Below are 57,671 nucleotides of genomic sequence, written 5' to 3' on the forward strand. Positions count from 1 at the left end.
ACAGCAAGGCGCGTCATGCCCGGCACGGCGGGCGGAAGGGAAAGGCCGTGACCGCCCCCAACGCCAGAAGCAAAACCAAGTTCAGCCTCATCCAACGCACTGATAGGCAGAATACGCGGCAGAAGCATGGGTTTTCCCTGCATGTGCCGCAGGAAGGCCTCTGTCAGCCCCCGCGCGGCACGACGCCCCGGGAGAATAAGTGTGCCCTCCCCCATAACATGGGGGTCCCATTGCGCTGCATTCAGCCAACGCAATGCCAGTTGATCAAGAAAGGGAAGATGTGCCGGGATGGTTGCGAGTTTTACCGCGCCAGCCCCCCACGATGTGCCTGCGTGTTGTGCCACAGACATGACCTTACAGTTCTTCCGACAGAACATGAGGAGTGAGCCGGTCAGACCAGCCGGACACCACACCATGGCGCGTACCGTCTGGCAGAACAGAGAGTGTCAGGTGAAGTGCTGCATTGGGTGTGAGGTCTTCCAGCCGTTCTGGCCACTCCACCAGCACAATACCGTCTCGGGCCTCATCCCACCCCAGCTCTTCCAGTTCATCGGGGCCACTGAGCCGCCACAGATCAAAATGGGACAAGCTACCCATAGGCGCTGCATAGGTTTGGACCAGCGTGTAGGTGGGGCTCGGCACTTCCAACGCGTCATCCTGACAGACGGCCCGCAGGAAAGCTCTTGCAAACACACTTTTTCCTGCCCCCAACGGACCGGACAACAAAATACAGTCACCAGGTTGCGCAAGACGCGCAATAATTCTGGCCAGATTTTGGGTTGCGTGTTCAGTGTCCAGCTTTACTGCGCTGCTCATGCCGTCTCTTTCCGCACCATCTATAACAGACCCAATAACTTAGGCTCGCGCATACAGGAACATAAGAGCAAAGTAACGGCTCAACGGCCCTGCACCCACTTTTCCACGCAGCCATCATGCCGTCTCAGTTGTTTTCCTTGGCCTCAACACAGAACGAATTTTGGTTATAAATATTTCTTTTTGATTGCTTTATTTTTATTTTTTGAAAATGTTTAAGTAACCAATTTCACATCGAGTTTTTGTTTTCCAAACATATATGCCTTCACCATTGCTCTGTCTCCGTTTTCTGTTCTGATTTCATCACATTGTTTTATAATTAATTTTTTTGTTTCCTTTTTGTTTTCTCTTTATTTTTTTATGAAAATTAAACACACTTTGATTCGATCACATTTTCGTTACATTCTATAAAAACATCTAAAGGTATATTATAGCGTTAATGTCACAACTAATAGGTGTGACATGCACTCTCTGTGGGGGAGATGAAACCACTATGCGTATTCTTTTTGCAGAAGATAATCAGGCTTTGGCCACAAAGGTCGTGCCTTTTTTAAACCGGGCCGGGCTGGTCACAGACATCGCAACGTCGGGGCAGGATGCTCTCGATATGCTGCGCAGTTATAGTTACGGCCTTGCGATTATCGAGCTCATCATGCCGGATATGGACGGGTATGATATTATCAGCGCTCTGCGGACCATGAAAATTCAGACGCCGGTCATTGTTTTGTCCGCCATCGACAAACCGCATTCCAAAATCAAGGCCTTCTCAAGCGGTGCCGATGATTATCTGACCAAGCCATTTGACGTTGATGAACTTGTAGCCCGCATACAAGCTATTCTGCGGCGATCCGGCGGATATTCGAGCCCGGTTACGCAAATTGGCAATCTGACTATGGATCTGAATACACATACGGTAACCGTCAACGCCCAGCCGGTTCACCTGACAGGTAAAGAATTCTCGATTCTGGAACTGCTGATCCTGAGGAAGGACATTGCCTTGACCAAGGAAATGTTCCTCAACCACCTCTATGGTGGCAGAGACGAACCAGATGTAAAAATTATTGATGTTTTTATCTGCAAATTACGCAAAAAATTGCAAGAAGCTGGCGCAGGGAACCTGATCTCTACCATTTGGGGGCGTGGCTATATCCTCAACGACCCTAAAAACCGCAAAAATCCAATCCCTACACCTGCCAACAAACCTTTGGTTGCCCCACAAAGTTTTGAACCCAACCTCCGTCATCAGGTGGCAGGATGAACCTGGTCCGCCTATGTCAAAGAGTGCGCATGCCAAAGGGGGCCAGCCCCTTTGCCTAACTCTGGTGCGTACAGAATGGCATTTCGTACATACGTTCTGGCGTGATCAACAGCTTGGTGTAACTGTAGGCCTTGTGCCAAATACGTTGCTAATGCACTGGCCAGCGTACACCCCGTGCCATGCGTATGGCGGGTCTGAACACGCTGACTGAAAAACTCGGTCAATCCTGTTTCATCCGCCACTATATCAACAAGGTCATCTCCCTCCATGTGGCCCCCTTTGAGCAGGATTGCTGCCCCGGTTTCCTGATGAAGTAGACGTGCCGCGGTACGCATGGCAGCAAGAGTTGTTATGCACTGCCCCGTCAGGCGCTCCGCTTCAGGTAGATTGGGGGTAATGACTGTTGCTTGAGCAAACAGCTTTTTTTGTACAACACCCACGACATCGTCCGCCAGCAAAGCGGCCCCGCCTTTTGCGACCATAACGGGATCAACGACCACAGGTATAGTGGGGTGTTGACGCCGATAGAGGGCGATTTCCTCCGCCACCACCTGCACTTCTGCTGCTCCCCCCACCATGCCGGTCTTGAAGGCATCAGTCCCGATATCATCAAGCACAGATCGTATCTGCTGCCGGACAAAATCTGCGGGCACAGGAAAAATACCCTGTACCCCTAGAGTGTTCTGAGCAGTCAGCGCTGTTATCGCTGTCATGGCGTAGCCCTTGAGGGCTGTTATGGCTTTGATATCTGCCTGAATGCCAGCACCACCGCCCGAATCGCTACCCGCTATCGAGAAAACACGAACTGGCATCACGCCTGCTCGCTTACGGCCTGAATAACCTTGCACATATCTGCCACGGTTTCCTGCACTAACGCCGCGTCTTCTGCTTCCACCATCACCCGCACCAGCGGCTCTGTCCCGCTCTTGCGCAGGACCAGACGCCCGCGGCCTTGCAGGGTTTTTTCCACTTCTGCGCGTTTGCTGATGACACAGTCCGCTGTCAGGGGGTCACGCCCGGAGAACCGCACATTCTGCAATTTCTGTGGGAAGGGTGTGAACAAACGGCACACCTGACTGGCCGGACGCCCGTCTTCAACTAAAACAGCCAGAATTTGCAAAGCTGCCGTTAGTCCGTCACCAGTCGTGCCAAAGTCTGTCAGCACCATGTGGCCGGATTGCTCGCCACCAATGTTAATATTTTTCGCACGCATACATTCTACAACGTAGCGGTCTCCTACCGCAGTACGCTCCAGACCAACATTCAAGCCATCAAGAAACCGCTCCAGCCCCATGTTGGACATGACTGTGGCAACAATTGCATTCCCTGCAAGCCGCCCCTCACGCGCCCAGGACTGAGCAATAAGAGCCAGAATCTGGTCACCATCAATCAGGTGACCGGTCTCATCTGCTATCAGAACGCGGTCTGCATCTCCGTCCAGCGCAATACCCAAATGTGCACCATGCGCAACCACGGCAGCACACAATGCTTCCGGATGGGTGGAGCCACACTGCTCATTAATATTTACGCCATCAGGTGTGCAACCAATGCGAATAACCTCTGCCCCCAGTTCCCACAACGCCGTAGGGGCAACCCGGTAAGCTGAACCATTGGCGCAATCTATGACAATTTTCATGCCATCAAGGCGTAACTTACGTGGGAAAGTTGACTTTGCACCTTCTATATAGCGCCCGGCCGCATCGTTCAGGCGGGAGGCTCGGCCAATTTTTTCAGGCGTAGCCAACCGTCCCGTAAGGTCAGCCTCCATCAGATCTTCAATTTCTGATTCGTCCTGATCAGACAGCTTGAACCCATCCGGACCAAACAGCTTGATGCCGTTATCTCCAAACGGGTTGTGAGAGGCTGAAATCATCACCCCCAGATCCGCCCGCAGGGAGCGGGTCAACATGGCTATGGCTGGGGTGGGCAACGGCCCGACCAAGGTAACATCCATACCTGCAGACAAAAAGCCCGCTACCATCGCGCTTTCAATCATGTAACCTGACAGGCGCGTATCTTTACCCAGCAGAACACTATGCCGGTGCTCACCGCGTGTAAAACGCAGGCCCGCCGCCTGGCCTAAACGCTGTGCGACTTCGACCGTCATGGGTGCAATATTCGCGGTCCCGCGAATACCGTCTGTGCCAAATAACCGTTTCGTGCACCCCATGGGCCTGCTCTCCTTGCTTTTATCGTTTTTGGCACACATCAACAAAAGCCTGAAACCATAGCTTTTTTATGTGCGGCTCTCCCTCTTGTGGTTTGCGCCCACAAAGCGCTCTACCATAGGGGAAAGAGGTTAAATTTGTCCTGCGCCGTGTACGGCCTGCCAGACTTTCACCGCCTGAACCATACCGTCCACAGCATGAACCCGTAAAAGTGACGCCCCCAGCGCTAAGCCTGCCAGAGAAGCAGCCTGAGTACCGGGGTCTCGCTTAAGAGGGTTATCCGCGCCGGTTATGGCACCAATCATGCGTTTGCGCGATACACCCACCACAACGCGACAGCCCAGATTGGCCAAGAGTGGCAACCGCGCCAGTAGACGCACATTTTGCTCTGCTGTTTTGGCAAACCCAAAACCGGGGTCAATCATCAGACGATGCGGGCTTATACCGCCCTCACAGGCAGCGTGCACACGCTCGCCCAGCTCACGCACCACGTCATATCCTATGTCCTGATACTGTGTATGCTGCGCCATAGTTTCAGGCGTGCCCCGCATGTGCATAAGCACCACGCCGCAGTCCTGCTCTGCTAATAACGGCAATGCCTCAGGGTCATGCATCAGGGCTGAAACGTCATTAATAACATTCGCACCCGCTTTCAGGGCCTGTGCCATGACAAAGCTGTTTCGCGTATCAATAGACAATACGGTGTCAGGGAGATGAGCACGCACCTGCTCAAGCACACCCCCTATCCGCTCCCACTCCTGCCGAGGTGTGACAGACAGAGCGCCGGGGCGCGTGCTTTCCCCACCAAGGTCCAGCACACCAGCCCCTTGCTGTACCTGCCTTATGCCTGCGGCCAAGGCATGTTCAGCCTGACTATGATGGCCACCATCACTAAAGCTGTCTGGAGTCAGGTTAAGAATACCCATAACCTGTGGGCCATCCGGCAAGGTGCCGGATACTGGCGGCTGTGTGACACGCTTTACAACAGGCAGCCAACCGGCAGGTATGGACGCAACGGGCATAAACCCGCTGCGCTGTGTCCCCTCTATCAGGTCAACCTGAGTAAATGCGGCAGGTCCGCCTGCCAAAGGCAGAGCATTACCTGCCCTCAATGCGTCCTCCGCTGCAAGGCCGTAAAGAAGGCCGGCGGGTTCTGCCAGACGTATGAAGTCCATAATTTTAGCCTACAACACAAAAGAAGGCGGCATTGCTGCCGCCTTCCCGTTACGCTCGTTCTCTATGCCAGCCTTAAACAGGCTGGGGTGCCGGGGTTCCGCCTTCATCGCCTGATTCCGGCTTGGTAATTTCCGGACCAGACACCTGCGGTACAGAAGACCGGCGGTTTACCGGGGCTGTATCGTCAATCTCAACCCGTTCAATCGGCTGACCCCGCATAATCTGACGAATTTCTTCCCCTGTCAGGGTTTCGTATTCCAGCAGAGCCTCGGCCAGACGGTGCAATTCATCAACATGATCATGCAGATAAGTGCGAGCCTGATCGTAAGCTTCATCAATCAGACGTTTAATTTCTGAATCAATTTCCATGGAGGTGTGCTCGGAGAAGTTTTTGGCAGCTCCCCCAAACATGCCCATGCCGCCCTGATCATCGTTGGCATAAGCAATCATGCCAACCTTTTCACTCATACCCCACTCAGTCACCATGCTGCGGGCCACACGGGTTGCCATCTGAATGTCGCCCATTGCGCCGTTGCAAACATTGTCCTTGCCGTAAACAACCTCTTCCGCAACGCGGCCACCCATGGCCACAACCAGATGCGCAATACAGTTCTTTTTGCTCATGGACAGGCGGTCTCCTTCAGGGAGCCGCATGACCATCCCCAGAGCACGGCCACGAGGAATAATGGTAGCTTTATGAATGGGCTCACTTTCCGGCACCAGAACAGCCGTCACCGCATGACCGGCTTCATGATATGCTGTGCGCTTCTTTTCCTCATCACTCATGACGAGGGAGCGGCGCTCGGCACCCATCAACACCTTGTCTTTTGCATCTTCAAACTCACGCATGGCAACAGTGCGCTTGCCAAGGCGGGCCGCAGCCAGGGCTGCTTCGTTCACCAAGTTGGCAAGATCAGCACCAGAGAAACCAGGCGTGCCACGAGCAATGATACGTGGGTCAACGTCTGACGCCAGCGGCACCTTGCGCATATGAACACGCAGGATTTTTTCACGGCCAGCCACATCCGGGTTCGGAACCACGACCTGACGGTCAAAGCGGCCGGGGCGCAACAGAGCCGGGTCCAGAACATCCGGGCGGTTTGTCGCAGCAATCAGGATAACACCTTCATTACTTTCGAAACCATCCATCTCAACCAGCATCTGGTTAAGAGTCTGCTCGCGCTCATCGTTACCGCCGCCCATACCGGCACCACGATGGCGACCTACGGCGTCAATTTCGTCAATAAAGATAATGCATGGCGCAGACTTCTTACCCTGCTCAAACATATCTCGCACACGGGACGCACCAACACCCACGAACATTTCCACAAAGTCAGAGCCGGAAATGGTGAAGAATGGCACGTTGGCCTCACCCGCAATGGCCCGGGCCAACAAAGTTTTACCGGTACCAGGCGGGCCACACAGCAGTACGCCTTTCGGAATTTTACCACCAAGACGTGTGAACTTCTGAGGGTCTTTCAGGAAGTCCACAATCTCCTGCAACTCGCTCTTGGCTTCATCAATACCCGCCACGTCTTCAAACGTAACGCGACCATGCTTTTCGGTCAGCATTTTAGCACGGGATTTCCCGAACCCCATGGCACCACGGCCGCCACCACCCTGCATCTGGCGCATGACGAACAGCCATGCCCCGATCATGATAATCACCGGCAGGGCATTCAGGAAGTAACGCAGTAGCGGGCTTCCTTCACGGTCCACCGGTTTGGCGATAACCTCCACACCTTTTTCCACCATGTGGGGAACCAGCGTGGGATCGTGCGGTGCATAGCTCTCAAACGCAGTGCCGTCTTTCAGAGTGCCGGAGATCGTCTGCTCCTGCATGACAACGGACCGCACACGGCCTGTATCCACATCCGTGACAAAGTCAGAGTAAGCGAGCTGCTGAGCCGCATGTTGTGTGCTCCCCGGCTGGAAGATGTTCACCAGCAAAAGCAGCAGCGCGATGATGCTGACCCAGAGAGCCAAATTGCGGCCTAAATTATTCATCTTGGCTGTGTTTCCATAACTTATCGTGCGAGAGCGCCAGAGAGCTCCAATCTGAACGGCAGATGCCGGAAAATGCAACCTCTGCTTTTATAAATGGTGCGCCAGTCGGGTATTCCTAGGCCACCGGGGGTTTTTCTGACAGATTGTCCCCCGCGTCACGCATTTTTGTCAAATGCGCCCAGCTTCTGCCCCATACAGGCTACCGCCACATAACGGCGTAGGGGGACGAAAGGTTATGGTAATCTGCTTCAAGTGCTGCATATCCCATAATCCGAGGTGCGGCACCGCCACACGTTTCCCATTGTACCACAATGCAGGCAATGTAGCGCAGAACCGGGCAGGCCAGCCGCGGCGCGCTGCCCTTGGCACACCAAGACCCGCTGCGCCAAGACTAAGTCCCTCGACCTGAACTGTGGAGGGAACGGACACCACAAAACGCCGGTCCCACACAACCCCATCCGCAACAGAAACAAAGCTTTCCTGTGCAGCAGCCTCACGCAGCAAAAACCAGTGCTGCTGGTAACGGGTCAACTGCACACCTGCCAGTGTTCTTTCCATCTCTGACCGGCATAGCGCCCTCACCCGGTCTGATGACGGCAAATACCCCTGCCCGCCAACAGCCCGTAGGAGGTCCCTTACCTGTTCAGAGGCTGTGGTCAGGTCTGCTCCCAGACAGGCCCACCCAAATTCCGTCAGGGTTTGGCCTTGGTCCAGCAGATGTTGGGCATAGTCCTGCTCCTGCTGCATTCGGGCAATTCCTGCGCGGGCTCCCGTGAGCCATGCATCCAACTGCGCTGTGGGCTCCAGCCGGAAGGCCTGCCGTACCCGCACCCGTTCGGAACTTCGGTCTTCATTGGATGGGTCATCTACCCATTCCACCCTGTTCTGGAGCAGCGTGTTCCGTAAGGCCACGCGTGAAACCCCAAGCAGTGGCCGCACCAGCCGTACATCTGGCAACGCTGTCACCCATGCCATGCCAGCCAAACCTCTGGCTCCACTTTTAGCCCGCTGGCGCATAGCAACCGTTTCGGCCTGATCATCCGCCTGATGACCCAGCAAGAGATCAACACACCCGTGGTCACGGCACATCTGTACCAACGCAGCGTAACGTGCCGTTCTGGCACGCTCCGCAATACCGGGACCTTTTTTGAGATGGGAGAGCGTAACCCGTTGACTGGGAATACCCAGTGCACGCAGGCGCTCCTGAGTGAGCGTAGCTTCCGCCGCAGACTCAGGCCTCAAACCGTGGTCCACAATAAAAGCCAGAAGGTTTTTCCGCCAGTATGTGGCCAGCCATGCAAGGCAAAGGCTGTCGCCCCCACCAGAGACCGCTATCCCTACCGGACAGTCAGGAGAATCTGGCACCCACGGCCCAAGAGACGCCATGACTGCCTGAAATTGCTCTGGAGTAACGGGCGCTACACGAAAAGGCTCTGTGACGGAGGGAGGAGAAAGCGCCAGCCCTCCGGAAAGATTGGTCTCGGAAATTATGAACAGCCGCCCCGTGTGGCGTAAATTTCTGCGGCATGAGAAACACGCTGAGTTGGGGATGGAAATTCCGTTTTCAGCTTACCCAAAGCCTGACAGGCAGCCTTTTTATCCCCCAATGCAAGCAGGGATGCACTTACACCCAGCAGGGCATCTGGCGCACGAGCACTTTTGGGAGCCTGACGGTAGGCATCATAATACGACACGGCAGACTGACGATACTGCTTCTGACCAGCAAGGGACTGGGCAAGCAGGAACTGGGCATCAACCTTGAAATTACCTTTAGCGTTTTTAAGTGCGCCTTCAGCATTTTCCTGTGCGGCTGCATAATCCTTCTGTTGCAGCGCGGCTTTACCCGCTGCCAACAATGCTTCCGGTGTTGTAGCCTTTGGCGCTTCACCATCTTTCTTGGTCGCCGCACCCGTTGCAGCAGACGCTGCCGGCGCAGCAGCGGCAGCAGCACCGCCATTCTGCATAGCAAACTGGGCATCAGACAGTTGCTTGGACAAGCTGGCCGTCTGTTTTTGCAGGTCATTGGTGAGCTGGTCTATCTCGCCACGCATATCGCGCTGCTGCTGCTCCAACGTATTAACCCGCTCCAGCAATTGCGCGGTAAGGTCTCCATTGGCACCAGAGGAGGACGTGGCTGGCGTGGCAGACGGAGGGGCCAAAGCGCCACCTGTGCTACCAGACGCCTGAAGCTGGCTAAGCTGTTGCTTGAGAGCCAGAACCTCATTTTGCAGGGATAGAGCCTCACGGCTGGAAAGCTCCTGAGCCTGAGCAGGCTGGGCCACAGCAAGCCCCACGGCCAGAGCAGGCAGGCAGAGCGCGGCCATACGCCCACGGGCAGAAACAGACGTAACAAACAGGCGCTTCATGAAAAGACCCTCACCCTTTTTAAAACGGGCAAGGATTTCATTATTCCAGCCCGAAAAACAAGAGCCTGAATAACAAAACAGGCCGGGTGAAACCACCCGACCCGCTTTATCAGACAAACTCTGAACGAACCCGAAACTTATTTAACGGATGTGATCGCGTTACGGTTCTGGGCCCATGCGCTTTCGTCATCACCAACAGCAGACGGACGGTCTTTGCCGTAGGAGATTGTGGAAATGCGAGAAGATGCTACGCCTTTAGCAACCAGGAAGTCACGTGCAGCGTTTGCACGGCGCTGGCCGAGTGCAATGTTGTATTCTTCGGTGCCGCGGTCATCGCAGTTACCAGCAATTTCAACATTAACCTGTGGGTACTGAGCCAGCCAAGCTGCCTGCTTCTGCAGGGTGGTCTGGGCGTCGGACGTCAGGCCGCTTTTGTTCAGGTCATAGAAGATGCGGTCGCCAACGTTGGCAACCAGGTCAGCTTCACTGCCGGGAACTGGGCCGCTCGGCTGTGTTGCCGTCGCAGCGCCGGAAGACGCACCGGTGTCTGCCTTTTCATGCGCACAGGCTGAAAGCAGGGCAACCATACCAAGCGCAGCGATAAACTTCAGTCTCATGTGATCGGATCCTGAGAACGAGTTCCTGAATTGGAACTACATCGGAGAAAAAAAACAACTTTGTGTCTGCATCTCCGCGTATTCCTCTGCTCCCCTCCGAACCCTTCGAAGAGCCTGATGAATTTTGGAGACTACTTGCCGTAAGCCATAGCTTATTGTTCCGGTCAAGCGACATCTCAGCTTCGGGTAACAGCCATACGCAAAACGATGCCAAAAGGACACAATTAAGGCCCTTTCAGCACGTCTGAACCCCATCTGGGGAGTGGGGATATGCCCCTACCACAACTAATGGTTTACGATTTCCCGACCTGTGATTCTCAACCGATTCGCAAAACAGAATCTGATCTAACCGGACAGATGCGGCATAAAAAAGGCGGGAGTGCCTGAGCACCCCCGCCTCCTGCAACTTTAATGCAAAAAAATTAGCCGTTACGCGGAGACCAGGCCGGGTCTGACGCCTGACCCGGCGTATGCAGTACGCGGTCATTAAAGCCTGTAATATCCACCATACCGATGGAAGAGCTGAACCCTGCCCCACCAGCACCTGCACGTGTCTGGCGGCAATAGGCCAGTACGCGGCCATTGGGGCAGAAGCTGGGGCTTTCCACAGTAAAGCCTTCGGTCATAATCCGCTCACCCGTACCGTCAGGGTTCATAACCCCAAGAGAGAAGCTACCATTGGCAATACGGGTAAAAGCAATCAGGTCACCACGTGGTGACCATACCGGAGACCCATAGGTGCCGTGGCCATAGGAAACGCGGCGCGCCCCACCCCCTGATGCGCTCATGATGTAAAGCTGCGGGCTGCCACCACGGTCAGAGTTGAAGACAATCTGGGAGCCATCAGGGCTATAGCTGGGGCTGGTATCAATAGCGCCAGATGCCGTGATCTGGCGGCGTGCACCGGAAGCAAGGTCCACCACAAAAATGTCTGACCCGCCGTTACGTGTGACCGACAGCACAACAGAGCGGCCGTCTGGGGCAAAACGGGGCGCAAAGGAGATGCCCGCAAACTCACCCAGAATCTGCTGGCGGCCGCTACCCAAATCAAACAGGTACACGCGGGGCCGGTTGTTGGCATAGGACATGAAGGCCACCTGATCCTTCACCGGGTTAAAGCGCGGTGTAAGGGTCAACCAGTTGCCCGCTGTCAGCATTCGGCTGTTGGCGCCGTCCTGATCCATAATAGCAAGGCGGGTCTGCTGGTGGGCGCGGGGGCCTGAGCGGGAAATAAACGCAATGCGGGTATCAAAATACCCTTTTTCACCGAGCATGCGCTCATAAATAACGTCACCCACAATATGGGCAATCCGGCGCCAGTTAGCGGGAGAGGTTGTGTACGCTGTGCCCTGAATTTGCTGCTGTGTCAGTACGTCCCAAAGGCGCATTTCAACGCGAACACTTCCGCTACCAGCCACGGTCCCGGTAACCAGTGCGCGGGCTCCCATGGACTTGGCTGCTGCAAAATCCGGAGAACCGCCTGACGCACCACCCGGCAATACTTTGAACAGGCCGGTGTTGGTCAGGTCGTTATTCAGTACTTCTGAAATCTGCGCCCCCAGACCACCACCAAAATTTGGCAGCACGATGGGGATAGGTGCAGTCCGCGCCTGATCAACCGTAATTTCCGCTTCCGGCTGCGCTGCTGCGGCAAAAGCTGACAACGGCGTTGCAAGCACACCCCCTGCTGCCAGGCCAGCCCCCATAAGGGTGCGGCGCTCTAGCAGCAGAGACTTCAGAGAATCAGCATCCTGGTCGGAAATAAGCGGCCGAGTATTGGTCAACATTCGTGTTTCCTCCGTGCGGCCCGATCAAGGCCGGAATACAAATTTCAACTGCCGTGTCTGGCCCAGAAGATTTTTGGGGATCGGCAGCTTGGAGCAGGTAGGGCTGAGAACAGCCGCCCGTGCGCGCTCTGCTAACGCACGATAAGACGAATCAGCACTCATTTTTGCCTGTGTGTCTGGTGCAAACTGTACGATACGGGCTTCACCCGCGGCATCCACAGTCACAATCAGATGGGCCACAAAGGTTGCATAGTCCTTAGCTGCCGTGTCTTCCGTATAACAACGGCGGACAGCGCCCCCAATGGCCTTCTGCTCACCCACACTCAAGCTACGGGTAATATCTCCGGTAGGAGAACCGCCACCATTAGGGGCACCACCCTGTACCGGATTAGCCTTGGCTTTAGGCGCGTGAGTCTGCTTCTGGTCAGACCGGAAGGCATCCAGTGTTTCCAGCAGAGAGTGTGACTCTTCCTGCGTTTTCTTGGCCTTGTTCGGCTGCGTGATATGCGACGGCAGCGGATTATCCGGCAGGGTATCCGTGGGTGCCGTAACAGGTGATGGCGGCGCAACGCTCGGCGTAGCCTTGGGCGGCGCAGGCGGAGAAGGCGGCGTTTTCACCACATCAGGAGACGGCTCATCCGCCTTGGGCGGCAGAGGAGTGTCAGGCAGCTTTTCAGTCTGCGGCACGGGCGGCGGCGGTATAGGCTGCGGCGGCGGAGGTGGTGGTGGAGCTTCCTCATTCGGCAGGGCCTTAGGTGGCTCTGGCGTAGGAGGAGCTTCCTTTGGTTCCGGTGCCGGGGCAGGCGCAGGTTTAGGGGCTGGCTGTGAAGCCTTGGCCGTAGAGCCACCCGTTTCTGCGCTTTCAAACTGCATTTCAACCACCGGTGGTGGTTCTTCCTGCTTTTCTACAGGCGGCAAGGTGACCAGCAAGGCCAAAAGGAGCGCAATATGCGCCCCCCCTGACAGATAGAGCGCCCGCCGGAGCAGGCGCTGTTCGGAACGGCGTGGCCGCACCATGAGTTTACCCTATCCCTCTATATGAGGAATTTAGTGCCCACTGCTGGCGGGTTGCTGCGCCAGCAGGGCCACGTGTGTGAAGCCGCCTTCGGTAATCTGTCCCATTACCTGCATGACGCGGCCATAATCGATATGCGTGTCCCCACGCACAAAGATACGGTGCTCAGAGTCATTATTGGCAGCCGCTTTGAGCTGCGCCACCAACTGGTCTGCCGAAACCTCGGACTCACCCATGTAAATGCTGCCATCAGCACGGATGGAAACCGTTATGGGCTTGGTGTCCGTATTGACTGGCCGTGCATCGGTTTTTGGCAGATCGACATTCACGCCGCTGGTCATCATGGGGGATGTCACCATGAAGATGATAAGCAACACCAGCATGACGTCCACCATAGGTGTCACGTTGATGTCGGCCATTGGGCGCCGACGCCTGCGCCCCCCTCCGCCCGATGGCATACCCATGGCTTACGCCCTTTCCTCAGACTGACGGGAAAGAATAGCAGCAAACTCCGTACCAAAGCCTTCTAGACGGTCCTGAAACAGATCCAGACTGTTGCTGATAACGTTATACGCAACATAAGCCGGGATAGCGGTAATCAGGCCGATTGCTGTTGCAAACAGAGCTTCAGAAATACCGGGAGCCACAACGCTAAGGTTGGTGTTGTGCTCAGCCGCAATGCTGGCGAAGGAGTGCATGATACCCCACACGGTACCAAACAACCCGATAAACGGTGCCACAGGAGCAACCGTTGCCAGAAAAATTACCCAACGGCGCAGACGGTCCATCTCACGGGTGACTGTAATGATGATCGCACGATCTACGCGCTCTTTCACGCCGCCACGCACCAGATCAACACCCGGAATACGCGCTGAACGCCGCCATTCACCCATAGCTGCGCCAAATACGGCAGCAAGTGGGTGGACAGGCTTTGCACCATCACTCTCGTAAAGGTCATCAAGGCTGCCGCCAGACCAGAACCGGTCTTCAAACGCACTGGCTGCCTTATTAATACGCCGCAGGGTTACAATTTTATCAAAAATGATGGCCCAAACCATTATGCTACACAGCACAAGCCCCAGCATAACCAGCTTGACCATAGGGGATGCATGCATGAACATGCCCCAAATGGACAGGTCTCCCGCCGCTGTTCCGCCGAGATTTGCCGCGTCAACCGCACGATCCAAAAACGCCTCCTGCCTCTGCACCCTTACCGGGCAATCAGTCTCCGACTCGGGAATTTTTTGTTAAAACCCAATTGCCCTGTATTTACTGTCTTCCAAGCAAAAGCAGAAGAGGGCGTGTTACTCCTCCACTGCGAGTTTGCGTAAAAGATCACGCCATAACGGCGGAAATCGGGCAGGCCGTCCATCTTCTGCTTTTACACACGCCAGAACAACATCCACCCGCGTACAAAATTCTCCATTCCGGGTGAAAACCTGCTCCAGCCGGCAGCTGGCGGCTTTCTGGTCCAGCAATCGGGTTGTTACGGTTGTCACATCATCAAGCTTTAGGGGAACGCGGTAGTTGATACTGGCATCACGCACCACAAAAACCAGACCGTAATCCGCCAAAAGGCTGGCTGCGGGCATACCCAGGCTGCGTATGGCCTCCGTCCGGGCGCGCTCCGCAAAAGCCAGATACCGGGCATGGTACACTATGCCACCTGCGTCTGTATCCTCGTAGTAAATACGGAAATCGATCGCGTGTTGGGTCATTCATCCCCCTCATCTTCTGGCAGAAGGTCCATTTGGGCTGACCGTGGCTCATCCGGTCTGGCGGGTGGTGTCAGGCCCAGATGCCTCCAGCCCCGCTCTCCAAGCATACGCCCACGACTTGTGCGCATGATGAGCCCTTCCTGAATCAGATACGGTTCAATCACATCTTCCAAAGTATCACGGGCTTCTGCCAGAGCAGCGGCGAGGGTTTCCACGCCCACCGGGCCACCATGGTGATACTCCGCAATACGGCGCAGATACCTGCGGTCCATGGCATCCAGCCCTAACTCGTCCACCTCCAGCCTGCTAAGGGCGGCATCAGCCACTTCACGGCTGACCGGGGCATTCCCCGGTATGGTCACGGCGGCAAAATCCCGCACACGGCGTAGCAGTCGGCCTGCAATACGCGGTGTCCCGCGTGAGCGGCGGGCAATTTCCTGCGCGCCCTCACGGCTCAGAGCAAAACCCAGCTTGTCCGCACCACGGGAGACAATCAGCTGCAATTCATCGGGCGTATAAAACACCAGCCGAAGGGGAATACCGAAACGGTCCCGCAGCGGCGTGGCCAACAGGCCTGCGCGGGTTGTTGCCGCCACAAGCGTGAACGGTGGAAGGTCAATCCGCACCGAGCGCGCAGCGGGGCCTTCCCCAATAATCAGATCGAGCTGGAAATCCTCCATGGCCGGATAGAGAATTTCTTCAATCGCGGGCTGAAGGCGATGAATCTCGTCAATAAACAGCACATCACGCGGCTGAAGGTTGGTCAGAATGGCTGCCAAATCCCCCGCGCGCTGGATGACGGGGCCGGATGTAGCCCGGAACCCCACCCCCAATTCACGTGAAACAATTTGCGCGAGCGTTGTTTTCCCAAGGCCCGGCGGGCCATGCAGCAACACATGGTCCAGTGCCTCGCCCCGCTGCCGCGCGGCTGCAATAAAGACAGACAGATTTTCCCGGCTGGCTTTCTGCCCTGTAAAATCAGCCAGTGTTTGCGGCCGTAGCGTTGCCTCGCCAGTATCATCCTCACGACGGGCAGCATCAATTTCGCGGTCGGGGGTAAAGTCTGCACCACTCATCGGGCCAGCTCTTTCAAGGCATCACGCAGAATCGTGTCCAATGTTGCCTCTGCCCCGCGGTCGGTCAGCAAACGGCGTACAACAGGCACGGCCTCCGAGCGTTTGAAGCCCAGTCCAGCCAGAGCCATTAAGGCGTCTGCCTCAATCCCGCCATCGGGTGTTGCGCCAGCCGGAATAATAATGCCGCCACCGCCACCGGGCATTTTTCCAGCCTTGTCTCGCAGTTCGGTCAAAATACGCTCGGCCAAACGGCTCCCCACACCCGGAGCACGGGTCAGGCTGGCTTTATCTGCCGTACTCAGGGCAGCCACCAGTTCACCGGGTGAAAGTGTGGACAAGATCCCCAACGCCACTTTGGCCCCCACCCCCTGAACGCTGGTCAAAAGCCGGAACCACTCACGTTCCGCGCTTTCAACAAACCCATACAGAAGGATGGCATCCTCACGCACAACTGTTTCTATAAGAATACGTGCTTTTTCCGGCGGATGAGGCAAGGTTGCCAAAGTGCGGGTAGACGCTGCCACCAGGTACCCAACACCGTTGACATCCACCACGCAGGAGCCGGTATCAACCTGAATAATTAAGCCGCATAAAAACGCTATCATGCCATTCTTACTCCGGCGGCTATATGCTGTGCGCTAGCTCTATGGTGAGCATGGCAAATGGCAACGGCCAAAGCGTCTGACGCATCAGCCCGCGCCACCTTCACGCCCGGCAAAAGCCTATGAACCATCATGGCAACCTGATCTTTATCAGCAGAGCCAGTGCCCACTACGGATTTTTTGACGGAAAGCGCTCCATATTCCGCAACGCTCAACCCCGCCAAAGCGGGGGCCAGCAATGCCACGCCACGCGCATAACCCAGCTTGAGCGTGGCCGAGCCATTACGATTAACGTAAGTTTCTTCAACCGCAGCCTCAGCGGGAGCCAGACGGTCAATCAGGATCATGAGATTATCATGAAGCACCTTCAGGCGCTCAGGCACGCTGTCTGCGCTATTTGTCGCAATAACGCCGTTTTCAACGTGCCGCAGGCGGTTGCCCTCAACATCAATCACACCCCAGCCTGTAAACCGCAGGCCGGGGTCAATGCCGAGCAGGCGTACCACTCTCAGGAAGACAGCTTTTCGGCCAGATCGTCCGGCAGGTCAAAGTTGGCGTACACGTTCTGCACGTCATCATTGTCTTCCAGAACGTCCAGCAGCTTGAACACGCTGGTCGCCTTGTCTTCATCCAGCATCACAGTGTTTTCCGGACGCCAGTCCAGCTTGGCGCTTTCTGGTTCACCAAACTTTGGCTCCAGAGAATCCCGCACAGCAAAGAAGGATTCTACTTCACACGTAATCTCGTGCGTGGTGCCATTGGACACAACATTTTCTGCGCCAGCTTCAATAGCCGCTTCCAGCATATCATCTTCGGACGCAACAGAAGCCGGGTAGGTAATAACCCCCAGACGACGGAACATGAAAGAGACCGAATTGGTTTCCCCCATGGACCCACCGTATTTGGAGAAAGCTGCCCGCACATCAGATGCCGTGCGGTTGCGGTTGTCGGTCAGGCCTTCAACAATAACAGCAACGCCTGCCGGGCCGTACCCTTCGTAGCGTACTTCCACATAGTCTTCGCCACCGGCAGTGCCGGTTGCTTTCTTGATGGCACGGTCAACATTGTCTTTCGGCATGTTGACTTCACGCGCTGCAACAATAGCCGCACGCAAACGCGGGTTGGATGAGGGGTCAGGCAGGCCAGAGCGGGCAGCCACGGTCAATTCACGAATAACCTTAGCAAACTGTTTAGCCCGTTTGGCATCCTGTGCACCTTTACGGTGCATAATGTTCTTAAATTGGGAATGACCCGCCATGTTTCTCTACCTACTGCCTCTTCATACAGTCCGTATCTGGTTAAACCAGACGGCCGTGACAATGCTTGTATTTTAAACCCGAGCCGCAGGGACATGCCGCATTCCGTGGCGTTTCGCCCCAGCTGGACGGGTCATCCGGCATAATGGCGCTGCCACCAATAGGTGTTGCCATTGCCGGGTCTGCTCCCGGAGAAAGCCCCGGCCCCGGTTCGGACTGAAAGCCCGGAATTTCAGGGTTGGCATGAATTTCTGCCGTGTCTTCAAACGGATTAACCGTACCCGGAGGAGCAACCTCAACTCGGGCAACCAATGTCACTACGCGCTCACGCATTTCCTCCAGCATCAGCGTAAAGAGCTGGAAGGCTTCATGCTTGTACTCGTTCAGAGGGTCTTTCTGACCATAGGCCCGCAAACCAATACCCTGACGCAGTTGGTCAAGAACATGCAGGTGCTCTTTCCAAACCGCATCATAGGTGGTCATGAGCACCTGTTTCTCAATAAAACGCATCAGATCTGGGCCAATATTGGCTGCCCGAGCGGCCTGCGCCTGCGTAGCGGCCTCACCAATACGGTGAGCAACCTGCTCGGCATCCATGCCATCTTCCTGCGCCCACTCCGCAATAGGGAGCTCCAGCGCCAGAGTTTTATGCACGGCCTCTGTCAGACCCTGAACATCCCATTGTTCTGCAAAGGATTTTTCAGGAATGTGGCGCGCAACCATGCTATCAACCACATCATCCATCGCTTCGCCAACAATGGAGGAGACATCTTCCATCGCCATGTATTCACGGCGTTGGGCATAGACCTCCTTACGCTGATCGTTCATGACATCGTCATATTTCAGCGTGTTTTTGCGCATGTCGAAGTTACGGGCTTCAACTTTTTTCTGGGCGCGTTCCAGCGCCTTGCTCAGCCACGGGTGAACAATGGCCTCGCCGTCTTTCATGCCCATTTTCTGGAACATGGAGCTCATGCGGTCAGACCCGAAAATACGCATCAGGTCATCTTGCAGGGAGATAAAGAAGCGGGAATTACCAGGGTCACCCTGACGCCCAGCGCGGCCGCGAAGCTGGTTATCAATGCGGCGGCTTTCATGCCGTTCCGTACCAATAACGTACAGACCGCCAGACTGCTTCACAATCTCATGGTCACGGGCTACGCGTTCCCGAATCCCCTGCTCGATAGCAGCGTATTCTGCTGGGTCTTCAACACCTTCGGTCTGCTGGGCAATCAGCATATCCGTGTTGCCACCCAGTTTGATGTCCGTCCCACGGCCAGCCATGTTGGTGGCAATGGTAATAGCGCCCGGAGCACCTGCCTGCGCTACAATTTTGGCTTCCATTTCATGGAAACGCGCATTGAGCACGTTGTGGGGCACACCTTCCTGATTGAGAAGTTCGGACAGGGCCTCACTTTTTTCAATGGATGTTGTGCCAACCAGAATAGGCTGGTTACGTGTGTGCACATCCTTGATAAGGCGCACGACGGCTGCAAATTTCTCTGCTTCCGTCAGGTAAATTTCGTCATCTTCGTCTTTGCGGGCAATCGGACGGTTGGTGGGAATTTCCACCACATCCAGCTTGTAAATTTCCGCAAACTCATCGGCCTCAGTCATGGCCGTGCCGGTCATACCGGACAGCTTGGGATAGAGGCGGAAGAAATTCTGGAAGGTAATGGAAGCCAGAGTCTGGTTTTCCTGCTGGACCTCCACATGCTCTTTTGCTTCCAGCGCCTGATGCAGGCCATCTGAATAGCGGCGGCCTTCCATCATACGGCCAGTGAATTCATCAATGATGATCACTTTACCGCCCCGTACAATGTAGTCCACATCCCGGGAGAAGAGGGTGTGGGCCCGTACAGACTGCTGTACGTGATGCACAACGGCTACATGGTTCAGGTCATAAAGCCCGCCATCATCAAGCACGCCAGCGTCACGCAACATGGTCTCAACAGTGTCAGACCCCGCGTCAGTCAGAACAACACTGCGGAATTTTTCGTCTTTCTCGTAAGTAGCCGGATCCTGCACCAGTTGGGCCACTACTTCGTCCACCGCCCGGTACAGGTCTGAACTGTCTTCCGCGGGGCCAGAAATAATCAGCGGGGTCCGGGCTTCGTCAATCAGGATGGAGTCCACTTCGTCCACAATGGCGTGGTAGAAGGGGCGCTGCACCATCTCTTCAAGGCGATATTTCATGTTATCGCGCAGGTAGTCGAAGCCAAATTCGTTATTGGTGCCGTAAGTAATATCAGCCGCATAAGCTTCGCGCCGGGCGTCATCTGGCATGTTTGGCACAATAACGCCGGTGCTCAGCCCCAGAAACGCGTACAGTTTGCTCATCTCACCCGCGTCACGCGCGGCAAGATAGTCGTTAACTGTCACAACATGCACACCCTTGCCAGCAAGAGCGCTCAAATACACAGCCAGCGTTGCCACCAGCGTTTTGCCCTCACCGGTCCGCATTTCTGCAATACGGCCAGCGTGCATCACCATGCCGCCAATAAGCTGCACATCAAAATGGCGCATTCCCAACACACGGCGGGAGGCCTCACGCGCTACGGCAAATGCTTCTGGTAAAATCTGGTCAAGGGTCTGGCCTTGCGCCAACCTTCCCCGGAATTCTACGGTTTTGGCGGCCAGAGCAGCGTCGTCCAGCGCCTGCATCTGAGGTTCAAGGGCGTTGATTTCCGGCACGCGGCGCTGGAACATCTTGAGCGTCCGGTCATTGGCGGTGCCGAACAGGGCGCGGACGAAGCTTGCGAGCATGAAAACCTTTCCAGAACAATGCGCGGCCCATACCGCATTCCCCCCGGAACCAGACCGGCAGAAATCGGACGGGGTATCAGCATGGTGTGGCTTGGGTGCAAAATAGGACCGGGGCCGCCTGCGGTCAACCAAGCAGCCCTGTTTCTTATTGAACAGACCCCCAAGAGGGCTTGCAGGGCTCGGGAGCCTCCTTCATAGATGGAGTTACTGTTTTTATCCTTGCTGAAGGTTTATCCTCATGCGGTTTACCAAACAGGCCTTTGCAGTTGCTGCAACGGCCCTGCTTGCTTCTACAGCTCTTTCTATCAGCTCTTTCGCAGCACCTGCTGCGCCTGCGGCAGCTCCGGCCCCGGCCGCAGCACCAGAAAAGCCAGTTGACCCGAACACGGTTGTAGCAACCGTCAATGGTGAAAAAATCACTGTTGCTGATGCACAGGACGCTCTGGCAAACCTGCCGCCACAGATGCGCCAGCTGCCACCCAACATGATCTTCCCGATGCTGATTAATCAGTTGGCTGACCAGAAAGCCATTCAGATCGTTGCCCGCAAGGAAGGTCTGGACAAGACGGCTGACGTCAAGAAAATGATGGAAGCTGCCTCTGTCAACGCGCTGCAGAATGCCTGGCTGTCCAAGCAGGTCACGCCGCAGCTGACCGATGCTGCCATCCAGCAGTATTATCAGGAAAACTATGCTGGCAAGCCACCAGAGCAGGAAGTGCATGCACGCCATATTCTGGTCAAAACCGAAGCCGAAGCCAACGATGTCATCAAAAAGCTGAAAGCTGGTGCTGACTTCGCCAAACTGGCAGCTGAAGTCTCTACCGACACCGGGAGCGCCAAACAGAATGGCGGCGATCTGGGTTGGTTCAAGAAAGATGACATGATCCCGGCTTTCTCCACTGCCGCTTTTGGCATGAAGAAGGGTGAAGTCAGCAGCGCTCCTGTGAAAAGCCAGTACGGCTTCCATGTCATTCAGGTGCTGGACACCCGGACCGACCCCATTCCGTCTCTGGACAGCGTGAAGGACAAGATCCGTCAGGCCCTCATCCAGAAATATGTGCGTGAAGCCGTTGGCAAAGCCACGAGCACTGTCAAAATTGTGCGCTTTGACCCCACCACCGGCAAACAGCTGCCAGACGCACCAGCAGCTGGTGCACCAACGGCACCCGCCAAAAAATAAGTTTTCTTCTCTTTTCTTTTTTGTCTTCTTCTCAGCCCGCCATGTTCTGCATGGCGGGTCTGCCGCTTTAAGGACATTGCGTTATGGCGCACGCTCTTCCCGTCTCTCCTCTTGCCCGGCCGTTGCCTGAGCTTGGTGTTATTCGTGGGGTGCGCCTTGGCGCGGCTGAAGCTGGCATTCGCTACAAAGGCCGGACAGACCTCGTCCTTGCCGAATTTGCGCCCAGCACAACTGTTGCGGGTGTTTTTACTCAATCAAAATGCCCCGGCGCGCCTGTTGACTGGTGTCGCGCAGCACTGCCGCATGGGCAGGCCGGCGCATTGGTTGTCAATGCTGGCAACGCCAACGTGTTTACGGGCCGCGCCGGGCATCAGACCTGTCAGGCCACGGCAGAAGCTGCTGCCAAACTGGCAGACTGCCCTCTGAACACTGTCTATCTCGCTTCCACAGGCGTTATTGGTGAAATTCTGCCGCATGAACGGCTGACAGCCGCCCTCCCCGCCCTGCATGACTCTCTGAGTGAAACAGGTTGGGAAGCCGCTGCCCGTGGCATCATGACCACGGATACCTTCCCTAAGGCTGCCATTCGTACAGCAACCCTGAACGGTACAACTGTAACCATTCAGGGTATTGCCAAAGGGAGCGGTATGGTTGCTCCGGATATGGCCACGATGCTGGCATTTGTTGCAACAGATGCTGCCCTGCCAGCCCCTGTGCTGCAAAACCTGCTGTCAGACCAGACCAAAACAACCTTTAATTGTATTACGGTTGATTCTGATACCTCAACCTCAGACATGCTGCTGCTGTTTGCGACAGGGGCCGCACAGAACCCCACCGTGGCCGCAGACTGTGATGCCCTGACCGATCCTGCTCTGGGTGCTTTCCGTGCCGCCCTGCACGCGGTGCTGCGTGAACTGGCCCTTCTGGTCATCCGCGATGGCGAGGGCGCCACCAAACTGATGAGCATTCAGGTTTCCGGAGCTGTGTCCAACGACTCCGCGCACAAGGTCGCCATGGCCATCGGCAATTCTCCGCTGGTCAAAACGGCTATTGCTGGGGAAGATGCCAACTGGGGCCGGGTTGTCATGGCTGTTGGCAAATGCGGTGAACCTGCTGACCGTGATACCCTGTCCGTGTCCATTGGCAGCGTGTGTATTGCGCGCAATGGCACAGTAGTAACGGGGTATGATGAAACCCCCGTTGTCGCCCACATGAAGGGGCAGGAAATTGATATTGCCGTTGACCTAGGCCTTGGTTCCGGCACAGCACAGATATGGAGCTGTGACCTCACCCACGGTTATATTGACATCAATGGGTCCTATCGCAGTTAATCTCATCACACAGGCTGAATACCTGCTCCAGAAACCGGTACGGTAAGGAAATACGCTTATGTCTACTCCCCTTCCCCCCGGCTGGGGCGGCCCGGCTACACCGCAGGGTGGCTTTTCCCAAAGCACTCAAAACGGCTTTAATCAGCCTGTCTGGGTTTATGCCGGGTTCTGGTGGCGGCTCTGGGCGTTCGTGATCGATTCGATCATTCTCAGTATTTTTAATGGCGTTCTGGCGTTTTTCCTTCTCCCCACTTTTCGGGTAGATTGGGAAGAAACCCCCATTCCAGATGCTTCTGGCCAGACCATGGACGTGGTCGATATTGCCAACTTCCAACCAGATACCATTTCCGTACTTATTCCCCATATTCATGCCGGTAATTGGCATGGCCCGAGCCTGCTTCTGGCGCTGGTGCCTGCGCTGTACTTTATTCTGTTTGAATCATCCGTGTATCGCGCAACGCCGGGCAAACGTCTGTGCAATCTGGAAGTTGTGACGACGCAAGGTGAGCGCCTGTCTCTTGGCCGGGCTGCTGCACGGTTTGCCATCAAGGCTTTTATCTCGTTCCCGTTTCTCTATATCGGGGTGATCATTATTGCCTTCACCCAGCATAAACAGGCACTCCATGACCTGTTGACCAACACCTTGGTCGTGCGCGCTGAAAAGAACCAGACGGTCACGTTCAGGCGCTAAGCGGCAGCCTCCATAGACCCACTGTCTCCACCCCGGTCGCAAGACCGGGCCTTGATACCGCCGAATTTGCCCCCTACGCTTGCACGCAAAGACATGGCGTTTTAACGCCTTTGTTCACTCTTATTGCGTTACAAAAAGGATACGGCACACCATGGCGGCAGATAGCCAGGACAGGGTTTTGCCCAAACACCCGCTCGCACACTTTGGTAAACGGGCATTTCTTTCCTTGTTATTTATGGTCATGCTTATGGGGGGGGCTTTTACAGCACTACCCGGTAGCGCATGTGCAGAAACCGCCGCAAACCCAACAGCAGCAGCCCCTGCTTTAAGTCAGCAGGATGCCCAGCAGCTTTTAAGTGTTCTCAATGATCCCAAAAAGCGGGCAGATTTTACTAACACCCTCTCCCTTATGGCAAAGGGTTTGCCCGCAGCAGCCCCACCCAAAGCAGCCAGTGCCACCCCGGAAGTAGTGGATAGCGACATCCATACAGAACTTGATGGGCTTTCTGATACCGCCCACCATTATGTGACGAACTTCGCCAGCCTTTTTAAAGACCTGGGCTTTGTGGGGTCATGGTTCCATACGCAAATCAGCAATCCGGATACACGCAAAACGTTGATTGATGCGTTTAGCCGCGCGTTCCTTATTCTTGGCTTTGCCTTGGTCATAGAGCGTGCTGCCAGCCTGTTTCTCAAGAAACCGCTTACCCATGTCACGGCCTTAGCTGAAACCCGCGAACGTAAGCGTCAAGCGGCTGAAGCTGTGGAAACAGTTGCAGCAGCCACATCCACCCCCGATACGGACAATACCGAGACACGCGCCAACGACCAGCGCCGCCGCAATCAGGTCATGTATTATCTGGTGCGTGTGCCCTACAATATAATGCACTTTCTTCTGAAATTGCTGCCTGTGGTAACCGTATTCGTTCTTGGCTATCTGGGCGCGGAGTTCCTGACCAAAACGCCACAGGCCCGTACAGTCACACTCACCCTCACCAATGCCTATATTATTGCCCGTGGCCTGTATCTTCTGGTTGAAACGGCACTTGCCCCCCGCTCTCCCGCCATTCGGCTTGTTCCTGCGGCTGACCCAACGGCACGTATGCTCACGCGCTGGTGGAACGTTCTAGTGGCCGCGCCCTCGCTTATCGTGTGTCTGTCCACGTTGGGGAGTGAATTCAACCTTGCTCCTCGCGGGACAGAGGCCATGCTGCGCGCCGTTATTCTGGTCCAGCATCTGATTATAGCGGCCTTCATCTGGCGTCTGCGCCATATTGTAGCGCGCGCCCTTCAGCCCTCCGCAGCCCTCCGCGCTCATGCTTTCTGGGCCTTTGTTGGCACAATGGCGCGCTTCTGGTGGATTCCTGTGCTGTTTCTGGACATTGCCTTGTGGTTTGTCTGGGCAGCCCACCTCAAGGGTGGTTACCAGTGGATCCTGCACGGCACTATTCTGACACTGGTCTGCCTAGTCGTCTCACGGCTTATCGCTGTCCTGCTCTATGGCTTGCAGGACCATTTGTTCCGCGTGTCGGACGCGGTAGAGGCTGAGTATCCGGGCCTGCAAAAACGGGCAGATTTTTACTATCCGGCCGTACGCCGCATCCTGACTATTTTTATCGTGTTCATAACCGCCGTCTGCATCGCACAAAGCTGGAGCCTGCCGACTTTTTACTTCTTTACCAAAAACCCTCTGGGTGAGCGGATTGTCAGCGCCGCACTTATCCTGACCATTGGCCTCGCCATCGCCTCTGTCGCGTGGGAGGTCATTAACGGTGCACTTAACAAACAGATCGACCGTTACACGTCATCCGCTCAGGCGGCCCGCGCCACCCGTCTGCGGACCATTCTGCCCATCATCCGCACTGTTCTGTTGGTCATTATCGTAATCATAGTCGCCGTCACCACCCTTTCGCAGATTGGTATTAACGTCACTCCGCTGTTAACCGGTGCCGGTATTCTTGGTGTGGGCCTGTCCTTCGGCTCCCAAAGCTTGTGGAAAGACGTGATCACCGGCTTCTTCATGCTGGCAGAAGATGCCATTCAGGTAGGGGACTGGGTTACGACCAGTGGTGTCTCTGGCACGGTGGAGCATCTGTCCATCCGTACCTTGCGTGTGCGCTCGATTGACGGTGACCTGCACATTATTCCGTTCTCATCCGTGACCTCCATTGCCAATACCGGCAAGGGCTTCAACCAGATTATTGTGCGTCAGACGCTCGATCTGAGCGAAGATACAAGCCGCGTTGCCAGCATCATGGAAGGTGTGGTGAAAGAATTGCGGACAGAAGATGCGTTCAAGCACATGATCTATTCTGACTATACAGATCTGGGCGTTGATAGCAGCGACGGGAATGGCGCTGTCATGGTCGGGGCAATCCGTACCGCTCCCATGATGAAATGGAAGGTTCAGCGCGAATTTTACCGCCGCCTTGCCCATCGTCTGGTGAAAGAAGGCGTCAAATTCTATACGCCAACCTCTTACTCCACCACACCACCGGGCAATGCCATGCATTTTGCGCTGGACGCCATGCCAGATGTTATGATGCCTCAGCCAGCCACTGCCCAACCCCTCTCTTCCGCACCTCCGGAAGTAGAAGCCGGCTCAGAGGCAACACCGCCATCCCCCACCCATTCCGGTCACACAGGCCCGGCCAAAGGTCCATCTCATGGCTGATTCCTTGGATTCCTACACCACACAGCGCCTGGCAGACCTTGAAAAACCACTGACCGAGCAGGGGTTTGCCTATGAGCCCGCACAGGCCATGCGTCCCCTGCTGGACGCTTATGGCCTGGAACGATGGGACGAGTTTGCGGAAAGCTGGAACCATCTAGGTGTTGACCGTTTCATGGCGGATGGGGGCCGTTACCGCCGCCGCCGCTATGCCACGTTCTCCCTGACGGACCAGCAGGTTGCGCGCAAACCACACCAGCCGCATTATCAGAGCCGGGACTACAACACGCTGAATGGTGGCATTGAGCGGTGGTTCAAACCCGTTGCCCCCGATATTGGCTCTCACCCGGCCCTTCTGGCTGTTCTGCGCCTGATGAACCGTATGGCAACCGATCTGACGCCTGAAGCACAGCGCCCGCAGGCATGGCACGCGGAAATTCATCAGTTCCGTATTGAACCAAGTCCGGACGCCGCTGGCCAACCCACACCGGAAGGCCTGCACCGGGACGGTGTGGACTGGGTATGTGTTGTGATGGTGGACCGCGAAAATATTGCGAGCGGTGAAACCACCATCCATGACCTTAATCGCACACTCGTTGGTAGCTTTACGCTGGCACAGCCTATGGACACGGCATTCGTCAATGACAGCCGCGTCTATCACGGCGTAACGCCTGTAACCCCCATGGACCCTACGCTCCCTGCCCATAGGGATGTGCTGGTGGTGACCCTCCGGCACGAATAAAAAAACGCGGGGAGAAGGCTTACCTCTCCCCGCGTTCATCTTATCAAAAAAATATCAGTTTTTATGCTCGCTCAGTACCCGGCATAAAAAACAGCATGAAGCCCCAGTGCGGCAAACCCAAAAACAAACACCATTGCACCAACCATCTGGGCCACTTCTTTCATACTCACATCCTGTTCATGCTCTGGGGCAGTAGGCAACGGCTCTGCCGTCAGCGGCACAACCGGGTCCGGAAGTGCGGCAGCTTCGGTCTGCATTGCAACATCGTGATAGGTTGCCTGCTCCGCCACGTTAGCGGACTCGTTCTGAACGGGCAAAGAAGCGCCATGTGATGAATTTGTTCCGATTATGACACAGCCCTTCCGTTTTTTGCAATGCTGACTTGTAATGCATACCTATCTGGTGATGCAAGTTCGGTGCGTCAAGAGGAGCCTGCGGCAAAAACCTGACCCTTCTATACCACCATGGGGATAGACGCTGTGTAGCAAGACAGGCACATGATGGAAAAACACGTTCAGGAGTTTGTCTTCATGAAATGCTTGTCTGCTCTTTCCCTTGCTGCGGCAATGGCTACGGTTGGCACCATGATGCCTGTGGCATCACAGGCTGATACAGCCCCCCATTCTGGCCCCGCACAGGCCACAGCCAGCACGCAATACCCCGTCCCCACATTTGAAGGGCAATGGGCCATTATGGCGATGGACCCTGTGACAGTAGCTGCCAATAAAGCTCTGGGCCCAGCAGCACGCCTTTTGGTAACGCTTCCTGAGTCCTTGCAGAAAATTGTTGGTCAGAACCATTTCAGCCTCTCCCGGCAATCTGGTTCATCCTGGCAGGGCAAGCAGGATGATCTGACCGTTACTTTCAAGCTGGTTTCTGAAAACAGTGCTGAGTTGCACATTAGCGGCAAAGAGAACCACAAGCTCGACCTGCCGCTCTACCGGAACGACTGAATCGTAAAAAAAGCCGCCCATTCCATTCGGAAGGGCGGCTGTTACGCGTTGGTCAACGGCACTCTACAGTGGTCAGGCAACACCTTCCGGCGTCCAGCTTTTCAGGAACTCTTCCAGTGCTGCATCTGCCTTGCCAATCTTGATTTGCAGGGTGACATACAAATTGCCCACCGGGCGGCTTCCATGCGCCTGCACACCACGGCCACGCAACCGTAGTTTAGACCCGCTATCGGACCCTGGTGGCACGTTCATTTTAACATCACCAGTCGGGGTGGGTACCGTAATAGCCCCGCCCAGCACCGCAGTTTTCAGGTCAACAGCCAATATTTCATACAGGTCTGTGCCCTGACGCGTGTAGGTAGCATCCGGTTTGACAGTCACCGTAATGAGTGCATCCCCTGTTGGGCCACCCTGAGCGCCTGCCTCACCTTTCCCGCGCAGGCGCAACGTCTGGCCGTCCTCAATTCCGGGAGGAATTTTTACATCCAGCGTTGCTCCGTCCGGCAAGGTAATGCGGGACGTTGTGCCGTTAACTGAGTCCAGAAAACTGACACTGAGCGTATAAGAACGGTCAGCACCTTTGCACGGCCCGGCACGACGGGCGCGGGCACCGCCGCCTGAGAACATGCCAAACAGGTCACTCAGGTCTTCTTCTGAAAAGCCGCCTTGGCCACCAGCATAACGCGCTCCACCGGGACCGCCGCCAAAACCATTGAAGCCGCCCCCAGCACCCCCAAACCCGGGATGACGTTCCTGCCCGGAAGCATCAATTTCTCCGCGGTCAAAACGCGCCCGTTTTTCGGTGTCAGACAACAGATCATTGGCCTGATTGATGGCCTTGAACTGCTCTTCTGCCGTTTTGTCATTCGGGTTCAGGTCAGGGTGGTATTTTTTGGCTTTTGCCCGATAGGCTTTACGAATTTCATCCTGACTTGCACCTTTGGCAATACCCAGAACGTCGTAGGGATCACGCACACTCATGCCTGCTCTCCCTGCGTTGATGCCGCTTGCGGAGCGGGCGCAAATGTTTCCGTATCCAGAAGGCTAATCAGCAGGGCAATTGTAACATCCTGAGCATACCCGGCTTTTTCAGCCTCTGCGACAAGGGCTTCAAGGCGAGGTTTCAGGAACGCCTCTGCCGATAATGTGGTCATATAGGAAGTCTCTCCTTAACAAATCCAAAGCAGGCGCTCCACCGTGCGCCACTTCGAAGGTTGGTCTATTTCTTGTAATAATAATGGGAAGTGCCCCGCGCCGGGTCAATGGACAACACGCCATGCCCCACCACGTTTTCCGGCTTTTCAGACCACAGCGGAGCAGACATTTCCAAAGAACCAATAGCCTCTGGCATCCATACTCACTATAAGCCGTTAGGTAGAGAAACATGCTCATGCGCTTTATTCCTGAACAAGACATGAGCCATTCAGAAAGTGGAGAACCAGCAATGGCTGACAAACCGCGCTTTTTTGACGATCTGGCCGGTGTAGCTGGCGGCGCGTTTTCTGCCCTGACCGGCCTGCGTGAAGAAATTAACGCCATTGTGCGTAGCCGTGTGGATGAAGTGCTGACCGGCCTGCAGGTTGTACGCCGGGAAGAATTTGAAGTGGTCCGTGAACTGGCCGCCCGCGCCCGTATTGGGCAGGAAGAAGCAGAGCGCCGCCTTGCCGCGCTGGAAGCCCGTGTGGAAGCCCTTGAGCACCACGCACAGCACCAGAACGACCACGCGCATCACTAAGCCTTACTGCTACCGGGAATGGCGAGGCACGCCCTCGCCATCAGGCCCAGCTTCTGCCCATCCCCCCTTGCGCTGAGAGTGAGCCATGCCTGTACTAAGCACCATGCCAACCAACAGCACAGCCAACCCCCTTGACCTGATGGAACAGGTTGTCGCCGGGCTGGACTGGAGTTTTGAACGCTGCACCGCAACGGAAATGGCTGTAGAGGCCCCGGGCAAGTGGTGCGACTACGGCTTGTTTTTCTCATGGTCATCAGAACTTGGGGCCATTCACTTTACCTGCGCCTTTGACTTAAAAGCGCCACCCGCCCAGCAGCGCGCCCTTTATGAGCTGATCGGCATGGCCAATGAACGGATCTGGGTTGGGCACTTCAGTCTGGATCAGGATGACGGGGTGCTATTATTCCGCCACGCTTTGCTGTTACGAGGCACAAGCTTGAGCGTTGAAGCCTTTGAAGACCTGATTGATATTGCCCTGACAGAATGTGAACGCCTCTACCCGGCTTTCCAGTTCTTTCTCTGGGGCGGGCAGAACCCCGCTGATGCACTGGCGGCTGCCATGTTAGACTGTGCAGGAGAAGCATAATGACATCACGTTCCCAACTCCCCTCTGTTCTTCTGGTTGGCTGTGGCAAAATGGGCAGCGCCATGTTCGAAGGCTGGCTGAAACATGGGCTAAAACCCTCCGTTGTGCTGGAACGGCACCAGAGCATCACGCTGCCGGATCCGCACAAGCAGGCCGAAACGGTTGCAGATATTGCTCCGGACTTCACACCAGATGTTATTATCCTCGCGGTCAAACCACAGATGGCTGATGATATTCTGCCTGAACTGGCACAACGCTTCCCCTCTGCAACGCTCCTGTCCGTCATGGCTGGCCGCACGATTGACAGCCTTGCACGCCATTATCAGCAAACCTCATCCGAGGTTACACCCACAATCATCCGCGCCATGCCAAACACACCGTGCGCTATTGGTGCCGGTGTAACCGGGCTTTACGCCCCACCTCACGCTACGGATACGCAGAAGAACGAATGTGACCGTCTGCTCCGCTCTGTTGGGGAAACAGTCTGGGTCGAGTCCGAAGACCTGATCAACGCTGTCACTGCCGTTTCAGGCAGTGGCCCTGCCTACGCATTTCTGTTAGCTGAACTGATGGAAAAAGCAGGAATTGCAGAAGGTCTGACACCAGAAACCGCCCGTAAACTGGCGCGGCGGACCGTGTACGGAGCAGGTGCCTTGCTAAACGATTCCGACCTTGATTCCGCAGAGCTACGGACCCGAGTCACCAGCCCCGGTGGCACAACAGCCGCAGCCCTCAACGTGCTGATGGCGCCCGATGCGTGGCCCACTGCAGTACCCAAAGCCATTGCCGCTGCTGTAAAGCGCGCTGAAGAACTCTCCACCTAATCGCTCTGATTATCTGTCCGCCTAGCAGGCAGCAGTCTTATTTTTTACTCCCGTTACACAGGCCTTTCGCATGGACTCCGACGACTTCGATACAACTCTCCTTTCCGCCGCAATGACACAGGCGGAAGAACGCGGATGGGCCTCTGTTTCTCTCCTAGATGCCGCCCGTGCGGCTGGCCTGTCGTTTGCGGAAACCCGCACACGGTTTCCTTTCCGTGGCTCCCTGCTGCTAAGGCTGGGTCGTATTGCTGATGACTCAGCTCTGGCAGATGACACAACAAGCGGCAGTGCACGCGAGCGCCTCTTTGACCTGTTAATGCGTCGGCTGGACGTGTTCCAACTGTACCGTAACGGTATTAAATCCGTGCTCCACGCCCTGCCGTTTGACCCCCCGATGGCCCTGCTCTTGGGGGGGGCTACTTTTGAGAGCATGCGCTGGATGGCCGATGCTGCTGGCATTAGCGTCACCGGTTTAGGTGGTGTGCTGCGCGTCAATATGGTGGTTGGTATCTGGACGCATACCCTGCGGGCTTGGGAAAAAGACGATAGTGCAGATATGGGCAGCACCATGGCAGCCCTTGATCAGGCGTTGGACAAAGCTGCGCGGTTCAACCTATTTCCGGCTGATACGGGCCAGAGCAATGGTGATCTGCCAGATCTGGAATTTCCCGAAGCCGAGTTTACGTTCGCTTCATCTACAGAAAATCATGCTTTTGATGAAAAACACGACGTATAGTCTCTTTACGAAACACTCCAGTTGGTCTTAATAAGGGCCAACCACATTTCTGGTGGGGCGTAGCCAAGCGGTAAGGCAGCGGATTTTGATTCCGCCATGCGGAGGTTCGAATCCTCCCGCCCCAGCCATTTTCCTTCTAAAAATTACATCTGTTTTTCGTAACGCTGCACATACAGGCAGTTCGTCATGTGTCTTCACACATCCGTTTACAGCCGCCGTCTGTTCGGACCACAGTATTCTGCTATGACAGAACCATGACGCACGATATGGCAGCGGAAACGCCCCTCCTCTCCCTACCCGGCCTGAAAGCTGTTTTGACGGCCCGCACACTTTCTGCCTTTTCTTCGCAGGTTCAGGCTGTTGCTGTGGGGTGGCAAATCTATGCCCTAACACATAGTGCTGCTGCGTTAGGGTTCGTGGGGCTTGCTCAGTTTCTGCCCATGGTCGCCTTTATTTTTCCAGCAGGCCACGCGGCAGACCAACACGACCGGCGGCGTATCGTCATAACCTGCCAAACCATTGAAGCCGTTTCGGCTGCGTTCATGGCGGTTGCCTCTTTTACGCATCATCTTAGCCCGTTCATGATTTATGCACTGGTTGCTTTATTTGGTGTGTGCCGTTCATTCGAAATGCCAGCCCAGCAGACATTCCTGCCGTCCATGGTTGCTCCTGCCGTTTTCCCGCGCGCAGCCGCTCTCTCCTCTTCACTCTTTCAAGTTGCCTCCATTGCCGGTCCGTCATTAGGGGGACTGCTCTATGGTTTGGGAGCTGATATCTGTTACGCACTTTGTGCCGTAGGTTTTGGCATTGCTGCCTGCGCTACAGCTTCAATGCGGCTTCGCTTTCCCGCCCGCGCAAAACAACCTGCCAGTCTGGCAGCGGTTTTCGGGGGCATCGCTTTTCTCAAGCGGCGGCCAACTCTTTTGGGTGCACTCTCGCTGGATCTGTTTGCAGTATTGCTCGGTGGCGCGACTGCCATGCTCCCCCTTTACGCCACTGATATCCTGCATGCTGGCCCATGGGGGCTTGGACTGCTACGGGCGGCTCCGGCAATAGGAGCCCTTCTGGTTGCAGCCGTGCTGGCACGATATCCGCTCGGGCGTCATGCGGGAAAATGGATGTTTCTCTCCGTAGCCATTTTTGGTGTCGCAACAATTCTGTTTGGTTTTTCAAAGTCCATCCCCCTCTCCGTGCTGGCTTTAGCGGTCTTAGGTGGGGCGGACGTCATTAGTGTTATGGTCCGCAGTTCACTGGTCCAGCTTGGCACACCGGACGATATGCGGGGCCGTGTTTCAGCCGTGAACATGCTGTTTATCGGCTCGTCCAACCAGCTAGGCGAATTTGAAAGCGGTATGCTAGCGAGTGCTATAGGTGCTGTGCCTGCCGTAGTGTTGGGGGGAGTAGGCACATTACTAATTACTGGCGTATGGATGGCGCTTTTTCCCGGTTTGCGTAAACTCGACCGGCTGGAAGACATCAAACCCGATTAATTGCCCCCAAAACACACTTTTTATTTCTGTCCAAAAATAAAAACCGCTCCAGAAGGTATCCCTTCGGAGCGGTTTTTTTAGTAAGAGCCTGAGACAATCAGGCTCCAGCCAAACGCGCTGAAACGCTCAAACGGCTTTCTTCAGGTTCGGGCTTGCTTTAAACCGAACAGTTTTACCAGCCTTCACTTTAACAGGCTCACCGGTGCGGGGGTTCAAAGCTTTGCGGGCTTTGGTTTTACGCACTGTAAAAGTACCGAAAGACGGAAGCGTAAAGCCCCCTTCACGTTTCAGTTCTTCAACAATTGCATCCAGCAAATCATTTGCGGCCTGATTGGCGGCAACACCCGTGCATTCAATCGAATCCTGAATCACGGCGGCAATAAAGGCCTTGCTCATTGAGAACCTAGCTCCCTTCGGATAGTACTATGTCAGTAACAATTATTCGGTTACGATAACCAACGTCTCTGGCCGCTTAGTAGTCATATTTTCACGAAAAAACCAACTTAAAAATGCTTACGTTTACAAATTCTGCCGCACCAGTCAGCAAAAAGTCAGGGGAGGATCCTATTACCCCCGTCATGCCTGCAGGGTCAGTGTGTTTGTTTGCAACATATGCACCTTCAGGCAATCTACCTGATTATACACGGTTTTACATAAAAAACTTACAGTCCTGCGGATTTATTCTGCAGGTTATACTCTCAGGGTGCTCTGTTATTACAGAAGATACTCTTAATTTTTGTGCCCACTACGGCATCCATATCTCGTGCAGACAAAATGGTGGGTTGGACTTCGGCGCATGGAGCTTTCTTGCTGCACAGGGTGTTACAAAAGGGGCACCGTATATTCTTCTGGCTAACGACAGCGTATTTGGGCCATTTGCTCCCTTACCGCCACTCTTACAACGTCTACAAGCCAACAGCCGCCCGACATGGGGGCTTGTAGGGTCACGAGCTGTTACACCACATATTCAATCCTGGTTTATCGGCTTTTCTCAGGACGTGTGGGAAAGTGCCGCAGTGCAACGCGTAATGGCTCTTCCCTTTGCGGATATGTCACGTCAGGAAATTATATGGCATGGAGAACTCGGGCTCTCTGTTGCTCTGGCAGCTAACGCCATTCCACTTCATACCCTGTGGAGCGATATGACATCCCCTCTTGCGCGTTTGTTCCCCGCCAATCCCACACATGCCTATTGGCGCTCAGGACTGCGCTCCGGAAACGTTCCTTTTTTAAAACAGGAACTTTTGAGGGATAACCCTTACCATATTCCTAAATTAGCCGAGTGGCGCACCCTGATCCCGCAACACTCAAGTTTTGACCCGGCATGGATTGAAGAGTATCTGGCGCACACACCTCCACGCTACAAAACACTCCCATCAAACAGGAAAGGCCGTATGGTCTATTACGCCCTTTCACAGCTTGACCGCTATTTACCACTCTCTTGGGGTATCAAAAAATAATTAGTCCGCCTGAGCGTATTCGCCCACGATCGTACGTAAAATTTCCTCCAATTCACGCCCCTGCATATCAAAAGTTGCCAATCTGTCTTTGTGCGGGTTTTCATAAGTCAAAAGTGCAGCTTCTTTTGACAGAAGATCCTCTACGGCTTTTTGCAAATGAATGGGGTTGGACCCAATAGGGATTATGGTTCCGTTTTCACCTTCAACCACGTCTTCTACCTGTCCACCGGGCTCTGTCACGACAACCCAGATATCACGCGCCAAAGCTTCCCTTACCGTCAAACCATAGCTTTCTTTGCATTGTGAGGGAAACAGCAGGACATCAATACCATTATAAAAATTATCCATAGTTGACTGCGTGTATGCGGGAACTGTTTTAATCACCCCTTTCACTTTCCATGCTTCAGGAAAAACAGACCGAATACCCAAACTCAGTTTGTTATCAACAAGCATTAACTCCCATCTACCAGTCTTTAAGTGTTCAAAAACTTTACGAATAAGTGGGTATCCTTTAACGGTCTCCGCACCCCCAACATAGCCAAAGCGTAATGGCTGCCCCGGTTTACGGGGCACTCTTGGTTTTGCGGGCCAAACAAAACCATTCCTGTTTACGACGAATTTTTCTTCTGGAATACCGTTCGCGATAAACAGATTTTTATGAGACTGGCTGGGCACCAACAAAAGTGCTGCATTCCGCAACGCTACTCTCATCATGGTGGCACGTTCATGCAGATGTCTGGCACTTGGTTCGCACATCTGGCAGATACGTAAATCAATTTTATTCTGGAAACAGAAATTTCCTTCTCCAGTCACCATGAATTGGCGATCACATAACCACCACGCATCATGCAACGTAATAACATAGGGAATTCCAGCTTCCAGGCAGGCCCGAGTTAACCCCAAACCCAAACCTTGAGTGGCATGCAAATGCACGATGTCAGGTCGCACAGTATGTAGCCATTGCCTGAAGGATTCTGTTGCCAAGGGATTATCAATCCCCGCCACTCTGTCCCCATCAGGCGGAACCCTTACGCCCATAACATTACAGTCATATACTCTATAACGTATCGCTGCGTTCGCCCGCCATTCCATATCCGGTCGTGACGTAAAAACACTTACGGTGATATCAGGTTTTTGAGTGAGATATTTGACCATCTCTTCAGCAACAAATGTGGCACCGCCGAAAGACCTTGGTGCGAAATAAACATTTACCGAAACAACAGAAAGGTCAGGTTTCTTTTTATGTTCTGGCTTCCCAAATACTGGCAAAATCTGCTGCTGAGTAATGTTCTCAGGGCTATAGCGATCCAACGCATCTTGGTAGGCTGCCCGGCCCATTGCTTTTCTTTTCGCATTATCAGATGCAAGGCTAAGAATTGCATTTTTCCAGTCTTGTGGCGTTCTTGCTATCATCGCATTTTCGCCATCGCGGACCACCTGCATAAAAGCATCAGCCGGTGAGCATATAACAGGTACGGAAAGAACTGCCGCTTCCAGAAATTTTATGTTACTTTTACAATCATTAAATATGGTTTTTTCTAAAGGGGATATTGTTATATCTGCTTGAGCAAGGAGGCGCATATACAATGCATAATCACGTCCTTCCAGTGTTTTGATACGGCTTTTTACCTTATTACATACCTCTGGTACTGTTAGATCACCAATAATATGCAAAGTTAACCGTTCATCTTCCAGCATAGCAGCCACAATACCGTCTGCTGCAACAAGGAAGTCTGCATCATGAGTTTTTGTTCCTGACCCATAAACAATACGAATTTCTTCTGCACCATGATCAAGAGTAGAATGTTCTTGAAAAATTTGATTGGAAATAGAAAGTGTTTGTTCGTCTATTGCATTTTCAATAACCGAAACTTCGTTTACCCCCGCATTCCTCATTTCCTGTGCAAGAATACGAGTGGACGCAATAGCCTTATCGCACGATAATAAACAGTTCCTAAAAAGCTTTACGCCTGAAAAGACCATTTCACGCTCAGAAGAACTGAGGGAATCCAGATTGGCATTATTCTTATAATGATCTTCAGAAAAAATAAGATCATCAACTTCCCAACATGTTGGTAGATTAAGCCGCTTTGCTTCATTTAACAGCTTCTCAACGGATTCAAACGCAGGGACGCGGTAAAATATAACATTGGTGCATGTTTGCAGCGCTGTGAGGGCAACGAATGTTTCTCGCCAGTCTACAACACGCACATGCCAACCGAGACTCTCAAGCTGTTCTTGCTTCTGCCAAACGCGATATTTAGCGCACTGCCTTAAGCTTAGTTCAGCAATAATCAAATAACTAGGAGAAAAATCAGATACAGAATGAGCAGAAACTGGCCTTAAATACTGATCTTCAATCGTTTCTATTTTTTCAGATATATCTAGTTTACTGGTAAATTTTTCTACTGGCGACGCTTCATGTCTGCTCCGTGACGCTTTCGGTTTGCGCGGCAAACGTGCCTGTATTCGACTCCAGAGCGCTTTAAATCCCTCTTCATGATAAACTGTCCAGATCTTCCCCAAAACATAAGTAATCTTATCGCCTGTCGGAAGCTGCCCTTTTGACAGATGCCTGATAACTCTTAAAGGAGCCGTAATGCGCCAGGACAGAGTATTGCGCTGGTTCTCAACAAGGTGCCTCAGATGCTGTGTTTCATTAAGAAAACCACCCATCCTCATATCCTGAACTGTCATGCTGGCCTGATAACTTTCCAGCAATGATTCAAGATGGGCTTGCTTGGAAGACGAGGAAGGCTTTTCTGAGGGGGTCATAGCCAGCATCTAACTTTGTTCGTTTTGAAGTAAACTAAAAAGAAAACCGGGCCTTACGGACCCGGTTTCTTTTAACAACATCAATTCTAAAACGCGTTTAGAATTAGAAACCAGAGAACTGGTTAACGTTCAAGCTGTCTACACCAACAAATGTAATTTTGCTGTTGTCGGACAGAGTGATGGTCGTGTTGCCGTTCTGGTGTGTAGCTGCATCAAGGACTTTCTGGAAGTTGTCCTTAGTGTAGCCCTGACCATTATTAAGGTAAGCTGCATCGTAATGAACCAGCAACACGGAGTTACCAGCAGCGCTACCAAAGTCAGTGATCATGTAATCTGCACCAGCAACGCCATTACGGAACCCGAAGACGTTTGCAGCCCCAGAGCCGCCGGTCAGAGTTGCGTTGCCCGTACCTGCAACCAGCGTATCTGCTGCTGAAGCGCCAGAGCCACCGATAAAGGTCTGTGCCGTGGTGCCGGAATCCGCGCCATATGCATGGATACCATAGATGGAAGATGCACCGTCAAGTGTCTGGTTACCCGTTGTTGCAATGAACAGCGAATTTGCGCTCGTCGCATTAACGTGTGCGTCTAGACCTTCTGCACCGTAGATCGTGCTCTGACCAGCAGTGATCGTTGTTTCGCCTGTACCATTTTTAAAGGTCAGGTTACCAATGATATTGACGTCTGCGTTTTTAGCATTGGCAACCATGAAGTCGCCCTGTGCCGCAGAAATCGTGCTCAGCTCACCGCCGGTTACTGTACCTGTGGTGCCAGCAAGCGTTACGAGGTCCTGAGAACCGCCTACAACCGTGCTGCTACCGCCAACAGTAATCTGCTGGTTGCTTGCCGTATCAACAACAAGAGAGTTGTCACCAACATTTACCGTAGAACTTGCACCGCTAAGCGTAATGTTCTGCGTACCGGTAGACGCCGTGATGGTGTCCTGACCGTTTGAATGGACCTGGTTAAAACCTTTACCCAAGGTAATGGTGTTGTCACCAAGGCCAGACGTAATGGTATTGTTGCCATTACCACTATTAATGACGTTGTTACCGTCACCAACAGAGATCTTCCAATCGCCCGCGTTGTTCAGGTTGCTGCCCTGGAAGAAGTTATCCCCAGAACCACCCAAGAACGTACCGCTCTGGCTACCAGCGCGGAAGTTCACGCCAGCATTTGTGCCCGCCAGAACTGTCAGGTTATTGGCTGTGCCTTTAGTTGCATCAAGGTTAACCCAACCAGCAAGAGCCGTACCAGCCTGACTTGTTGCGTCCGAACCAACCGCGAGCCACTGAACATTACCGCCTACGCTATATGCGCCAGAAGCAGTAATAGCCCCGTAACCAGCTTGGTTGCCACTGAAGGTTGAAGAGCCCGCAGCAAGATTACGTACGTCTAAAGAAGACAGTTCACTTCCGAGTTGTGACGCAAGACCCTGAGCCTGCTTCACCAGTGCTGACTTATCGGCACCATCTACCGTAACCTGAACCGAATTCCCTGACGCACCGACAACGGTGAGTAGCGCCATATTTCCGTCCTTTTTTCAACAACTGCCTGAAACACAGAAGAAACCCTCTATGTGAAAGGCATATTAGTGTCAGGATCAGTTTTAGGACGAAGTTATGCACTATTGCAAGCATGAATTAGGTTTTGACTGCCCTATAGTGGCTTTTTAGTGCCGGTTTAATAAAATTATACCGCGCGTTTCTTCTCTTAAACTCGTGTATTACAGAAAAAAAACAAGAAACATTTATTAATATTTTTATGTTTAGCGATAGATTTTCTGAGTGAACGCGGTCGGCTTTGCCACATCGTTACTAAGGCTTTCATTATTTACTTTCAGCTTTATCGATATTACCCTTAAAATAATTTCATGATGGGCATACCAAAACTATCTTCTTGCTAATCTTCACACTCAAATAGAAACGAGACCTATTTTTACCCATGAACACACTGCCACACTTCGGTACGACACAAAATGTTTCACACGCAGAAACAAGCAACCTCCTTCCCTTGTTCCTGCATGTGACCCTTGTCGACGAGGACACCCGCGGATGTGCGTTCATGCCATTGACCAATTGGATTCTGTCCACTTTTGTTCCGGACCACCTCATCCTTATCAACGCAAGCCAGACTGTCATCCAGACACTCACCAGCGTTATCAAAGCACAGTCAGCGCCTATTCTGCTTCACGAATACGACTCGATTCCTGTTACCAAGATCTACGACAATTGCGTATATTATTGCGGCAACCCAACTAATACGAGCGTAGAAGCAACCACAAAATGGCTTCAAGAGCAGCCTGAGGGGTGTATCGTATTATTTGAAGGTTTTGAGTCTCACACCTTAGATTTACCCCCCTCTTTTACCAGAACATTTCTAGATTACGGGGCGGGCTTTACTATCCTCTCAACGCCCAAAACATCCCATCGGTTGTCACCGCTTGTTCAGACTTCTCAGAACGCCCCCAACAGAAAGCGTTTCCTGTTTCTGGAGAAGTGTAAATTTTTTGCTGATCATTGGGCGACAAAGGCTCTTTTAATATCGTTGCAAAAAGTCAAAGAGAAAAATGGCGCTATAAATGTTCAAGCCCGGTTGTTAATGATTGAGGCTTTAGAAAAAGAAAAAATAATTACTGAACAGTCTTTTGAAATTGATTCTCTCTCAAAACAGAACCAAGAGTTATTGTCATTTTTAGAAAAAATGAAAGAAAGAGAAGACGACTGGCTCACCTTTTCCCATAAAGTTCTTCAGACTCAAGACAATCTTACCTCTCTCAAAATTTTCTTTGAACAACCAAGAAATATTCTGAAAGATATTGCCCGTATTATCTTGAATAAAAATCTTGGTGTTTTTATTCCTACACTCCCCACACCGCCATCTTTTCCCTCACAAATACCTCAGTCTTTCTCTCAAAATAATATTGATATTGTCTGTGACAATAACGAAAAAATAGAAAAATCCTTCTCGGAGAATGTATCAGGACGAGTTCTGTTTGTTATTGGTGATACAGACGCTGAATATCTTACACAGCGCTGTGCTCATAATGCGGAAGCAGCACGGCTTGCCGGCTATGCTGTACAGTTAAAGCCGTGCCCCGAAATAGGGCCAGATGACATTGACTGGGCGACTCTTCTTGTTTTTTACCGTGTTGAATTCAGTGATCATGTCAGCATTATGATGCAGATTGCGCGTGAGCGTTCAATGCCTGTTATTTTTGATATGGATAATCTTCTGTGTATGCCGGAACTGGCACGATCAGAAAGTGTAGTAAATCAGTTTTCGTCCTCACTCAGTGAAGAACAACTAGAAACCTACTTTTATACATTATGGCGTACTCTGGTGCGGTCCAATATCTGCACTACCACGACCGAGACTCTTACCCAAACTCTTAGGGTAAATCGTCCTATATCTTATACACTTCCAAATATTTTTGATTCTATAACTTGGCAGTACGGACGAAATAATTTTCGTAAAAAGCGTATCTTTGAAGATAACTCGTCACTTACCCTTGCTGTTTGCTATGATATTTCCAAAAATATCATGTTTTTCAAATATATATCAAAAACAGTTTGCAGCATCCTAAAAAAACATTCTCACGTTAAATTAAAGCTTTTCACTGAGGATATTACCGATAAAAAACTTTATATAGAAAAGAATTTTTCTGAACTCAGGCCTCACATGGGTCAAATTATATGGAAAAAACTAGAAACAAATAATAACAGAATGATAAATTGGGAAGATGTCGATATTGCACTTTTGCCTTATCCTACTGACAATCTCTATTTTACCTCTCAATCAGAGATATTTTTCCTTGAGACTGCGCTCTGCAATATTCCTTTAATTAGCTCTCCTCTCCCGGCATATCGGGATTGTATTGAGGATGGTGTTTCTGGTTTCTTAGCTAACAGTATAGAGCAATGGCATGCAGCTCTTATAAACCTTATTGAAAATAAAGAACTTCGGGACAGGATGGGCTTGAATGCCTATCATGGTTGCCTCTGGTATTGTAGCATACAAAGACAATCAAAAATCCTGAAAAATATATTTGATAGCACTAAAAGTGAGGAATTATCCTGTCAGGAATTTGAACTTCAGATCGCACGTCACTCCTACCGTGCAAGGTCCCTGCCCCATATTGCCAAATGTAAAATACTTTTTGAAAAAGATACTCTTAATATCTCAGATATTTCGGTTGTTATCACCTCATATAATTATGAGCGTTATTTACTAGATGCATTGGAATCTGTACGCCTCCAGACTCTGGAGGCGCTTGATCTGATCGTTGTTGATGATGGATCAACCGATTTTTCCGTAACACTTGTGCAGGAATGGATGCAGCGTCACGTACATAGATTCAATAGAGTTGTGCTGCTTCAAACAACGCATAATTCGGGTCTCGGTGCGGCACGTAACTGCGGGGTTGCCTACACAGAAACCCCTTATTTCCTCCCGCTGGACGCAGATAATAAACTGTTACCAAACGCTTGCGCCTCACTTTTAGCTGCTGCAACACCCATGACAGCATATGCTTACCCCATGCAGCAGCAATTTGGAGATGCTGCGACAGACCATATTTTAGGGCAATCACCTTACACACCCTCACGCCTGCAAGCCGGCAACTATATTGATGCAATGGCCCTTATTGCCAAATGGGCGTGGGCAGCTTGCGGCGGTTATTATGTAAAAAAGGACGCTATGGGATGGGAGGATTATGATCTCTGGTGCTCCATGGCCGAGCTAGGGCTACAAGGCACACATGTGGCAGAAATTCTGGCTGAATACCGGGTTCACGGCCATTCCATGACCTCGTCCGTAACAGAAAAATATGATCACAAACAAAATGTAATAGCACTTCTTGAGCACCGTCATCCATGGATCAAACTCGTGCAAAAAGACGTAAGAACCACACGCTGATCGCTACCGCTTGCAATAGCTAAAAAAATAAGCCTCCACACGCACGTTCTCAATCTGCCTGGATCTGCTGCCACATGCCGTATCAAAAGGACTTCACTTCAGGAAAGTTTGCCAAAACACTGCTTTGTCTCGTGCACTGACAGGTTGTCCTTTAAGCAGACAATAAATATCGCCTTCATGCATCTGGTCTTGAGGGAGTTCCAGTTAAGTAAAACATAACCGTGAGTAATCTTTTATGTCTCGGCCTCAAATAGAACAGAATACCCGGCTTTCTCTGCGCATATAGTATTCCCCCATAAGGAGAGCTATTGCGTTTCTACAGAGCGCATTTCTATGATCCGCGGCATTCTTGTGAAAAAACACTGCGAAAAACATATTATCAGTAGTCGCACGGCTAAGACCTATCGCTGCCAAACACTATCGGCGTGTCAGTAGCAAAACATTAAACGTGTATTTATTATTTCTCATAAGGAAAACATGCGATGCGGCTAAACAAATTATTTTCTATTTGTTTAAGCTCCAGACTTTCTTAGGAAAATCTGGAGCGGGCGATGGGATTCGAACCCACGACCCCAACCTTGGCAAGGTTGTGCTCTACCCCTGAGCTACGCCCGCATCGGATGGCCTCCTTCTACGGGGGTTTGAGAAACTGCGCAAGAGGGAAAATCAATTTTTTTTACTTTTTTATATCAAGGCCTTCTGGTGCCTTGTGAAACCGCTATTTCTTCGGGATGACAAGCGCTTGGCGGCCTGCGCCATCTCTGCAATCATCATTGACTGCTGCTTAAACGGGAGGGCAACGCCGTGTCTGGGTCCAACTTTCATGCGCTATATCATCAGGGCTTTGCTCGGGTTGCTGCCTGCACGCTGCCTGTAGCCCTGGCTGACCCAGCCACCAACACGCAGCGTATACTGGACGCCGCCACAGCGTGCTCAGAAGAAGGCTGTGCCATCTGTGTTTTTCCGGAGCTGAGCCTTTCTGGTTACGCTATTGACGACCTCCGCCAGCAGGAAGTTCTTCTAAACGCCACAAACAAAGCCCTGACAGAGCTTGCCGCAGCAACCCGCACTCTGTTGCCTATTCTCGTCATCGGGGCCGCACTACGCCACGGTTCTGCGCTGTATAACTGCGCGGTGGTATTGCATCATGGTAAAATTCTGGGGGTTGTTCCCAAAAGTTTTCTGCCAAACTACCGGGAATTTTATGAGGCCCGGCACTTTACCGCCGGCGCCACCCTCCGCAACGAAACCATCGTTATTGGGGAAACCCGGGCTCCTTTTGGAACAGACCTGCTCTTTGAAGCCTCAGACGTGCCGAACTTCTGTCTGGCCGTAGAAATTTGTGAAGATTTATGGGTTCCCGCTTCTCCCGGCATGTTTGCCGCACTGGCAGGTGCAACCATCCTTGCCAACCCCTCTGCCAGTGACATCACAGTTGGCAAAGCAGAAACCCGCACACTGCTGTGCCGCGCCCAATCTGCACGCTGCCTGTCTGCTTATATTTACGCTGCGGCTGGAGAAGGAGAGTCAACAACCGATCTTGCTTGGGATGGCCAAATCTCCATTTTTGAAAATGGCGAACTCCTAGCGGAAAGTGACCGCTTCCCGACAGGCGGTCGTACAGTCATGGCTGATATTGACCTGACATTACTGGCGCAGGAGCGCCTGCGTATGGGGTCATTTACTGCCAATGCACAGGCTGTTGCCGGGGGAGTGCCTAACTGGCGGCGCATTGCCAGCACACTGGCCCCACCGCTGACCAACCTTGGCCTGAAGCGGGACCTTGCCCGTTTTCCGTTCGTACCCAGCAACTCAGCCCGCCTGGCGCAGGACTGTTTTGAAGCCTTTACCATTCAGGTGACTGCCCTCAAGCAACGTCTAAAGGCCAGCCGCGCCAAAACGATGGTGATTGGCGTTTCCGGCGGGTTGGATTCCACGCACGCGTTACTTGTTGCCGCCCGTACAGCAGACGAAATGGGGTGGCCGCGGTCAGCCATACTTGGCTACACCATGCCCGGCTTCGGCACGACAGACAAAACACTCGCCAGTGCTCAAGCGCTCATGGCGGCACTCGGCACAGGGAACGAACTGCTTGATATTCGCCCTTCCGCAACACTCATGCTGCGTGAAATCGGGCATCCTTTTGCCAAAGGAGAGCCTGTGCATGACATTACGTTTGAAAACGTGCAGGCAGGGCTGCGGACGGACTACCTGTTCCGTCTGGCCAACATGCATAACGGTCTGGTCATTGGTACGGGAGACCTCTCAGAGCTGTCGCTGGGTTGGTGCACGTACGGCGTAGGTGACCAGATGGCGCATTACAATGTGAATGCTGGCCTACCAAAAACACTTATCCAGCATCTTATTCGCTGGACCATCGCCTCGGGTCATTTTTCAGAGACGGTATCCCCCCTGCTCTCCACCATTTTGGCAACGGAAATTTCACCGGAACTGGTCCCCGCAACAGAAGGTAAATCTCAGAGCACTGAAAGCTTGATCGGCCCCTACGCGCTGCATGATTTTACGCTATTTTATGTGCTCCGCTACGGCTTTACGCCGTCCCGCATTGCGTTCATGGCGCTTCATGCATGGCAGGATGCCCAAACCGGCCAGTGGCCACCCAACTTTCCGGAGGCTGAACACAAAGCCTACGACCTCCCAACCATCAAGCACTGGCTGGGTGTGTTTCTCCATCGTTTTTTCACCACAAGTCAGTTCAAACGTTCTGCCATGCCCAACGGGCCGAAAATCATGGCAGGCGGCAGCCTGTCCCCACGTGGAGACTGGCGCGCTCCCTCAGACGGTAACGCCCGGCTTTGGCTGGAGGATCTGGAGCAGGCCGTACCCTGATACTAACAGCTCTCGCACGGCAAAACGTACGAGATGCCGCAAGCACAATGGCATCCCCCACGCTCTTGCGTTATAAAGCTGCACCATGACCACACCGCGCCAAGCCACCCTCCATCGCGTTACCAGCGAGACAGATATTGCCATAACTCTTGATCTGGACGGATCAGGACAGGCTGACATTCAGACAGGCATAGGGTTTTTTGACCATATGCTGACGGCCCTTGCCAAGCACGGGCTGCTTGACCTTTCAGTCAAGGTGCAGGGTGACTTGCATATTGATGGCCACCACACAGTTGAAGATACCGGCATTGCCCTTGGGCAGGCACTTCGTCAGGCTGTGGGAGACAAACGTGGTGTACGCCGCTTTGGCCACGCTCTGGTCCCGCTGGATGAAGCTTTGTGTGAGGCGGTGGTGGACCTTTCCGGCAGGCCCTTCCTGACGTTCAACGCCACATTTGACCGCGACCGGATTGGTGAACTGGATACCGAACTGGTGGAAGAATTTTTCCGGGCATTTGCCATGTCTGGCATGATAACACTGCACCTGAACCAGAAAGACGGAAAAAACTGCCACCATATTGCTGAAGCCGCCTTCAAGGCTCTGGCACGAGCCCTCCGAATGGCAGTAGAGCAGGACCCCCGTGCACAGGGTGCCATTCCCTCCACCAAGGGAGTGTTGTAAACACACCCTCGCGCCTGCTGGCGGCGTTTTTCCTGTTGCTAACCTGTCTGGCAAATACTGGCTGCCTGAGGGTCTCCCCTATTTTCCCCTCAGGACCAAGAAGTACGAGGTCCCATGACCCAGTCTCTCTCCATTGCTGTCCTTGATTATGAAGGAGGCAATCTGGCCTCCGCAGCGCGCGCTGCTGCACGTGCGGCTGAACTTTCTGGGGTTTCTGCCTCTGTCTGCATTACCAATGCGCCAGAAACAGTTCTGAAAGCAGACCGTATTATCCTGCCCGGTCAAGGGGCTTTTGCAGACTGCGCACAGGGGCTTGCCGCTCAACCGGGGCTGAGAGAGGCGCTTCTTACCGCCACCCGAAACGGCACGCCATTTCTGGGTATTTGTGTAGGCATGCAGCTTATGGCTGAGCGCGGGCTGGAACATGGTGAAACCCCCGGTTTGGGCTGGATCAAGGGAGAGATTGCCCTCATGGCAGCTCCCGGCCTGCGCTTACCCCAAATGGGGTGGAACGAACTCAACCTGACACGGGCCCACCCACTGACAGACGGGCTGGGTACTGCACCGCACGGGTATTTTGTTCACTCCTACGCACTACAACACGGCCAGCCCGAAACTCTGCTGGCCACCACAGACTATGGCGGCGCTGTACCCGCCATAGTCTGCAATGGAAATGTAGCCGGTACACAGTTTCATGTAGAAAAAAGCCAGACCGTTGGCCTGCGTATCATGGCAAACTTTCTCGCCTGGCAGCCGCAGGAACGATGGGTAGACTGATGTCCAGAAAAAAACCGGTTCATCGTGTTCTTGAGCTTGAGGAAGATGACCTTCAGGCACTGTGCGAGGCCGTTGATGCCGCTATTCTAGACGGCGGCGGCTTTGGCTGGATTCAACCACAAGGCCGTCAGGTTCTGGAACGATACTTCAAGGGGTTACTACTGGTTCCTGAACGGATGCTGTTTGCTGTCCGTCTGGAGGGAGTCATTGTCGGATGTGCCCAACTGGTCCGGGCACCGCGCAATAACGAAGCCCAAGCCATGTGCGTCAGCCTCATGCACCTGTTTGTAGCCCCCTATGCCCGCAAGCATGGGCTGGGGTCACAACTGCTGCACGAAGTAGAAAATGCAGCCCGCAGCATGGGTTATCGTGTCCTGAATGTGGATATTCCTGACACGCAGGCAGGCGCAATTGCACTGTTCCGCAAAGCAGGCTTCCAACAATGGGGCACTCATCCGCATTATGCCCGCATTGGTGACCAAACCGTATCCGGCCTGTTTTTTACCAAGCTGCTTGACGGCACACGTCTTCCCTCCCCCACTCCTGTTGTGGATGAAACCCGTATGACCCAGACCAATCAGTCCTCCACACCGTCACAATCACGGGCCCTGACGCTTTACCCCGCGATTGACCTGAAGGATGGTGCCTGCGTGCGCCTGCGGCGTGGAGAGATGGAAGATGCAACTGTATATTCCGATGATCCGGCCGCCCAAGCCCGTGCCTGGTGTGATGCCGGGTTCAAGTGGCTTCATGCCGTTGACCTGAACGGTGCTTTTGAGGGCCAGTCAGCCAATGCACCGGCTGTACGGGCCATTCTGGAAGCAACAACCGTTCCCATGCAGCTTGGGGGTGGTCTGCGCGATATGAGCGCCATTGCGGGTTGGCTGGAAGCCGGTGTTACGCGTGTTATTCTTGGGTCTGTCGCTGTAAAAAACCCGGCGCTGGTGCGGGAAGCCTGCCGCCTGTTCCCCGGTCGCATTGTTGCGGGCATTGATGCCCGCTCTGGCCGCGTTGCCACAGAAGGATGGGCAGAAGTCTCTGACATGCAGGCTACGGAACTGGCACTCCGCATGCAGGAAGCTGGCGTGGCCGCCATCATCTTTACGGAAATAAGCCGGGACGGCATGCTTGAAGGGCTGGACCTTGAGCAGACTGTTGCCTTGGCCAATACGGTGACCATTCCCGTTATTGCCAGCGGCGGCGTAGGCACAGTTGAGCATCTGGCTGCTCTACGCAAAGCTGCAAACCACGCTCCCGGTATTGAAGGTGTTATTGTGGGCCGGGCGTTGTATGATGGCCGCGTGTCTCCGACAGAAGCCCTCAAGGTGCTTGGTTAATGCTCAAACTTCGCGTTATTCCCTGTCTGGACGTCAAGAACGGACGTGTGGTCAAAGGCGTCAACTTTGTCTCTCTGCGCGATGCTGGTGACCCCGTGGAGCAAGCTGCCCTCTATGATGCAGCAGGCGCTGACGAACTGACATTTCTGGACATTACTGCCAGCCATGAAAACCGAGACACCATTCTGGACGTTGTGGGCCGCACCGCCGAGCGCATTTTTCTGCCACTGACGGTGGGTGGGGGTGTCCGTACACCTGATGATATGCGCCGCCTGCTACTGGCCGGAGCAGACAAATGCGCCATGAACTCGGCAGCCGTCTCCCGCCCCGACCTGATTAACGAAGCAGCCCGGAAATTTGGCAGCCAATGCGTGGTTGTTGCTGTAGATGCCCGGCAGTCCGCCCCCGGTAAATGGGAAGTCTACACCCATGGTGGCCGCACTCCTACAGGGCGCGATGCCATTGACTGGTGCCGCGAAGTGGCTGAGCGTGGTGCCGGAGAAATTCTGCTTACCTCCATGGACCGGGATGGTACACGTTCCGGGTTTGACCTTAACCTTCTCAAGGCGGCCACGCAGGCCGTTCGGCTCCCTATCGTGGCGTCTGGTGGTGTGGGAGAACTGCACCATTTTGTAGAAGGTACGCAGGCAGGCGCCACAGGCCTGCTGGCCGCCAGTGTTTTCCATTTTGGCCAATTCAAAATTTCGCAGGTTAAATCAGCTTTGGCTGAGGCTGGCTTGCCTGTTCGCCCCTCTCCTACCCCTTTTCAGGTATCTCCACGCCCATGACCAAGAAAGTCACCACAAAACCCATGGAAAAAGCAGCACCCAAACAATCCGGAAAAAATGGAGCCAAAGGGCAGAACAAAAAAACAGCTGCTCCTAAAAAAACTGCTCCAGAAAAAGAAATAACACCAGTTGAAACATCTCTGGACAAGACTGCAACCAGTGCTGTGCTAAACCGTTTGTTTGATGTTGTAAAAAGCCGCAAGGGTACAGATCCCAGCATCAGTCACTCCGCACGCCTGCTTTCCCGCGGCACCTATAAAATTGCTCAGAAGTTTGGTGAAGAAGCTGTCGAATGCTTGATTGAAGCTGTTGCCGGACGCAAAGACCTTCTTGTTGGCGAAAGTGCTGACGTGCTCTACCATCTTATTGTTTTATGGGTCGATGCCGGCATACAGCCGTCTGACGTCTGGGCAGAGCTGGAACGACGTGAAGGAACAAGTGGCATTGCTGAAAAAGCCTCTCGTCCTAAACAGACTTTGACAAAAAAGGATAAGTAATGGCTGTTCATGGAACTGGTCCGTACGACCCAGACAACATTTTTGCCAAAATCCTGCGCGGTGACATTCCGTGCAAAAAAGTCTTTGAGAACGAATGGGTTCTGGCTTTTCACGACATTGCACCCAAGGCACCTGTGCATGTCCTGATCATTCCCAAAAAAGCCTATGTGTCTTTCATAGACTTTAGCAAAAATGCTTCCGCTGAAGAAATTGCAGGTGTCATGCAGTCCGCCGGACGCATTGCCGCAGACTTGCACCTGGAAGACGCTGGCTACCGCCTTATTACAAATGCTGGCCAGAATGCCGGACAAGAAGTCCCGCATTTTCACCTGCACCTGATGGGTGGTAAGACTCTTCCTGCGTTCCCAGCCTGATCTTATCGGAGTTTTTCCCCATGACACCTATGGATATGCTGTTAAGCCGTGCTTCTGTTGATACTCTCATAGAGCCCGCCCCTTCCGCAGACCAATTATCTGAGGTGCTTGCTGCGGCTATGCGCGCACCGGATCATGGAAAACTCCGCCCATGGCGCTATATTGTTATTGAAGGCGATGCCCGCCCTCTGGCGGCAGAACATGTTGTTGCCAGCATGTTACGGCTGGATGCGAATGCACCCGAATTCAAACTGAACAAACGCCGCCAGCGTTTTTCCACCATGCCACTGGTCATTGCACTGGGCATGCATTTGCGTCCTGACCATAAAATTCCACTTTGGGAACAGGAAATGGCCGTGGCTGCTGCAACCATGAATGTTCTCAATGCCCTGCATGCAAAAGGCTTTGGTGGCATCTGGGTATCTGGCGACATTACGGAAGATCCTGTCCTTGCGGCAGAACTGGGCTTGCCTGCGCCGCATAAACTGGCCGGGTTCCTGTTTGTTGGCACTCCAGCAGAGCGGTGTGAGCCACCACGCCGCCCTGAACCAGAGCAATTTACGGCATACTGGACGGGTAAACCGGTCTCTTTCTCAGCAGATAAAGAATAAGCACATGAGCACCGTATCCCATACTGACGTTGCCATTATTGGCGGAGGCCCGGTTGGGCTCGCCACAGCACTTTCCCTTGCAAAAACAGGCCTCACTGTCACGGTTCTGGAACGCGCACCGGAAGCTGTATGGGAAGAACCATCTTTTGATGGACGGGAAATTGCTCTGACACACCACTCCGTCAATATTCTAAAAAATCTCGGTGCATGGCAGCATATTCCGGAAACAGCTATATGCCCCCTGCGTGAAGCGCGAGTTGAAACTGGTAAGTTTCCGCATCCTCTAAGGTTTGATACCAATGGCCGTGGCGTAGAGGCGCTAGGCTGGCTTGTTTCAAACAACCAGATCCGCCGTGCCCTCTATGCCGCGGCGGCAGCCCATCAGAACATCACTTTACTCTCTGGAGTCTCTGTCGAGACGGTTCGCCAGAACCCTGACCATGCGGTTATTCATCACAATAAGGCGCAACTGGCAGCACAGCTTGTTATTGGAGCAGATGGCCGCTTTTCTCCTACTCGCCAACGGGCTGGCATTGGGGCCATTATACATGACTTCAAACGCACCATGATGGTGTGCCGCATGGCCCATGAATCCCCACATCATAACGTTGCAACACAGTGGTTTGATGAAGGACAGACAATTGCCCTGCTGCCAGTTAACGGCATGGCGTCCTCTCTCGTGCTAACCTTGCCGCCTGAAGATATTCAACGGCAGCTTTCCCTGCCGCAGGATGACTTCAATAAAGACATCATGAATCGGGTAGGCAATCGTCTGGGCACCATGCGTTTGGTCAGCACACGTCATGCTTACCCTTTGAAAGGTGTTTACGCTCATCGCTTTACAAGTCGTCGTCTGGCTTTGGTGGGAGATGCAGCCGTGGGAATGCACCCCATTACAGCGCATGGGTTTAATCTGGGCCTGAAGGGGCAGGAAACACTTGCCGAAGAAGTCGCGAGGAGTGTGTCCAAATGTGGTGATGCAGGCCTTGCGTCTGGTCTGCGCCGCTTTGAGCAGAGGCATCGTCTCGCCACCGCCCCCTTATTTGCCGGAACGAATGGTATCGCCTCTCTCTATACCCATGACGGTGCGCCCTTCCGTCATTTAAGAGAAACCGGCATCAGGCTGGCAGATGCCTTCACGCCATTTAAATCCGTCGTGACATCCTTACTGATGGACCGGCATTCTGCATCTCATTAACCCTCTTAACTGAGCAATCAGACGGACCACTCCTGATTATTCTGGTCGTTACAGCCGCTTTTCTTCCTGACAAAGCCACTCAGCTATAACCGCCAGAATATAAGCCTGCTGTTGGTCAGACAGCGCCCTTCCCTTGCCAAAACCGTGCCATTTCTCCAAGCAGGAACGGCAGCAGGTGCCGGTTGCGTGTTGCGCAACAAAAACAGGGTGCCCTTTCCAAGGTGTTTGCCGCCCATCTTTAACAGGGTGAGCAGGTGCCAGACGACGCGCAATAAAATCAGCGCCATGATCTAAAATAGTAGAAAACCCTTTATTGGCTAAATACGCACGATCTGCCTGCCCAAGGTGAAATTTCTTCCTAAAATCAGACCGTGCCAGACGAGCCCACAAATCAGGCTCAACGCGGGGCAATTGAGTTGCATCATTCGTCAGAAAGAAATCACCCTGTAGTGCAGATTCCTCACTTACTGCTTTCCTAATGTCTGACACCTTTTCCTCTTTTTTCGTGCAGACTACGACCAAGGGCTAACATAAGCGATACTCCCTTACGGCAGTAGGCAGGACCACAATCCCCGGTACAATACCAGAGAATAGCTTACTTTGCCCGCTCTCACACATCTCGTATTCAGTAAGAAATGAGACGCTCCGCTATCCTTTCTTGAAAAAATCTATAAATACTTTAGCAACCCAGTCTATTTAGGAAAATTTGCCCATGCGTTGTCTCGTAACTGGTGGTGCTGGATTTGTCGGCAGCCATGTCGCACTTAGCCTTCTTGATGCAGGTCATGACGTTGTCATTTTGGATGATCTCAGCACAGGGCATCAGGCCGCTATTCCTGCAGGTGCCCAGTTTAAAAAAGTAGATCTGGCTGATCCGCACGCAACTGATGCTGTGGTCGCACAAGGCCCGTGGGACGCTGTACTCCATTTTGCAGCACTGTCTTTAGTCGGTGCGTCTATGGTTGAGCCTTATCATTATCTTCGCCGTAACACGGTAACCTCTTTGAATTTGATTGAAGCCTGCGCCCGTCACAAGGTTAAACGGTTTGTCTTTTCCTCAACTGCTGCTTTGTTCGGCGGAGAAGATCGTACGCCACCCATTGCAGATGATGCACCTATTGATCCCGGCTCCCCCTACGGAGAAAGCAAATTTTTCATTGAGCGCGCCCTACTTTGGGCTGATCGCATCCATGGTATGCATTCTGCGTGTCTCCGTTACTTTAACGCTGCTGGAGCCGACCCCAAGGGCCGTCTTGGGGAAGACCATAGACCCGAAACACACCTGATCCCGTTAACGATTGATGCCATGCTAGGCCGTAGGCCTGCTTTAAAACTTTTTGGCAATGATTACCCTACGCAAGACGGTACGTGTGTACGCGACTATATTCATGTCACTGATCTTGCTGATGCACATATCCGCGCTATTGGCCAACTGAACGACCGTTCCGTGACCTATAATCTGGGCAACGGAAAAGGCTTCAGTAATCTCGAGGTTATCAAAAGCGTAGAGCGTGTTTCTGGAAAGCCGGTACCATGGGCATGGGCGCCACGACGTGATGGAGACCCTGCGGTTCTGGTAGCAGACTCCTCACGCATTCGAGCAGAAACGGGATGGAACCCAAAATTTTCTGATTTGGATGCTATTGTTGAAACAGCTTTCCTGTGGCGATCAAAAAATCCCGATGGTTACGGAACTGGTCTGTAAGAGAGATTTTCAACAACGGACTTAGTTTCTGATTGCTGGAAACGGTGTTCAATCACCATGTAATAGCAACGCAGTGAGACGATTATAGTGATCTTCTCACTGCAAAAGTCCTCGCAAAGCGCACAATATGTCCGCCTAATACGTTGAATATTTTAGGAAATTAGGAGTTTTTGGACCACCGCAATCTTCAAAAAGATTGGTGGGCGCACAAGGGCTCGAACCTTGGACCCGCTGATTAAGAGACAGTGGCGCTAAGATACCGTTAAGACGCAACAAGATGCAAGGAGCCGCAAAACTCCTTGTTTTTACACACTGTGTCACAGGTGCATGACGCAAGGTGACGCAACAAGACGCACGGGTTACCATTTCAAATGACTCCGGAGTGACTCCGGAAAAACCCATCAGGGGGTGCAGGGGCTAAAATGCGGGGCGGTGTTACACCAAAAGAGGTGTACAAGGTGTAACAGGTGTAACACTTATATATAATATATTGATTTCCCTGCCTTTTTCCCTACCCAGAGTGTTACACCTCACAGGTTCGTGAGGTGTAACAGGTGTAACAAAGGTGCTGCATGAAGTTTACAAAGCCGGGAATAGACGCCCTCACCTGCCCGCCGGGAAAGCGGGATGCCATGTTTACAGATAGCGAGGTGAAGGGCTTTGCCATTCGGGTAAATGCTACAGGCAGCAAAACCTTCCTGTTTAACTACCGTTTTGCTGGTAAGCCTCGGCGGCTGGTGCTGGGGCAATACGGAGAACTGACGCTTGCTCATGCCCGCAAGCTAGCTGAGGCCGCACGGGGCAAGGTTTTGGCTGGGGGTGACCCAGCCGGAGAGAAAAAGGCCATAGCAGTCGCCCACCAGCAGCAGGCCATAGAGAACGCAAAGCAGGCCGCTGCCAATGCTTTGACCTTTGCAGCACTTACGGAGCGTTGGGCCAGTAATGCCCTCCGAGATAGTAGCGAGAGCCACACCACAGAAGCACCACGCCGCCTGCGTTATAATTTTGCCGATATGCTAGACCGTCCAGCCCATGCCCTGACTGTGACAGACATACAAAACCGGCTGGATGATGTGGCAGAAAACCACCCCACCACTGCCCGCCGCCTGCAATCCTATGGCCGCGCCATGTATGCTTGGGCTGTTAAACGCCAGTTGCTGGAACACAACCCATTTGCTCATGTGGTGATAGAAGGCCGGGAAGTATCGCGTAACCGCGTTTTGACAGATGCCGAACTAGGCGCTGCATGGCGGGCGGCCTGCCAGATGCCCTACGCCTTTGGCCCGTTCTTTAAGCTGCTTATTCTGACCCTCCAGCGCCGGAGTGAGGTTGCTGGCATGAGGTGGGATGAAATAACGCCAGACCTGACCACATGGACCATTCCGGCCAGCCGCACCAAGAATGGCAAAGAACACATTGTGCACCTGTCTGACCCTGCACGACAGGTTCTTGCCTCTATGCACAGGCAGACAGATGCCAAAACCGGGGCTATCTCGCCTCTGGTCTTCACCAATACGGGCAAAACGCCAATATCTGGCTTTTCTGATGCCAAGGAACGGCTTGAAGCCCTCATGGTACAGGAGCGGGCTTCTCATAGCTCCGGAGGGCAAAAAAATGCGGAAAAAAAGCCCTCCGCCCTGCCAGTAAACGGGTGGCGGTTACATGACCTGCGGCGCACGGGGGTCACCACAATGGCCCGCTTAGGCATTGGCCCCCATGTGGCTGATAGGGTGCTGAACCATATAGAGGGCACCATAAGCGGCGTGGCCGCCGTGTATCAGCGCCATGAGTTCCTAACGGAGAGAGCCGCTGCGCTGGATGCATGGGCCGCGCATGTGCTGAATGTGGCTTCCGGTTTGGCACCCGAGGGAATGGGGGCAAACGTAATACCTTTATGGCGGTAACGTGAAGGCACAAACTTTGAAATACATACCTTTGCCAATAGTACCTTTTTTGCTAGTTTCTGATTGCTTAAAAGCCGGAGCGACTATTCATTATGCCAAAAGAGTTTTTAATATATTGTGATGAGTCGCTTGATAAAGGAAAATACTACGGTAATTTCTACGGCGGGGCTCTTGTTACGTCTGATGATGTTGATCGTATTAATGAAGAGTTAATATCAAAAAAAGAAGAATTAAACATTACAGCAGAAGCCAAGTGGAATAAAATAACCGCCAATTACTCAGAAAAATATATTGAGCTTATTGATTGTTTTTTTGATCTTATCAAATGTGGAAAAATAAAAATTAGAATAATGTTTTCCAACAAGAACCACCAACCTAAAGGTCTAACAAAAGAACAAAAAGAAGATAGTTATTTTATACTTTATTACTTATTTTTACAGCATTCTTTCGGATTAGCTTATTCCAACATTAATGGTCCTGAAGTCAATTTAAGACTATATCTTGACGATATACCTGACACAAAAGAGAAAGTTGAAAGATTTCGTGATTTTATATGCAAGCTTCAAGATAAAGCTCACTTTAAAACTAACAATATAAAAATAAAAAAAGAAAATATTACGGAAGTAAAATCGCACTCACACGCCATTCTTCAATGTTTAGATATTGTCTTGGGATCGATGCAATTTCGGTTAAATGATATGCATAAAGTAAAGCCTGAAGGAATGAGAACACGCGGAAAAAGAACTATAGCCAAAGAGAAAGTATATAAACATATTAACAAGCGGATTAGAGAAATTTATAATAATTTCAATATTGGAATTACAACAGGAACAGCCGGAGACCCAGAAAATAGATGGAGACATCCCTATAGACATTGGTGCTTTATACCAAAAAACTACAACTATTTAGGGATTAGTAAGAAAAAGAAGGTGGCCCCACCTCAACTAGACGTTCCCGTGCTACCATGAGTAGGAACTCACGGCTTCGTTTAAAGGCAGGGCCTTGGTATAAGCTATACCGTAAGTAAGTATTTTCAGTCAAGAAAAAACTTGATTTTTTATTTTATTTAAATTCAGCGATTTAACTCTGTCGCCAACCAACCTGTAAGCAATCCTTACAAGTTCCTTTTTCTCGCACTCACTCTCTATTTTCAGTTCTCAAGGTTTCCTTTACAACTCAACTATTGGGAAATTCCCAATAGTTCCCCTCAGGGCGCTCTCGCCGTTATTCATTTTTCCCGCACTCGCTCTAGATTTGAACTATCAAGGATTCCTTGATTGTTCCTTCTGCTGTTGCTTCCCCCGGAAACGCCTCAAACAGCAGAAAACTCCCAAAGCGGGAATTCTCGCTTTGGCGGAAAACTGCCATTTCTGAGCAAGTCAGGTTGGTTAGAAGCACATTCCCATAGAGCAGCCGCCGGAGGGTGGTGGGGCTATGATAACGGCGTAGGCACCGTAGAGAACGAGGCCTCCGGTTAAGGCTGCACACAGATAAAGGGCTAGGATTTTCATGCCTCGCCCTCCTTCTTCAGTCTCACCCCAGCCCCTCCGCCGTTTTCTGGGATGAACTGAACGCCTGCGGCTTCTAGGGCGGAACGGATGGCTTCTATCGTGCTGGCTTTCAGTTCCTCACCTCTTTCAAGGCGGGCTATGGTATCAGGTGAAACACCAGCCTCTTTTGCTAGATCACGGACTCCCCAGCCAATAGCAGCACGGGCCATTTTACATTGAACAGCTAACAAAATCAGATCCCTGATACGATTTTTTCATTGCAGATTTATCGTAACTATGTTCTGATAATAGAGCAATACAATTTGCGGCCAAATGGGGAGCTTGGACCCTCCCACACTTGGCCTAACCACAACCGCTCGCACTAGGAGACGGTAATGGCTGACCACGCCTATACCATGCCCGGCACACGCTGGGCAGTGCTTACACATGCTCGCCTGAATGGTGACCTTTTGCCCGCCGTTGCGGCGGCAGGCCTGCTCCTGCTGTCTCTGGCAGGCTTCCTGCACCCTGAACACCTGCACACCCCCTCCGAGCGGGTGGCAGGGCACACACGCCACCACAGCCACCCTCAAGCAGCTTTGGTGGCTTTTACGCCTCGTGGCGCAGAGGTGACACGATGAAGCAGACCACAGCCCCTAGCCTGTCACGCCGTGGTGCTCTTGCCTCCGTGCTGGCTGCTACAGCCGCCGCCCTGCCCGTCATGGCTTCTGCTACCCCACCG

At 52.9% G+C, this 57,671-nt stretch carries 56 protein-coding genes and 2 tRNA genes (2 of these 58 cut by a window edge); 30 read left to right on the top strand and 28 right to left on the bottom strand.

Going from position 1 to position 57,671, the window contains the following annotated elements; genetic code table 11:
• A protein-coding gene (gene addB, locus ACTIDN_RS03995) for a double-strand break repair protein AddB (RefSeq protein WP_441376060.1) crosses the window boundary here: on the bottom strand, window positions 1-350 show its beginning. Its footprint begins 2,818 nt before the window's first position; only the first 350 of its 3,168 coding nucleotides appear in the window; the start codon lies at window positions 348-350; its stop codon lies off the left edge, out of view.
• Between the two features lie 4 nt (window positions 351-354).
• On the bottom strand, window positions 355-816 hold the full coding sequence (gene tsaE, locus ACTIDN_RS04000; protein WP_441376061.1) for a tRNA (adenosine(37)-N6)-threonylcarbamoyltransferase complex ATPase subunit type 1 TsaE: 462 nt from the start codon (window positions 814-816) through the stop codon (window positions 355-357).
• Between the two features lie 490 nt (window positions 817-1,306).
• Between tsaE and ACTIDN_RS04005 the strand changes: the two genes are divergently transcribed.
• Complete coding sequence (locus ACTIDN_RS04005; RefSeq protein ID WP_441376062.1) at window positions 1,307-2,071, top strand: response regulator transcription factor; 765 nt, start codon at window positions 1,307-1,309, stop codon at window positions 2,069-2,071.
• A gap of 11 nt (window positions 2,072-2,082) precedes the next feature.
• Here ACTIDN_RS04005 and thiD read toward each other — a convergent pair whose 3' ends face one another.
• The 17 genes from thiD to secA form a co-directional block, all read right to left on the bottom strand.
• Window positions 2,083-2,883 (bottom strand): bifunctional hydroxymethylpyrimidine kinase/phosphomethylpyrimidine kinase, encoded by an 801-nt coding sequence (gene thiD, locus ACTIDN_RS04010; protein WP_441376063.1) that lies wholly within the window; start codon window positions 2,881-2,883, stop codon window positions 2,083-2,085.
• A complete protein-coding gene (gene glmM, locus ACTIDN_RS04015; RefSeq protein ID WP_415508911.1) occupies window positions 2,883-4,241 on the bottom strand; it encodes a phosphoglucosamine mutase in 1,359 nt (452 codons plus the stop codon). The genes thiD and glmM overlap by 1 nt, the downstream gene beginning before the upstream one ends.
• Window positions 4,242-4,370: 129 nt before the next feature.
• Window positions 4,371-5,414 carry a dihydropteroate synthase gene (gene folP / locus ACTIDN_RS04020; protein WP_441376064.1) on the bottom strand — a complete coding sequence of 348 codons (1,044 nt, stop codon included), beginning with the start codon at window positions 5,412-5,414 and terminating at the stop codon, window positions 4,371-4,373.
• A gap of 73 nt (window positions 5,415-5,487) precedes the next feature.
• Window positions 5,488-7,422 carry an ATP-dependent zinc metalloprotease FtsH gene (gene ftsH, locus ACTIDN_RS04025; protein ID WP_441376065.1) on the bottom strand — a complete coding sequence of 645 codons (1,935 nt, stop codon included), beginning with the start codon at window positions 7,420-7,422 and terminating at the stop codon, window positions 5,488-5,490.
• Window positions 7,423-7,590: 168 nt separating this feature from the next.
• Entirely contained in the window at window positions 7,591-8,808 is a 1,218-nt protein-coding gene (gene tilS, locus ACTIDN_RS04030) for a tRNA lysidine(34) synthetase TilS (RefSeq protein WP_441376066.1), read from the bottom strand.
• Window positions 8,809-8,909: 101 nt separating this feature from the next.
• The gene (locus tag ACTIDN_RS04035) at window positions 8,910-9,788 is read right to left on the bottom strand and encodes a hypothetical protein (protein WP_441376067.1); all 879 of its coding nucleotides are present in this window, start codon (window positions 9,786-9,788) and stop codon (window positions 8,910-8,912) included.
• A gap of 137 nt (window positions 9,789-9,925) precedes the next feature.
• Complete coding sequence (gene pal, locus ACTIDN_RS04040) at window positions 9,926-10,405, bottom strand: peptidoglycan-associated lipoprotein Pal (RefSeq protein ID WP_048838923.1); 480 nt, start codon at window positions 10,403-10,405, stop codon at window positions 9,926-9,928.
• 422 nt (window positions 10,406-10,827) lie between these two features.
• Window positions 10,828-12,192, bottom strand: coding sequence for a Tol-Pal system beta propeller repeat protein TolB (gene tolB / locus ACTIDN_RS04045; RefSeq protein ID WP_441376068.1), 1,365 nt, complete (start codon window positions 12,190-12,192; stop codon window positions 10,828-10,830).
• 24 nt (window positions 12,193-12,216) lie between these two features.
• Window positions 12,217-13,209: a hypothetical protein gene (locus ACTIDN_RS04050; protein ID WP_048838925.1), complete on the bottom strand. Its 993-nt coding sequence runs from the start codon at window positions 13,207-13,209 to the stop codon at window positions 12,217-12,219.
• A 30-nt stretch (window positions 13,210-13,239) separates the two neighbouring features.
• Window positions 13,240-13,671: a protein TolR gene (tolR, locus tag ACTIDN_RS04055; protein ID WP_048838926.1), complete on the bottom strand. Its 432-nt coding sequence runs from the start codon at window positions 13,669-13,671 to the stop codon at window positions 13,240-13,242.
• A gap of 3 nt (window positions 13,672-13,674) precedes the next feature.
• Complete coding sequence (tolQ, locus tag ACTIDN_RS04060) at window positions 13,675-14,415, bottom strand: protein TolQ (protein ID WP_441376069.1); 741 nt, start codon at window positions 14,413-14,415, stop codon at window positions 13,675-13,677.
• Between the two features lie 96 nt (window positions 14,416-14,511).
• Window positions 14,512-14,925, bottom strand: coding sequence for a tol-pal system-associated acyl-CoA thioesterase (gene ybgC, locus ACTIDN_RS04065; RefSeq protein ID WP_441376070.1), 414 nt, complete (start codon window positions 14,923-14,925; stop codon window positions 14,512-14,514).
• On the bottom strand, window positions 14,922-16,001 hold the full coding sequence (ruvB, locus tag ACTIDN_RS04070; protein WP_415508428.1) for a Holliday junction branch migration DNA helicase RuvB: 1,080 nt from the start codon (window positions 15,999-16,001) through the stop codon (window positions 14,922-14,924). The genes ybgC and ruvB overlap by 4 nt, the downstream gene beginning before the upstream one ends.
• Window positions 15,998-16,606: a Holliday junction branch migration protein RuvA gene (gene ruvA / locus ACTIDN_RS04075; RefSeq protein ID WP_048838930.1), complete on the bottom strand. Its 609-nt coding sequence runs from the start codon at window positions 16,604-16,606 to the stop codon at window positions 15,998-16,000. The genes ruvB and ruvA overlap by 4 nt, the downstream gene beginning before the upstream one ends.
• Entirely contained in the window at window positions 16,603-17,109 is a 507-nt protein-coding gene (ruvC, locus tag ACTIDN_RS04080) for a crossover junction endodeoxyribonuclease RuvC (RefSeq protein ID WP_415508429.1), read from the bottom strand. The genes ruvA and ruvC overlap by 4 nt, the downstream gene beginning before the upstream one ends.
• 2 nt (window positions 17,110-17,111) lie before the next feature.
• Window positions 17,112-17,861, bottom strand: a complete 750-nt coding sequence (locus tag ACTIDN_RS04085) for a YebC/PmpR family DNA-binding transcriptional regulator (protein WP_415508430.1) — start codon at window positions 17,859-17,861, stop codon at window positions 17,112-17,114.
• A gap of 40 nt (window positions 17,862-17,901) precedes the next feature.
• A complete protein-coding gene (secA, locus tag ACTIDN_RS04090; protein ID WP_441376071.1) occupies window positions 17,902-20,625 on the bottom strand; it encodes a preprotein translocase subunit SecA in 2,724 nt (907 codons plus the stop codon).
• Between the two features lie 238 nt (window positions 20,626-20,863).
• Here secA and ACTIDN_RS04095 point away from each other — a divergent pair, with 238 nt between their 5' ends.
• The 5 genes from ACTIDN_RS04095 to ACTIDN_RS04115 all read left to right on the top strand — a co-directional run bounded on the left by ACTIDN_RS04095 (window position 20,864) and on the right by ACTIDN_RS04115 (window position 27,240).
• Window positions 20,864-21,805, top strand: coding sequence for a peptidylprolyl isomerase (locus tag ACTIDN_RS04095; protein ID WP_415508432.1), 942 nt, complete (start codon window positions 20,864-20,866; stop codon window positions 21,803-21,805).
• Between the two features lie 83 nt (window positions 21,806-21,888).
• Complete coding sequence (gene argJ, locus ACTIDN_RS04100) at window positions 21,889-23,136, top strand: bifunctional glutamate N-acetyltransferase/amino-acid acetyltransferase ArgJ (RefSeq protein WP_441376072.1); 1,248 nt, start codon at window positions 21,889-21,891, stop codon at window positions 23,134-23,136.
• Between the two features lie 58 nt (window positions 23,137-23,194).
• Window positions 23,195-23,827, top strand: coding sequence for an RDD family protein (locus ACTIDN_RS04105; protein WP_441376073.1), 633 nt, complete (start codon window positions 23,195-23,197; stop codon window positions 23,825-23,827).
• A gap of 151 nt (window positions 23,828-23,978) precedes the next feature.
• Complete coding sequence (locus ACTIDN_RS04110; RefSeq protein WP_441376074.1) at window positions 23,979-26,501, top strand: mechanosensitive ion channel domain-containing protein; 2,523 nt, start codon at window positions 23,979-23,981, stop codon at window positions 26,499-26,501.
• A complete protein-coding gene (locus ACTIDN_RS04115; protein ID WP_441376075.1) occupies window positions 26,494-27,240 on the top strand; it encodes a 2OG-Fe dioxygenase family protein in 747 nt (248 codons plus the stop codon). Before ACTIDN_RS04110 ends, ACTIDN_RS04115 begins: the two co-directional genes overlap by 8 nt.
• A gap of 71 nt (window positions 27,241-27,311) precedes the next feature.
• Here ACTIDN_RS04115 and ACTIDN_RS04120 read toward each other — a convergent pair whose 3' ends face one another.
• A complete protein-coding gene (locus tag ACTIDN_RS04120; protein ID WP_415508437.1) occupies window positions 27,312-27,557 on the bottom strand; it encodes a hypothetical protein in 246 nt (81 codons plus the stop codon).
• A 180-nt stretch (window positions 27,558-27,737) separates the two neighbouring features.
• Between ACTIDN_RS04120 and ACTIDN_RS04125 the strand changes: the two genes are divergently transcribed.
• Window positions 27,738-28,193 (top strand): hypothetical protein, encoded by a 456-nt coding sequence (locus tag ACTIDN_RS04125; protein ID WP_441376076.1) that lies wholly within the window; start codon window positions 27,738-27,740, stop codon window positions 28,191-28,193.
• A 72-nt stretch (window positions 28,194-28,265) separates the two neighbouring features.
• On the opposite strand, the gene ACTIDN_RS04130 is transcribed toward ACTIDN_RS04125, so the two are convergent.
• Both ACTIDN_RS04130 and ACTIDN_RS04135 read right to left on the bottom strand, forming a co-directional pair.
• The gene (locus tag ACTIDN_RS04130; protein ID WP_441376077.1) at window positions 28,266-29,174 is read right to left on the bottom strand and encodes a DnaJ C-terminal domain-containing protein; all 909 of its coding nucleotides are present in this window, start codon (window positions 29,172-29,174) and stop codon (window positions 28,266-28,268) included.
• Window positions 29,171-29,347 (bottom strand): hypothetical protein, encoded by a 177-nt coding sequence (locus ACTIDN_RS04135; RefSeq protein ID WP_415508440.1) that lies wholly within the window; start codon window positions 29,345-29,347, stop codon window positions 29,171-29,173. Before ACTIDN_RS04135 ends, ACTIDN_RS04130 begins: the two co-directional genes overlap by 4 nt.
• Window positions 29,348-29,637: 290 nt before the next feature.
• Between ACTIDN_RS04135 and ACTIDN_RS04140 the strand changes: the two genes are divergently transcribed.
• From ACTIDN_RS04140 to ACTIDN_RS04165, 6 genes are all read left to right on the top strand, one after another.
• Window positions 29,638-29,928 (top strand): accessory factor UbiK family protein, encoded by a 291-nt coding sequence (locus tag ACTIDN_RS04140; RefSeq protein ID WP_048839135.1) that lies wholly within the window; start codon window positions 29,638-29,640, stop codon window positions 29,926-29,928.
• Between the two features lie 85 nt (window positions 29,929-30,013).
• Window positions 30,014-30,514, top strand: a complete 501-nt coding sequence (locus ACTIDN_RS04145) for a YbjN domain-containing protein (protein WP_048838941.1) — start codon at window positions 30,014-30,016, stop codon at window positions 30,512-30,514.
• Window positions 30,514-31,338, top strand: a complete 825-nt coding sequence (gene proC, locus ACTIDN_RS04150; RefSeq protein WP_441376078.1) for a pyrroline-5-carboxylate reductase — start codon at window positions 30,514-30,516, stop codon at window positions 31,336-31,338. Before ACTIDN_RS04145 ends, proC begins: the two co-directional genes overlap by 1 nt.
• 70 nt (window positions 31,339-31,408) lie before the next feature.
• Window positions 31,409-32,074 (top strand): TetR family transcriptional regulator, encoded by a 666-nt coding sequence (locus tag ACTIDN_RS04155; protein WP_441376079.1) that lies wholly within the window; start codon window positions 31,409-31,411, stop codon window positions 32,072-32,074.
• 53 nt (window positions 32,075-32,127) lie between these two features.
• Window positions 32,128-32,202: transfer RNA gene (locus ACTIDN_RS04160), tRNA-Gln, on the top strand.
• Window positions 32,203-32,328: 126 nt separating this feature from the next.
• Window positions 32,329-33,564, top strand: coding sequence for an MFS transporter (locus tag ACTIDN_RS04165; protein ID WP_441376080.1), 1,236 nt, complete (start codon window positions 32,329-32,331; stop codon window positions 33,562-33,564).
• A 126-nt stretch (window positions 33,565-33,690) separates the two neighbouring features.
• On the opposite strand, the gene ACTIDN_RS04170 is transcribed toward ACTIDN_RS04165, so the two are convergent.
• Window positions 33,691-33,960, bottom strand: a complete 270-nt coding sequence (locus ACTIDN_RS04170; RefSeq protein WP_048838945.1) for an HU family DNA-binding protein — start codon at window positions 33,958-33,960, stop codon at window positions 33,691-33,693.
• Between the two features lie 182 nt (window positions 33,961-34,142).
• On the opposite strand from ACTIDN_RS04170, the gene ACTIDN_RS04175 reads away from it, so the two are divergent.
• On the top strand, window positions 34,143-35,024 hold the full coding sequence (locus tag ACTIDN_RS04175) for a rhamnan synthesis F family protein (protein WP_441376120.1): 882 nt from the start codon (window positions 34,143-34,145) through the stop codon (window positions 35,022-35,024).
• Here ACTIDN_RS04175 and ACTIDN_RS04180 read toward each other — a convergent pair whose 3' ends face one another.
• Window positions 35,025-37,799: a glycosyltransferase gene (locus ACTIDN_RS04180; RefSeq protein WP_441376081.1), complete on the bottom strand. Its 2,775-nt coding sequence runs from the start codon at window positions 37,797-37,799 to the stop codon at window positions 35,025-35,027.
• 103 nt (window positions 37,800-37,902) lie between these two features.
• Window positions 37,903-39,327, bottom strand: a complete 1,425-nt coding sequence (locus tag ACTIDN_RS04185) for a beta strand repeat-containing protein (protein WP_441376082.1) — start codon at window positions 39,325-39,327, stop codon at window positions 37,903-37,905.
• Window positions 39,328-39,743: 416 nt separating this feature from the next.
• Here ACTIDN_RS04185 and ACTIDN_RS04190 point away from each other — a divergent pair, with 416 nt between their 5' ends.
• Window positions 39,744-42,716: a glycosyltransferase gene (locus tag ACTIDN_RS04190; protein ID WP_441376083.1), complete on the top strand. Its 2,973-nt coding sequence runs from the start codon at window positions 39,744-39,746 to the stop codon at window positions 42,714-42,716.
• A gap of 540 nt (window positions 42,717-43,256) precedes the next feature.
• Here the strand turns inward: ACTIDN_RS04190 and ACTIDN_RS04195 are convergent.
• Window positions 43,257-43,331 (bottom strand) — tRNA-Gly (locus ACTIDN_RS04195).
• A gap of 189 nt (window positions 43,332-43,520) precedes the next feature.
• Here ACTIDN_RS04195 and ACTIDN_RS04200 point away from each other — a divergent pair.
• From ACTIDN_RS04200 to ubiM, 9 genes are all read left to right on the top strand, one after another.
• On the top strand, window positions 43,521-45,566 hold the full coding sequence (locus ACTIDN_RS04200; RefSeq protein WP_441376084.1) for an NAD(+) synthase: 2,046 nt from the start codon (window positions 43,521-43,523) through the stop codon (window positions 45,564-45,566).
• Between the two features lie 85 nt (window positions 45,567-45,651).
• Entirely contained in the window at window positions 45,652-46,248 is a 597-nt protein-coding gene (gene hisB, locus ACTIDN_RS04205; protein WP_441376085.1) for an imidazoleglycerol-phosphate dehydratase HisB, read from the top strand.
• A 114-nt stretch (window positions 46,249-46,362) separates the two neighbouring features.
• Entirely contained in the window at window positions 46,363-47,025 is a 663-nt protein-coding gene (gene hisH / locus ACTIDN_RS04210) for an imidazole glycerol phosphate synthase subunit HisH (RefSeq protein ID WP_441376086.1), read from the top strand.
• Window positions 47,025-48,362: a 1-(5-phosphoribosyl)-5-[(5-phosphoribosylamino)methylideneamino]imidazole-4-carboxamide isomerase gene (gene hisA, locus ACTIDN_RS04215; protein ID WP_441376087.1), complete on the top strand. Its 1,338-nt coding sequence runs from the start codon at window positions 47,025-47,027 to the stop codon at window positions 48,360-48,362. Before hisH ends, hisA begins: the two co-directional genes overlap by 1 nt.
• Window positions 48,362-49,150, top strand: a complete 789-nt coding sequence (gene hisF, locus ACTIDN_RS04220; RefSeq protein ID WP_441376088.1) for an imidazole glycerol phosphate synthase subunit HisF — start codon at window positions 48,362-48,364, stop codon at window positions 49,148-49,150. Before hisA ends, hisF begins: the two co-directional genes overlap by 1 nt.
• Complete coding sequence (locus ACTIDN_RS04225; protein ID WP_441376089.1) at window positions 49,147-49,647, top strand: phosphoribosyl-ATP diphosphatase; 501 nt, start codon at window positions 49,147-49,149, stop codon at window positions 49,645-49,647. The genes hisF and ACTIDN_RS04225 overlap by 4 nt, the downstream gene beginning before the upstream one ends.
• A complete protein-coding gene (locus ACTIDN_RS04230; protein ID WP_441376090.1) occupies window positions 49,647-50,021 on the top strand; it encodes a histidine triad nucleotide-binding protein in 375 nt (124 codons plus the stop codon). The genes ACTIDN_RS04225 and ACTIDN_RS04230 overlap by 1 nt, the downstream gene beginning before the upstream one ends.
• 20 nt (window positions 50,022-50,041) lie before the next feature.
• Window positions 50,042-50,632: a nitroreductase family protein gene (locus tag ACTIDN_RS04235; RefSeq protein ID WP_441376091.1), complete on the top strand. Its 591-nt coding sequence runs from the start codon at window positions 50,042-50,044 to the stop codon at window positions 50,630-50,632.
• A complete protein-coding gene (ubiM, locus tag ACTIDN_RS04240; RefSeq protein WP_441376092.1) occupies window positions 50,547-51,830 on the top strand; it encodes a 5-demethoxyubiquinol-8 5-hydroxylase UbiM in 1,284 nt (427 codons plus the stop codon). Before ACTIDN_RS04235 ends, ubiM begins: the two co-directional genes overlap by 86 nt.
• A gap of 48 nt (window positions 51,831-51,878) precedes the next feature.
• Here ubiM and ACTIDN_RS04245 read toward each other — a convergent pair whose 3' ends face one another.
• The gene (locus tag ACTIDN_RS04245) at window positions 51,879-52,310 is read right to left on the bottom strand and encodes a DUF4186 domain-containing protein (RefSeq protein ID WP_441376121.1); all 432 of its coding nucleotides are present in this window, start codon (window positions 52,308-52,310) and stop codon (window positions 51,879-51,881) included.
• A 232-nt stretch (window positions 52,311-52,542) separates the two neighbouring features.
• Between ACTIDN_RS04245 and galE the strand changes: the two genes are divergently transcribed.
• The 4 genes from galE to ACTIDN_RS04265 all read left to right on the top strand — a co-directional run bounded on the left by galE (window position 52,543) and on the right by ACTIDN_RS04265 (window position 56,917).
• Window positions 52,543-53,535, top strand: a complete 993-nt coding sequence (galE, locus tag ACTIDN_RS04250) for a UDP-glucose 4-epimerase GalE (protein ID WP_441376093.1) — start codon at window positions 52,543-52,545, stop codon at window positions 53,533-53,535.
• Between the two features lie 572 nt (window positions 53,536-54,107).
• A complete protein-coding gene (locus ACTIDN_RS04255; protein WP_441376094.1) occupies window positions 54,108-55,439 on the top strand; it encodes a tyrosine-type recombinase/integrase in 1,332 nt (443 codons plus the stop codon).
• A gap of 92 nt (window positions 55,440-55,531) precedes the next feature.
• Window positions 55,532-56,407, top strand: a complete 876-nt coding sequence (locus ACTIDN_RS04260; RefSeq protein ID WP_441376095.1) for a DUF3800 domain-containing protein — start codon at window positions 55,532-55,534, stop codon at window positions 56,405-56,407.
• A 309-nt stretch (window positions 56,408-56,716) separates the two neighbouring features.
• Window positions 56,717-56,917, top strand: a complete 201-nt coding sequence (locus ACTIDN_RS04265; RefSeq protein WP_441376096.1) for a hypothetical protein — start codon at window positions 56,717-56,719, stop codon at window positions 56,915-56,917.
• Window positions 56,918-56,946: 29 nt separating this feature from the next.
• Here ACTIDN_RS04265 and ACTIDN_RS04270 read toward each other — a convergent pair whose 3' ends face one another.
• On the bottom strand, window positions 56,947-57,180 hold the full coding sequence (locus tag ACTIDN_RS04270; RefSeq protein WP_441376097.1) for a helix-turn-helix domain-containing protein: 234 nt from the start codon (window positions 57,178-57,180) through the stop codon (window positions 56,947-56,949).
• Between the two features lie 144 nt (window positions 57,181-57,324).
• Here ACTIDN_RS04270 and ACTIDN_RS04275 point away from each other — a divergent pair, with 144 nt between their 5' ends.
• Window positions 57,325-57,570 (top strand): hypothetical protein, encoded by a 246-nt coding sequence (locus ACTIDN_RS04275; protein ID WP_441376098.1) that lies wholly within the window; start codon window positions 57,325-57,327, stop codon window positions 57,568-57,570.
• Window positions 57,567-57,671: the 5' end (the start) of a hypothetical protein gene (locus tag ACTIDN_RS04280; RefSeq protein ID WP_441376099.1), read on the top strand. Its footprint extends 333 nt past the window's final position; the window shows 105 of its 438 coding nt (coding positions 1-105); its start codon is at window positions 57,567-57,569; the stop codon falls past the right edge of the window. The genes ACTIDN_RS04275 and ACTIDN_RS04280 overlap by 4 nt, the downstream gene beginning before the upstream one ends.

Origin of the sequence: Acetobacter sp. (genome assembly GCF_052102375.1) — a bacterium.
Lineage (GTDB): Bacteria > Pseudomonadota > Alphaproteobacteria > Acetobacterales > Acetobacteraceae > Acetobacter.

Coding starts and splice junctions, on each gene's coding strand:
- ACTIDN_RS04230 (WP_441376090.1), top strand. CDS start 49,647: ATGGCTGTTCATGGAACTGGTCCGTACGACCCAGACAACATTTTTGCC.
- ruvB (WP_415508428.1), bottom strand. CDS start 16,001: ATGAGTGGTGCAGACTTTACCCCCGACCGCGAAATTGATGCTGCCCGT.
- ACTIDN_RS04275 (WP_441376098.1), top strand. CDS start 57,325: ATGGCTGACCACGCCTATACCATGCCCGGCACACGCTGGGCAGTGCTT.
- ACTIDN_RS04115 (WP_441376075.1), top strand. CDS start 26,494: ATGGCTGATTCCTTGGATTCCTACACCACACAGCGCCTGGCAGACCTT.
- ACTIDN_RS04260 (WP_441376095.1), top strand. CDS start 55,532: ATGCCAAAAGAGTTTTTAATATATTGTGATGAGTCGCTTGATAAAGGA.
- tolB (WP_441376068.1), bottom strand. CDS start 12,192: ATGTTGACCAATACTCGGCCGCTTATTTCCGACCAGGATGCTGATTCT.
- ACTIDN_RS04095 (WP_415508432.1), top strand. CDS start 20,864: ATGCGGTTTACCAAACAGGCCTTTGCAGTTGCTGCAACGGCCCTGCTT.
- ftsH (WP_441376065.1), bottom strand. CDS start 7,422: ATGAATAATTTAGGCCGCAATTTGGCTCTCTGGGTCAGCATCATCGCG.
- ACTIDN_RS04145 (WP_048838941.1), top strand. CDS start 30,014: ATGCCTGTACTAAGCACCATGCCAACCAACAGCACAGCCAACCCCCTT.
- ACTIDN_RS04105 (WP_441376073.1), top strand. CDS start 23,195: ATGTCTACTCCCCTTCCCCCCGGCTGGGGCGGCCCGGCTACACCGCAG.
- tsaE (WP_441376061.1), bottom strand. CDS start 816: ATGAGCAGCGCAGTAAAGCTGGACACTGAACACGCAACCCAAAATCTG.
- secA (WP_441376071.1), bottom strand. CDS start 20,625: ATGCTCGCAAGCTTCGTCCGCGCCCTGTTCGGCACCGCCAATGACCGG.
- hisF (WP_441376088.1), top strand. CDS start 48,362: ATGCTCAAACTTCGCGTTATTCCCTGTCTGGACGTCAAGAACGGACGT.
- ACTIDN_RS04135 (WP_415508440.1), bottom strand. CDS start 29,347: ATGACCACATTATCGGCAGAGGCGTTCCTGAAACCTCGCCTTGAAGCC.
- pal (WP_048838923.1), bottom strand. CDS start 10,405: ATGAGACTGAAGTTTATCGCTGCGCTTGGTATGGTTGCCCTGCTTTCA.
- ruvA (WP_048838930.1), bottom strand. CDS start 16,606: ATGATAGCGTTTTTATGCGGCTTAATTATTCAGGTTGATACCGGCTCC.
- ACTIDN_RS04170 (WP_048838945.1), bottom strand. CDS start 33,960: ATGAGCAAGGCCTTTATTGCCGCCGTGATTCAGGATTCGATTGAATGC.
- ACTIDN_RS04175 (WP_441376120.1), top strand. CDS start 34,143: ATGCCTGCAGGGTCAGTGTGTTTGTTTGCAACATATGCACCTTCAGGC.
- ybgC (WP_441376070.1), bottom strand. CDS start 14,925: ATGACCCAACACGCGATCGATTTCCGTATTTACTACGAGGATACAGAC.
- hisH (WP_441376086.1), top strand. CDS start 46,363: ATGACCCAGTCTCTCTCCATTGCTGTCCTTGATTATGAAGGAGGCAAT.
- argJ (WP_441376072.1), top strand. CDS start 21,889: ATGGCGCACGCTCTTCCCGTCTCTCCTCTTGCCCGGCCGTTGCCTGAG.
- ACTIDN_RS04225 (WP_441376089.1), top strand. CDS start 49,147: ATGACCAAGAAAGTCACCACAAAACCCATGGAAAAAGCAGCACCCAAA.
- ACTIDN_RS04130 (WP_441376077.1), bottom strand. CDS start 29,174: ATGAGTGTGCGTGATCCCTACGACGTTCTGGGTATTGCCAAAGGTGCA.
- ACTIDN_RS04255 (WP_441376094.1), top strand. CDS start 54,108: ATGAAGTTTACAAAGCCGGGAATAGACGCCCTCACCTGCCCGCCGGGA.
- ACTIDN_RS04155 (WP_441376079.1), top strand. CDS start 31,409: ATGGACTCCGACGACTTCGATACAACTCTCCTTTCCGCCGCAATGACA.
- thiD (WP_441376063.1), bottom strand. CDS start 2,883: ATGCCAGTTCGTGTTTTCTCGATAGCGGGTAGCGATTCGGGCGGTGGT.
- folP (WP_441376064.1), bottom strand. CDS start 5,414: ATGGACTTCATACGTCTGGCAGAACCCGCCGGCCTTCTTTACGGCCTT.
- ACTIDN_RS04085 (WP_415508430.1), bottom strand. CDS start 17,861: ATGGCGGGTCATTCCCAATTTAAGAACATTATGCACCGTAAAGGTGCA.
- tolR (WP_048838926.1), bottom strand. CDS start 13,671: ATGGGTATGCCATCGGGCGGAGGGGGGCGCAGGCGTCGGCGCCCAATG.
- tilS (WP_441376066.1), bottom strand. CDS start 8,808: ATGGCGTCTCTTGGGCCGTGGGTGCCAGATTCTCCTGACTGTCCGGTA.
- hisB (WP_441376085.1), top strand. CDS start 45,652: ATGACCACACCGCGCCAAGCCACCCTCCATCGCGTTACCAGCGAGACA.
- ACTIDN_RS04180 (WP_441376081.1), bottom strand. CDS start 37,799: ATGACCCCCTCAGAAAAGCCTTCCTCGTCTTCCAAGCAAGCCCATCTT.
- ACTIDN_RS04140 (WP_048839135.1), top strand. CDS start 29,638: ATGGCTGACAAACCGCGCTTTTTTGACGATCTGGCCGGTGTAGCTGGC.
- ACTIDN_RS04125 (WP_441376076.1), top strand. CDS start 27,738: ATGATGGAAAAACACGTTCAGGAGTTTGTCTTCATGAAATGCTTGTCT.
- ACTIDN_RS04185 (WP_441376082.1), bottom strand. CDS start 39,327: ATGGCGCTACTCACCGTTGTCGGTGCGTCAGGGAATTCGGTTCAGGTT.
- ACTIDN_RS04110 (WP_441376074.1), top strand. CDS start 23,979: ATGGCGGCAGATAGCCAGGACAGGGTTTTGCCCAAACACCCGCTCGCA.
- glmM (WP_415508911.1), bottom strand. CDS start 4,241: ATGGGGTGCACGAAACGGTTATTTGGCACAGACGGTATTCGCGGGACC.
- proC (WP_441376078.1), top strand. CDS start 30,514: ATGACATCACGTTCCCAACTCCCCTCTGTTCTTCTGGTTGGCTGTGGC.
- galE (WP_441376093.1), top strand. CDS start 52,543: ATGCGTTGTCTCGTAACTGGTGGTGCTGGATTTGTCGGCAGCCATGTC.
- ACTIDN_RS04165 (WP_441376080.1), top strand. CDS start 32,329: ATGACGCACGATATGGCAGCGGAAACGCCCCTCCTCTCCCTACCCGGC.
- ACTIDN_RS04235 (WP_441376091.1), top strand. CDS start 50,042: ATGACACCTATGGATATGCTGTTAAGCCGTGCTTCTGTTGATACTCTC.
- ACTIDN_RS04005 (WP_441376062.1), top strand. CDS start 1,307: ATGCGTATTCTTTTTGCAGAAGATAATCAGGCTTTGGCCACAAAGGTC.
- ACTIDN_RS04190 (WP_441376083.1), top strand. CDS start 39,744: ATGAACACACTGCCACACTTCGGTACGACACAAAATGTTTCACACGCA.
- ACTIDN_RS04035 (WP_441376067.1), bottom strand. CDS start 9,788: ATGAAGCGCCTGTTTGTTACGTCTGTTTCTGCCCGTGGGCGTATGGCC.
- hisA (WP_441376087.1), top strand. CDS start 47,025: ATGTCCAGAAAAAAACCGGTTCATCGTGTTCTTGAGCTTGAGGAAGAT.
- ACTIDN_RS04050 (WP_048838925.1), bottom strand. CDS start 13,209: ATGGTGCGGCCACGCCGTTCCGAACAGCGCCTGCTCCGGCGGGCGCTC.